At 61.5% G+C, this 57,261-nt stretch carries 51 protein-coding genes and 1 tRNA gene (2 of these 52 only partly in view); 15 read left to right on the plus strand and 37 right to left on the minus strand.

Annotation, left to right across the window (positions count from 1 at the left end; all coding sequences use genetic code 11):
* The 5 genes from EJA05_RS01900 to EJA05_RS01920 form a co-directional block, all read right to left on the minus strand.
* Positions 1-1,192 carry the 5' portion of a TonB-dependent siderophore receptor gene (locus tag EJA05_RS01900; protein WP_125857172.1) on the minus strand. Its footprint begins 1,247 nt before the window's first position, so only the first 1,192 of its 2,439 coding nucleotides appear in the window; the start codon lies at positions 1,190-1,192; its stop codon lies off the left edge, out of view.
* A gap of 174 nt (positions 1,193-1,366) precedes the next feature.
* A complete protein-coding gene (locus EJA05_RS01905) occupies positions 1,367-2,311 on the minus strand; it encodes a FecR domain-containing protein (RefSeq protein ID WP_125857173.1) in 945 nt (314 codons plus the stop codon).
* A complete protein-coding gene (locus EJA05_RS01910; RefSeq protein ID WP_125857174.1) occupies positions 2,308-2,826 on the minus strand; it encodes an RNA polymerase sigma factor in 519 nt (172 codons plus the stop codon). The genes EJA05_RS01905 and EJA05_RS01910 overlap by 4 nt, the downstream gene beginning before the upstream one ends.
* A gap of 292 nt (positions 2,827-3,118) precedes the next feature.
* Positions 3,119-3,829, minus strand: coding sequence for a 3'-5' exonuclease (locus EJA05_RS01915; protein WP_125857175.1), 711 nt, complete (start codon positions 3,827-3,829; stop codon positions 3,119-3,121).
* Entirely contained in the window at positions 3,826-5,763 is a 1,938-nt protein-coding gene (locus EJA05_RS01920; protein ID WP_125857176.1) for a putative nucleotidyltransferase substrate binding domain-containing protein, read from the minus strand. Before EJA05_RS01920 ends, EJA05_RS01915 begins: the two co-directional genes overlap by 4 nt.
* 209 nt (positions 5,764-5,972) lie before the next feature.
* On the opposite strand from EJA05_RS01920, the gene EJA05_RS01925 reads away from it, so the two are divergent.
* Positions 5,973-6,422: a response regulator gene (locus EJA05_RS01925; protein ID WP_125857177.1), complete on the plus strand. Its 450-nt coding sequence runs from the start codon at positions 5,973-5,975 to the stop codon at positions 6,420-6,422.
* A gap of 77 nt (positions 6,423-6,499) precedes the next feature.
* Here the strand turns inward: EJA05_RS01925 and EJA05_RS01930 are convergent, their stop codons facing one another.
* Positions 6,500-8,677 carry a malate synthase G gene (locus EJA05_RS01930; RefSeq protein WP_125857178.1) on the minus strand — a complete coding sequence of 726 codons (2,178 nt, stop codon included), beginning with the start codon at positions 8,675-8,677 and terminating at the stop codon, positions 6,500-6,502.
* 459 nt (positions 8,678-9,136) lie between these two features.
* On the opposite strand from EJA05_RS01930, the gene EJA05_RS01935 reads away from it, so the two are divergent.
* Positions 9,137-9,655 (plus strand): glycine cleavage system protein R, encoded by a 519-nt coding sequence (locus tag EJA05_RS01935; protein ID WP_125462313.1) that lies wholly within the window; start codon positions 9,137-9,139, stop codon positions 9,653-9,655.
* A 332-nt stretch (positions 9,656-9,987) separates the two neighbouring features.
* Here EJA05_RS01935 and rarD read toward each other — a convergent pair whose 3' ends face one another.
* The 4 genes from rarD to EJA05_RS01955 all read right to left on the minus strand — a co-directional run bounded on the left by rarD (position 9,988) and on the right by EJA05_RS01955 (position 13,544).
* Positions 9,988-10,875, minus strand: a complete 888-nt coding sequence (gene rarD, locus EJA05_RS01940) for an EamA family transporter RarD (RefSeq protein WP_125857179.1) — start codon at positions 10,873-10,875, stop codon at positions 9,988-9,990.
* A gap of 64 nt (positions 10,876-10,939) precedes the next feature.
* Positions 10,940-11,914 carry a serine/threonine protein kinase gene (locus EJA05_RS01945; protein WP_125857180.1) on the minus strand — a complete coding sequence of 325 codons (975 nt, stop codon included), beginning with the start codon at positions 11,912-11,914 and terminating at the stop codon, positions 10,940-10,942.
* A gap of 70 nt (positions 11,915-11,984) precedes the next feature.
* Entirely contained in the window at positions 11,985-12,749 is a 765-nt protein-coding gene (locus EJA05_RS01950; protein WP_125857181.1) for a TOBE domain-containing protein, read from the minus strand.
* 57 nt (positions 12,750-12,806) lie between these two features.
* A complete protein-coding gene (locus tag EJA05_RS01955; protein ID WP_125857182.1) occupies positions 12,807-13,544 on the minus strand; it encodes a ComF family protein in 738 nt (245 codons plus the stop codon).
* A gap of 89 nt (positions 13,545-13,633) precedes the next feature.
* Between EJA05_RS01955 and bioB the strand changes: the two genes are divergently transcribed.
* From bioB to EJA05_RS02000, 9 genes are all read left to right on the plus strand, one after another.
* Positions 13,634-14,692 (plus strand): biotin synthase BioB, encoded by a 1,059-nt coding sequence (gene bioB / locus EJA05_RS01960; RefSeq protein ID WP_125857183.1) that lies wholly within the window; start codon positions 13,634-13,636, stop codon positions 14,690-14,692.
* Between the two features lie 2 nt (positions 14,693-14,694).
* Positions 14,695-15,867, plus strand: coding sequence for an 8-amino-7-oxononanoate synthase (gene bioF / locus EJA05_RS01965; protein WP_125857184.1), 1,173 nt, complete (start codon positions 14,695-14,697; stop codon positions 15,865-15,867).
* Positions 15,860-16,591, plus strand: a complete 732-nt coding sequence (locus EJA05_RS01970; RefSeq protein ID WP_125857185.1) for an alpha/beta fold hydrolase — start codon at positions 15,860-15,862, stop codon at positions 16,589-16,591. Before bioF ends, EJA05_RS01970 begins: the two co-directional genes overlap by 8 nt.
* Positions 16,584-17,408 (plus strand): malonyl-ACP O-methyltransferase BioC, encoded by an 825-nt coding sequence (bioC, locus tag EJA05_RS01975; protein WP_125857186.1) that lies wholly within the window; start codon positions 16,584-16,586, stop codon positions 17,406-17,408. The genes EJA05_RS01970 and bioC overlap by 8 nt, the downstream gene beginning before the upstream one ends.
* Position 17,409: 1 nt before the next feature.
* Complete coding sequence (gene bioD, locus EJA05_RS01980) at positions 17,410-18,090, plus strand: dethiobiotin synthase (RefSeq protein WP_125857187.1); 681 nt, start codon at positions 17,410-17,412, stop codon at positions 18,088-18,090.
* Between the two features lie 131 nt (positions 18,091-18,221).
* Positions 18,222-18,518, plus strand: coding sequence for a pyrroloquinoline quinone biosynthesis protein PqqE (locus EJA05_RS01985; protein ID WP_125462323.1), 297 nt, complete (start codon positions 18,222-18,224; stop codon positions 18,516-18,518).
* 265 nt (positions 18,519-18,783) lie between these two features.
* Positions 18,784-20,589 (plus strand): phenylacyl-CoA dehydrogenase, encoded by a 1,806-nt coding sequence (locus EJA05_RS01990; RefSeq protein WP_125857188.1) that lies wholly within the window; start codon positions 18,784-18,786, stop codon positions 20,587-20,589.
* Positions 20,590-20,900: 311 nt separating this feature from the next.
* Entirely contained in the window at positions 20,901-22,184 is a 1,284-nt protein-coding gene (locus EJA05_RS01995; protein ID WP_125857189.1) for a GGDEF domain-containing protein, read from the plus strand.
* 123 nt (positions 22,185-22,307) lie between these two features.
* On the plus strand, positions 22,308-24,086 hold the full coding sequence (locus EJA05_RS02000) for an acyl-CoA dehydrogenase C-terminal domain-containing protein (protein WP_125462326.1): 1,779 nt from the start codon (positions 22,308-22,310) through the stop codon (positions 24,084-24,086).
* A 372-nt stretch (positions 24,087-24,458) separates the two neighbouring features.
* Here EJA05_RS02000 and EJA05_RS02005 read toward each other — a convergent pair whose 3' ends face one another.
* Positions 24,459-25,382: a LysR family transcriptional regulator gene (locus EJA05_RS02005; RefSeq protein WP_125462327.1), complete on the minus strand. Its 924-nt coding sequence runs from the start codon at positions 25,380-25,382 to the stop codon at positions 24,459-24,461.
* Between the two features lie 210 nt (positions 25,383-25,592).
* Between EJA05_RS02005 and EJA05_RS02010 the strand changes: the two genes are divergently transcribed.
* Together EJA05_RS02010 and EJA05_RS02015 are read left to right on the plus strand one after the other, a co-directional pair.
* On the plus strand, positions 25,593-26,870 hold the full coding sequence (locus EJA05_RS02010; RefSeq protein ID WP_125857190.1) for an aspartate aminotransferase family protein: 1,278 nt from the start codon (positions 25,593-25,595) through the stop codon (positions 26,868-26,870).
* 165 nt (positions 26,871-27,035) lie between these two features.
* Complete coding sequence (locus EJA05_RS02015; RefSeq protein ID WP_009681539.1) at positions 27,036-27,194, plus strand: YqaE/Pmp3 family membrane protein; 159 nt, start codon at positions 27,036-27,038, stop codon at positions 27,192-27,194.
* Between the two features lie 159 nt (positions 27,195-27,353).
* On the opposite strand, the gene EJA05_RS02020 is transcribed toward EJA05_RS02015, so the two are convergent.
* From EJA05_RS02020 to EJA05_RS02070, 11 genes are all read right to left on the minus strand, one after another.
* Positions 27,354-29,177, minus strand: coding sequence for a S9 family peptidase (locus EJA05_RS02020; protein WP_125857191.1), 1,824 nt, complete (start codon positions 29,175-29,177; stop codon positions 27,354-27,356).
* Positions 29,143-30,291: a pyrroloquinoline quinone biosynthesis protein PqqE gene (gene pqqE, locus EJA05_RS02025; protein WP_125462330.1), complete on the minus strand. Its 1,149-nt coding sequence runs from the start codon at positions 30,289-30,291 to the stop codon at positions 29,143-29,145. The genes EJA05_RS02020 and pqqE overlap by 35 nt, the downstream gene beginning before the upstream one ends.
* Complete coding sequence (pqqD, locus tag EJA05_RS02030) at positions 30,263-30,538, minus strand: pyrroloquinoline quinone biosynthesis peptide chaperone PqqD (protein WP_110994308.1); 276 nt, start codon at positions 30,536-30,538, stop codon at positions 30,263-30,265. Before pqqD ends, pqqE begins: the two co-directional genes overlap by 29 nt.
* Entirely contained in the window at positions 30,535-31,290 is a 756-nt protein-coding gene (pqqC, locus tag EJA05_RS02035; RefSeq protein WP_125857192.1) for a pyrroloquinoline-quinone synthase PqqC, read from the minus strand. Before pqqC ends, pqqD begins: the two co-directional genes overlap by 4 nt.
* A gap of 122 nt (positions 31,291-31,412) precedes the next feature.
* Positions 31,413-32,324: a pyrroloquinoline quinone biosynthesis protein PqqB gene (gene pqqB / locus EJA05_RS02040; RefSeq protein ID WP_125857193.1), complete on the minus strand. Its 912-nt coding sequence runs from the start codon at positions 32,322-32,324 to the stop codon at positions 31,413-31,415.
* 77 nt (positions 32,325-32,401) lie between these two features.
* Positions 32,402-32,473 carry a pyrroloquinoline quinone precursor peptide PqqA gene (gene pqqA / locus EJA05_RS02045; protein ID WP_008365141.1) on the minus strand — a complete coding sequence of 24 codons (72 nt, stop codon included), beginning with the start codon at positions 32,471-32,473 and terminating at the stop codon, positions 32,402-32,404.
* A 167-nt stretch (positions 32,474-32,640) separates the two neighbouring features.
* Positions 32,641-34,956, minus strand: a complete 2,316-nt coding sequence (gene pqqF / locus EJA05_RS02050) for a pyrroloquinoline quinone biosynthesis protein PqqF (RefSeq protein WP_125857194.1) — start codon at positions 34,954-34,956, stop codon at positions 32,641-32,643.
* A 117-nt stretch (positions 34,957-35,073) separates the two neighbouring features.
* On the minus strand, positions 35,074-35,868 hold the full coding sequence (locus EJA05_RS02055) for a carbon-nitrogen hydrolase family protein (RefSeq protein ID WP_125857195.1): 795 nt from the start codon (positions 35,866-35,868) through the stop codon (positions 35,074-35,076).
* A 16-nt stretch (positions 35,869-35,884) separates the two neighbouring features.
* Positions 35,885-37,567, minus strand: coding sequence for a flavin monoamine oxidase family protein (locus EJA05_RS02060; protein WP_125857196.1), 1,683 nt, complete (start codon positions 37,565-37,567; stop codon positions 35,885-35,887).
* Between the two features lie 162 nt (positions 37,568-37,729).
* The gene (locus EJA05_RS02065) at positions 37,730-38,044 is read right to left on the minus strand and encodes a helix-turn-helix domain-containing protein (RefSeq protein ID WP_125857197.1); all 315 of its coding nucleotides are present in this window, start codon (positions 38,042-38,044) and stop codon (positions 37,730-37,732) included.
* The gene (locus EJA05_RS02070) at positions 38,022-38,384 is read right to left on the minus strand and encodes a type II toxin-antitoxin system RelE/ParE family toxin (protein WP_125857198.1); all 363 of its coding nucleotides are present in this window, start codon (positions 38,382-38,384) and stop codon (positions 38,022-38,024) included. Before EJA05_RS02070 ends, EJA05_RS02065 begins: the two co-directional genes overlap by 23 nt.
* Positions 38,385-38,874: 490 nt before the next feature.
* Here EJA05_RS02070 and EJA05_RS02075 point away from each other — a divergent pair, with 490 nt between their 5' ends.
* A complete protein-coding gene (locus EJA05_RS02075) occupies positions 38,875-39,165 on the plus strand; it encodes a DUF3077 domain-containing protein (protein ID WP_125462335.1) in 291 nt (96 codons plus the stop codon).
* Positions 39,166-39,183: 18 nt separating this feature from the next.
* On the opposite strand, the gene EJA05_RS02080 is transcribed toward EJA05_RS02075, so the two are convergent.
* A complete protein-coding gene (locus EJA05_RS02080) occupies positions 39,184-39,645 on the minus strand; it encodes an Lrp/AsnC family transcriptional regulator (RefSeq protein WP_125857199.1) in 462 nt (153 codons plus the stop codon).
* Positions 39,646-39,789: 144 nt separating this feature from the next.
* Between EJA05_RS02080 and EJA05_RS02085 the strand changes: the two genes are divergently transcribed.
* A complete protein-coding gene (locus EJA05_RS02085) occupies positions 39,790-40,482 on the plus strand; it encodes a CatB-related O-acetyltransferase (protein ID WP_125857200.1) in 693 nt (230 codons plus the stop codon).
* A gap of 619 nt (positions 40,483-41,101) precedes the next feature.
* On the opposite strand, the gene EJA05_RS02090 is transcribed toward EJA05_RS02085, so the two are convergent.
* From EJA05_RS02090 to EJA05_RS02155, 14 genes are all read right to left on the minus strand, one after another.
* Positions 41,102-41,884 carry a hypothetical protein gene (locus tag EJA05_RS02090; protein ID WP_125857201.1) on the minus strand — a complete coding sequence of 261 codons (783 nt, stop codon included), beginning with the start codon at positions 41,882-41,884 and terminating at the stop codon, positions 41,102-41,104.
* Between the two features lie 440 nt (positions 41,885-42,324).
* Positions 42,325-42,531: a hypothetical protein gene (locus tag EJA05_RS02095; protein ID WP_125857202.1), complete on the minus strand. Its 207-nt coding sequence runs from the start codon at positions 42,529-42,531 to the stop codon at positions 42,325-42,327.
* A gap of 734 nt (positions 42,532-43,265) precedes the next feature.
* Complete coding sequence (locus EJA05_RS02100) at positions 43,266-43,628, minus strand: hypothetical protein (protein ID WP_114763375.1); 363 nt, start codon at positions 43,626-43,628, stop codon at positions 43,266-43,268.
* Between the two features lie 61 nt (positions 43,629-43,689).
* A complete protein-coding gene (locus tag EJA05_RS02105; protein WP_125857203.1) occupies positions 43,690-45,612 on the minus strand; it encodes a hypothetical protein in 1,923 nt (640 codons plus the stop codon).
* The gene (locus EJA05_RS02110; RefSeq protein ID WP_043269324.1) at positions 45,609-45,869 is read right to left on the minus strand and encodes a hypothetical protein; all 261 of its coding nucleotides are present in this window, start codon (positions 45,867-45,869) and stop codon (positions 45,609-45,611) included. Before EJA05_RS02110 ends, EJA05_RS02105 begins: the two co-directional genes overlap by 4 nt.
* Positions 45,870-46,031: 162 nt before the next feature.
* Positions 46,032-46,343 carry a hypothetical protein gene (locus tag EJA05_RS02115; RefSeq protein ID WP_125857204.1) on the minus strand — a complete coding sequence of 104 codons (312 nt, stop codon included), beginning with the start codon at positions 46,341-46,343 and terminating at the stop codon, positions 46,032-46,034.
* A 91-nt stretch (positions 46,344-46,434) separates the two neighbouring features.
* Positions 46,435-47,382, minus strand: coding sequence for a phage integrase N-terminal domain-containing protein (locus tag EJA05_RS02120; protein ID WP_125857205.1), 948 nt, complete (start codon positions 47,380-47,382; stop codon positions 46,435-46,437).
* A gap of 1,550 nt (positions 47,383-48,932) precedes the next feature.
* Positions 48,933-50,666 (minus strand): UvrD-helicase domain-containing protein, encoded by a 1,734-nt coding sequence (locus EJA05_RS02125; RefSeq protein WP_114763378.1) that lies wholly within the window; start codon positions 50,664-50,666, stop codon positions 48,933-48,935.
* Positions 50,659-52,725, minus strand: a complete 2,067-nt coding sequence (locus EJA05_RS02130) for an ATP-dependent nuclease (RefSeq protein ID WP_125857206.1) — start codon at positions 52,723-52,725, stop codon at positions 50,659-50,661. The genes EJA05_RS02125 and EJA05_RS02130 overlap by 8 nt, the downstream gene beginning before the upstream one ends.
* Positions 52,726-53,104: 379 nt before the next feature.
* The gene (locus EJA05_RS02135) at positions 53,105-54,061 is read right to left on the minus strand and encodes a replication initiator protein A (protein WP_125857207.1); all 957 of its coding nucleotides are present in this window, start codon (positions 54,059-54,061) and stop codon (positions 53,105-53,107) included.
* A gap of 1 nt (position 54,062) precedes the next feature.
* Entirely contained in the window at positions 54,063-54,269 is a 207-nt protein-coding gene (locus tag EJA05_RS02140; protein ID WP_033995319.1) for a hypothetical protein, read from the minus strand.
* A 187-nt stretch (positions 54,270-54,456) separates the two neighbouring features.
* Positions 54,457-55,518: a tyrosine-type recombinase/integrase gene (locus tag EJA05_RS02145; protein WP_034003578.1), complete on the minus strand. Its 1,062-nt coding sequence runs from the start codon at positions 55,516-55,518 to the stop codon at positions 54,457-54,459.
* Positions 55,519-56,000: 482 nt separating this feature from the next.
* Positions 56,001-56,077, minus strand: a tRNA-Ile gene (locus EJA05_RS02150).
* 17 nt (positions 56,078-56,094) lie between these two features.
* On the minus strand, positions 56,095-57,261 hold the end of the coding sequence (locus EJA05_RS02155; protein WP_125857208.1) for a bifunctional diguanylate cyclase/phosphodiesterase. Its footprint extends 2,577 nt past the window's final position; 1,167 of the gene's 3,744 nt are visible here — the last part of the coding sequence; the start codon falls outside the window, past its right edge — the gene reads right to left on this strand; it ends in the stop codon at positions 56,095-56,097.

The following is a 57,261-nucleotide window of genomic DNA, read 5'->3' on the forward strand; positions in this document are numbered from 1 at the left end:
CGTTGATGCGGTGTTCGAACGCATAGCCCAACGCGTAGTAGGTGCGGTCGTAGAAGTCGTAGTCCGGATCGCCGAGGTTCTTGTGGTGGGAGATATCACCGAACGGCATCGAGATCTTGGTGCCCTGGATCGGGTAGAACTGGCTGGTGACGCCGGTGTCGTCACGGGTGAACTGGCTGAGGAAGGTCAGCTTGGTGTCGTCGTCGATGTTCCAGGTCAGGCTCGGCGCAATGTTGTAGCGCTTGTTCTCGATGTGGTCGATCTGCGTGTCGCTGTCGCGCACCACACCGCTGACGCCATAGAGGAACTGGCCCTGGTCGTCGATCTTGCCGGTGCTGGCGAAGTTGATCTGGCGATGGTTGTCGCTGCCGTACTGCACCTGGATCTCGTGGGCGCTTTCGGCTTGCGGGCGGCGGCTGACCATGTCCAGCAGGCCGCCGGGCGGGGTCTGGCCATACACCGACGAAGCCGGGCCGCGCAGCAGGGCCAGGCGGTCGAGGTTCCAGGTTTCGGCTTTCGGGTTGGCGTACACGCCGCGGGGCAGCGGCAGGCCATCGAGGAACTGGGTTGGCTCGAAGCCGCGCACCAGCATCCAGTCATAGCGGGTGTCGCTGCCGTAGCTGGCGGAGACGATGCCCGGCATGTATTTCACGGCGTCATCGAGGCTGTGCACGCCGCGGTCGTTCATTTGCTGGCGGGTGGCAACGGAGATCGAACGCGGTGCTTCCACCAGGGCGGTGTCGGTCTTGGTGCCGGCGGCGGTGCGCTTGGCGAGGTAGCCGTCTACCGGCCCCCAGGCGCTTTCGCTGTCGCTGGCGGCGTTGACGGTGGTTTCCGGCAAGGCCAGGGCCGTTTCGGGGACGGCCACCAGGCTGTAGCTGCCGGCGCTGCTTTGCTGCAGTTGCAGCCCGGTGCCGCGCAGGGCGGCCTGCAGGGCGCCGAGGGCGTCGTACTGGCCGCTGACCGGGGCCGAAGTGCGGCCGCTGACCAGGGCCGGGTCCAGGGCCAGGGTGATGCCGGCCTGGCTGGCGATCTGGTTCAGGGTGCTGGCCAGTGGTGCGCCGGGCAGCGCGTAGGTGCGCAGCGCCGACTGTTCGGCGGCGAACAGGGCGGGGCTGGTCAACGGGGCGGCCAGGCCGATGGCCAAGGCCATCAGGCTGGGGCGAAGCAAGGCATCAACAGCGCGGGACATGCGGCGGCTCCTCGACGGATAAGTGCTATCTGCTTCCTTGCCGAGTGAGTTTTGAAAAGTGACAGGGGGTGGGGGGAAAAAGCTGAAAGTTGCAAGCTTCAAGCTTCAAGAAAAAGCGGGATCTGCGGTGACCCGCTTTTTCTTGAAGCTTGCAGCTCGAAGCTTGCAGCTGCCTCAGCGTGCGCTGACGGTTACCCACCACGGTGTATGCCGCTCGATCTTCACCGGCAGTACCGGTTGCAGCGAGGCCAGCGCCAGGTCGGTGTTGGTCAGCGGGAAGCTGCCGCTCACGCGCAGGTCGGCGACCTCGTCGGCCACCCCCAGGTGGCCGCTGCGGTACTGGCCAAGGGTGGCCACCAGGTCGGCCAGGCGCACGTTGTCGACTACCAGCATGCCGCGGGTCCAGGCATCGGCACCGACCGGTACCGGGCTGACCGCGCCCAGGCCTTCGCTGTTCATCAGCACTTGCTGGCCTTCGCGCAGTACCTGCTCGTCGCCACTGTCGCGAGGTTTGGCGGCCACCGACGATTGCAGGACTTCCAGGCGGGTGCCGTCGGCTTCGCGCTTCACCAGGAAACGTGTGCCCAGCGGGCGCAGGCGGCCATCGGCGGTGCGTACTTGCAGTGGGCGGCTGTCCTCATGCCCGGTTTCCACGGATATCTCGCCCTGGTGCAGCACGATCAGCCGTTGTTCGCCCTGGAAGTCGATATCCACTGCGGTGTGGCTGTTCAGGCTCAGCAGCGTGCCGTCTTCCAGGCGCAGGGTGCGTAGTTCGCCGGTGGCGGTGCGTTGGTCGGCCAGCCAGTAGTCCGGCGACAGCGAGGGCATGCCGGCCCAGGCCAGCACGCCGCCGAGCAGCAGCATGCCGGCCAGCCCGCTGAGCCGTCGGCGCATGCTGGCGCGCGACTGCAACAGGGCATGGCGGGCGGGGCCGGCGGCAGTGTTGAAGCGCTGGTCGAGCAGGCTCAGTTGCAGCCAGGCGCGGGCATGCTCTTCGTGGGCGGCATGCCAGCGCATGAATTCGTTGCGTTCGTCGGGGCTGCCGCTGCCTTCGTCCAGGCACAGCTTCCAGGCGATGGCGGCGTCCAGCACGGTGCTGGAGACGGGGCTGTTGTTCATGTCGGCTGCCCGTACAGGGCGATGTAGCACTGGCGCATGCCTTGGGCGATGTACTGGCGCACTCGGGACACCGAAACCCCCAGGCGCTGGGCGATTTCGGCATGGCCGAGGCCGTCCAGGCGGTTGTGCAGGAACGCGGCGCGCGCCTTGCTCGACAGCTTGCCGAGCAGGCGGTCGATGGCCTTGAGGTCTTCGAGGATCAGGTATTGCAGTTCTGGCGAGGGCTGTTCGGCTTCGGGCAACAGCGCAAGTTCCGCGAGGTAGGCCTGTTCCAGCGCGGCGCGGCGGAAGTGGTCGAACAGCAGGCCCTTGGCCACGGCAACCAGGAATGCGCGGGGTTCGCGGGGGGTGTCCAGCCGATCACGGCCGAGCAGGCGCACGAAGGTGTCCTGGCTCAGGTCTTCGGCGCGCTGGCGGCAGGCCGTGCTGCGTTGCAGCCAGGCGAGCAGCCAGCCGCGATGGTCGCGGTACAGCGCGCTGACCAGTTCGGCGTGTGGGCTCTGCGCAGACGTCAAGGAACGTCCCCCGATAAAGAATGCGTTAACTAACGATAATTATTCGCGATTGTCGCAGAGCCAGGGGTGGGGGCGCAATTGACGCTTATCGGATTGCCATTACGGTTGGATGCTTGCCATCTGTGCAGGAGCGGCCTTGCCGGGGCACTCGACCGGTGGGAAAGGGGCTGCCTTGCAGCTCTTCGCGGGTAAACCCGCTCCCACAGGATTGCGCACAATCTCAAGCCAACACTGTACCTGTGGGAGCGGGTTTACCCGCGAAAGGCCTACAGGGTGACATGAATCGCGGCCGTTAGAAGCCGTGACTCGGCATTTTGCGCCGACGCCACTGTTTAAGCCTTTGCTCCAGCTGCAACGGGCTGTCCAGTTGCTGGCGGCGGGCCTGGCTGAACAGGATCAGGGCCAGCTCGGCGGTTACCTGGGCGTCGGCACTGGCATGGTGGCGGGCTTGGACTTCGAGGCCGAAACGGGCGATCCAGTCATCCAGCCCGGCTTCACGCAGCACCGTGTCGGGGTTGAGCATGGGGGCCAGCTCCGCCACATCGAAAAACGGGTGCCGCAGGCGCAGGCCAAGGCTGTCCTGCAGCGCCCGCGCCAGCATGTGCTGGTCGAACGACGCGTGGAACGCCAGCACCGGGCTGTCGCCAATGAACGCCATGAGGTCGAGCAAGGCTTCTGCCGGATTACAACCGGCGGCCAGGGCGCTGGGGCCGAGGCCGTGGATCAGCACACTGGCGTTGGTCTTCTGCTCGGGGCGGTGCAGGGTGCGCTCGAACTGCTGGCCGAGGTCGATGGCACCATCCTCGATAGCCACCGCGCCGATCGACAGCACCTGGTCGCGGTTGAGGTTCAGGCCGCTGGTTTCCAGGTCGAGCACCACCCAGCGCTGCTCACGCAGGGAGCACACGGCCAGTGGCGCAGGCCCGGGCAGGGTGGCCAGGCGCTGGTGCTGGTGATCGTCCAGCGTGGGCGCCGGTGGGCGCAGCCAGGCGAACAGGTTCACAGCTGGTACCGCAAGGCCAGGCTGCTTTGCAGGCGCTGGGCCTGGCGCAGGGATTCGCGCAGGATGCGCCTGTCCAGGTGGTTGAGGCTGTCTGGGTCGAGGCGGTTGGAATACGCCAGGTTGGCGCGGGTCTGGCGCTGGTGTTGCTGCATGCGGGTCTGCTGGATGAAGTGGTAGGCCTCCTCGAAGGCGGCGCCGTCGAGTGCGTCGATGACGCCCTTGGCGACCAGTTGGCGCAGGCGCTCGAGGGTGTTGCAGGCTTTGATGCCATGGGCCAGGGCCAGCAGCCGCGCGCCGTCGACGAAGGGCGTCAGGCCCTGCACCTTGAGGTCGAGGGTGGCGGCCTTGTCGTCACCCTGGCGGGTCAGTACGAACTCGCGCAGGCGCCCCACCGGCGGGCGTTGGCGCAGGGCGTTGTCGGCCATCATGCGCTGGAAGATGCGGTTGTCGGCCACCTGTTCGAGCAGGCCTTGGCGCAACTGTTCACAGCCTTGTTCATCGCCCCACACGACGCGCAGGTCGAAGTAGATGCTCGAGCCCAGCAGGTTCTCCGGGCTGGCCTCGCGCACGAAGCCGGCGAAGCGCCACGCCCACTCGCTGCGCGACAGGCACAACTCGGGGTTGCCGGCCATCACGTTGCCGGTGCAGAGGGTGAAGCCGCACTGGGCGAGGTTGTGGTTGATGTGCTGGGCCAGCGGCAACAGCCTGGCGCGGATGGCGTCGGCTTCGGCGCGGTCGCGAGCTTCGAAGAGGATGCCGTTGTCCTGGTCGGTGTGCAGGGTCTGTTCGCGGCGGCCTTCGCTGCCGAAGCACAGCCAGCTGAACGGCACGCCCGGGTCGCCGCGTTCGGCGATGGCCAGTTCGATCACCCGGCACACGGTGTGGTCGTTGAGCAGGGTGATGATCTGGGTGATCTGGGTCGAGGAGGCGCCGTGGGCGAGCATGCGTTCGACCAGTTGGCCGATCTCGCCACGCAACGACACCAGGCTGTCCAGCCGCGGGGCGTGGCGGATGGTGCGCGCCAGGTGCACCAGGTCGACCCGTTGCAGGGAGAACAGGTCGCGCTCGGAAATCACCCCGCACAGGCGCTGGTTGTCCACCAGGCAGACGTGGGCGATATGCCGTTCGGTCATGGCCATGGCGGCGTCGAAGGCGCTGGCCTGGGGGCTCAGGTAGAACGGCTTGGCGGTCATGTAGCGGTCGATCGGCGCGGTCAGCTCGGCGCTGGCATCGGCGACCACCTGGCGCAGGTCGCGCAGGGTGAAGATGCCGGTGGGGTAGCGTTGCGGGTCGACGATGACGATGCTCCCGACCTGTTGTTCGTGCATCAGCCGCACCGCTTCGCGCAGGGGTGTGTCGGGGCTGCACACCACCGGGTGGCGCATGGCCAGTTCGCCCAGCGGGGTGTTCAGCGAATACTGGGTGCCCAAGGTCTCGACCGCTTTCTGGCGCACCTGCTGGTTGACCTGGTCGAGCAGGCTGCTGACCCCGCGCAGGGCGAAGTCGCGGAACACGTCGGACAGGGAGAACACGCGGATGAACGCGGCTTTGTTCAATTGCAGGCAGAAGGTGTCTTCGCCTGCCAGGTGCTCGGTGCGGGTGGCGCGTTCGCCCAGCAATGCGGCCAGCGGGAAGCATTCGCCGCCGGTGATCTCGAAGGTGGTCTCGGTGCCCGGCCGGGTGACGTGCTGGCGCTCGCCGACCACACGGCCCTGCTTGACGATGTAAAAGTGCTCGACCGGGCCGTCGCTGGGCTTGATGATGCTTTCGCCAGCCGCGTAGAAGCGCAGCTGGCACTGCTCCACCAGGTAGGCCAGGTGGCTCTGTTCCATCTGATTGAACGGCGCAAAGCGCTGCAGCAACTGCAGGGTGCCCTGGATGTTCTGCTGCACTGCGGTTTTGCCCGCCTGGCGGTAGGCGTCCTTTTTGCTCATGAAGCTGACCGTTTCGCTACGCCGAACTATATATATCTATCTATAGGGCTCGGCTTTGTTGTTCTCGGCCTCCATGGTCGGCTGGCCGCCTTGTGGTGCCCATTGGACGTAAGTCTAGAGGCACTGATGGCAAGGCCCCGACGAAAGGCGCACAGGGCGGTGCGGGTTTAGGGTCTTAGGGTTTGAGCGAGATTTTTGACGAGACGACCATGGCTGAGCATGACGACATATTGAGTGACGCCGAGCGTGAGGCGTTGGCCGTGGTGAGCGCGCCGGTGGCGCCCAAGCCGGTGGTACTGGTGGTGGATGACAACCCGGTGAACAGCCAGGCGCTGAGCTTGTATTTGAAGTCCAAGGGTATCGACAGTGTGACCGCAGGCAGTGCCAAGGATGCCCTGAAGATGGTGAGCGGAAAGTTGCCCATTGGCTTGATGATCACTGACCTGCGTATGGAGCCTAAGGATGGACTGGAACTGATTCGAGATATTCGTGGGTCGGAGCGGGCAGCTTTGTCGATCATCGTGGTGTCGGGCGACACCGATGTGAAGGAGGCGGTGGACGTGATGCACCTGGGGGTGGTGGATTTCCTGCTCAAGCCGGTGGACCTGGGCAAGTTGCTGGAGTTGGTGCGGCGGGAGCTGAGATTGGAGCAGGGCTGAAAACGATCGCGGGGCAAGCCCGCTCCCACGAAGTAACTCGTGGGAGCGGGCTTGCCCCGCGATGCGTTGCTGGCTGATTACAGCCCGTTACGCGCCTTGAACTCGCGGCGACGACGGTGCAGCACTGGCTCGGTGTAGCCGTTTGGCTGCTTGGCACCTTCAACCACCAGCTCGATAGCCGCCTGGAACGCGATGTTGTCATCGAAGTTCGGCGCCATCGGGCGGTACTGGGCGTCACCGGCGTTCTGCTTGTCCACCACCGCGGCCATGCGCTTGAGGCTTTCCAGCACCTGCTCCTGGGTGACCACGCCATGGCGCAGCCAGTTGGCCAGCAGCTGGGCCGAGATGCGCAGGGTGGCGCGGTCTTCCATCAGGCCGACATCGTTGATGTCCGGCACCTTCGAGCAACCTACACCGTGGTCGATCCAGCGCACCACGTAGCCGAGGATGCCCTGGGCGTTGTTGTCCAACTCGTTGCGGATCTCGTCGGCCGACCAGTTGGTGTCGGCGGCCAGCGGGATGGTCAGGATGTCGTCCACCGAGGCCGGGGCACGCTGGGCCAGCTCGCGCTGACGAGCCTGCACGTCGACCTTGTGGTAGTGCAGGGCGTGGAGGGTGGCGGCGGTCGGCGATGGTACCCAGGCGGTGTTGGCGCCGGCCAGCGGGTGGGCGATCTTCTGCTCGAGCATCGCGGCCATCAGGTCGGGCATGGCCCACATGCCTTTGCCGATCTGCGCACGGCCTTGCAGGCCGGTGGCCAGGCCGACGTCGACGTTGTTGTTCTCGTAGGCGCCGATCCACTTCTCGTTCTTCATGGCGCCCTTGCGCACCACGGCGCCGGCTTCCATGGAGGTGTGGATTTCGTCACCGGTACGGTCGAGGAAGCCGGTGTTGATGAACACCACGCGCTCGGCGGCGGCCTTGATGCAGGACTTGAGGTTGACCGTGGTGCGGCGCTCCTCGTCCATGATGCCGACCTTGACGGTGTTGCGTTTCATGCCCAGCAGGTCTTCGACGCGGCTGAAGATTTCGGCGGCGAAGGCCACTTCTTCCGGGCCATGCATCTTCGGCTTGACGATGTACACGCTGCCGCTGCGGGTGTTCTTGCGGCTGGTGTTGCCGTTGAGGTTGTGCAGGGCGATCAGGTTGGTGAACAGGCCGTCCTGGATGCCTTCGGGGATTTCGTTGCCCTGTGCGTCGAGGATCGCTGGGTTGGTCATCAGGTGACCCACGTTGCGCACGAACAGCAGCGAACGGCCGTGCAGGGTGACGCTGCCGCCGTTGGGGGCTGCGTATTCGCGGTCCGGGTTCATGGTGCGGGTGAAGGTCTTGCCGCCTTTGCTCACGCTTTCGGCCAGGTCGCCTTTCATCAGGCCCAGCCAGTTGCGGTAGACGATCACCTTGTCAGCGGCGTCGACGGCGGCGACCGAGTCTTCGCAGTCCATGATGGTGGTCAGCGCCGATTCCATCAGGATGTCTTTCACGCCGGCGGCGTCGGTGCTGCCGACCGGGGTACTGGCGTCGACCTGGATCTCGAAGTGCAGGCCGTTGTGCTTGAGCAGCACGGCGGTCGGTGCGGCGGCGTCGCCGTGGAAACCGATCAGTTGGGCGTCGTCGCGCAGGCCGCTGTTGCTGCCGCCCTTGAGGGCCACGACCAGCTTGCCGCCTTCGATGCGGTAGGCGGTGGAGTCGACGTGGGAGCCGGCCGCCAGTGGCGCGGCTTCGTCGAGGAAGGCGCGGGCGAAGGCGATCACTTTGTTGCCACGCAGCTTGTTGTAGCCCTGACCCTTTTCGGCGCCGCCTTCATCGCTGATCACGTCGGTGCCGTACAGCGCGTCATACAGCGAGCCCCAGCGGGCGTTGGCGGCGTTCAGGGCGAAGCGAGCGTTCATCACCGGCACCACCAGCTGTGGGCCGGCCATGTGGGCGATTTCTTCGTCGACGTTTTGCGTGGTGGCCTGGAAATCGTCTGCTTGTGGCAGCAGGTAGCCGATTTCCTGGAGGAATGCTTTGTAGGCTGCGGCGTCGTGGGCCTGGCCTTTGCGTGCCTGGTGCCAGGCATCGATCTTGGCTTGCAGCTCGTCGCGCTTGGCGAGCAGGGCTTTGTTCTTGGGAGCGAGGTCTTTGATGATCTCTGCCGCCCCGGCCCAGAACTTGTCGGCTTCGATGCCGGTTCCAGGGATCGCTTCGTTATTGACGAAGTCGTACAGGGCCTTGGCGACCTGAAGGCCACCGACTTGAACGTATCCAGTCATTGCTTGCCTCACCTCTGCTCAGCTATTTCGCTTTCGCTCTTCTGTATTAAGCCTGTAGCGCTTCTCTAAACACGGCACCAGTGCATGCACTCGTCGGGCGAGCGCGGCTGGGTGCGGCTCGCCAGACTGGCTGGCGGGCGGCTCGCGTATTTTCACAGGCGCCTTGGCAGACATCCAAACGACGCTTTGTAGTCCGCGTCGACGCATACTACATGAAGCAGCAGGCAGGTAAACATCAGACTAAAAGCGTCGCTGCGTGACCGATAAGTCGCGTAGGGTCACGCCGGGAGAGGGTATGTTCGCAAAAAACAGGTGGATTGTTCCAGATAAATCTTGAAACAGTACACGATTGGTCGGCCAGACTGTCCTGCGGCAGGTTGCCGCGCCTTGCCTATACTGATTCGGTCCCTGTTGTTCGGCCGTTTGACACGGCCCTGACCGAACCTGAAGGAGTGGCCTGTGGACCATCTCGTACTCACCGTGATCGCCCCCGACAAGGCCGGGCAGGTCGAACGTATTGCCCAATGCATCGCCGATCACAGCGGCAACTGGCTGGAGAGCCGTATGTCGCGCATGGCCGGGCAGTTCGCCGGGATCCTGCGGGTGGCGGTGCCTGCAGAGAACTACGACGAACTGGTCGTGTCGCTCAATAAATTGTCGAAATACGATATTCGCGTGCTGATCGCCGAGAGCGGCATCGAGCCGTCCTGTACCTGGAAGCCGATCGCCATGGAGCTGGTGGGCAACGACCGGCCGGGCATTGTCCGTGATATCACCCGGTTGCTGGCGGAGCAAGGGGTCAACGTCGAGCGTTTGAGCACCGAGGTGCGGCCGGCGCCGATGAGCAGCGAACCGCTGTTCCATGCCGACGCCCTGCTGGCGCTGCCGTTGACCTTGGCATTGGATGATTTGCAGCAGCGGCTGGAGAGCCTGGCGGATGACCTGATGGTGGAGTTGAAGCTGCGGCCGGAGGAGTGAGGCGAGTTGGTCGGGGCTGCTGTGCAGCCCATCGCCGGCAAGCCGGCTCCCACAGTCTTGGAATGAGCACGCCCCTGTGGGAGCCGGCTTGCCGGCGATGGGGTGCGAAGCGCCCCTAGCTTTATCCAGATCCGACGGGGATGCTCCTGTGGATAACCTGGGGGCGTACCGCTACAGCCCAACAACGGTGCAGGCTGGCGAGATTTGAGCAAAAAACACCCAGTAATCAGTAGCTTGTGCACAAACCACGGGGACGAGGGTGTGGATAACCTCTGGAGCGCTTGCTGCAGGCCAAGCACGGCGTGGCCTGCAGGGGTTTGAGCATTATTTGATCAGTCGCGCTTGCGCAAACTGAGCCAGGCATCGACGCTGTACACGGCCAGGCCTGCCCAGATGCAGGCGAAGGCCATCAATGTGCTGGACGACAAATGCTCGCCGAACAGCAGCACCGCCTGCAGCAGCACCAGAGTCGGCGCCAGGTACTGCAGGAAGCCCAGGGTGGTGTACGGCAAGTGACGGGCGGCGGCGTTGAAGCATACCAACGGCACCAGGGTCACCGGGCCGGCGGCGATCAGCCACAGCGCTTCGCTGCTGCTGAAGAAGTCCAGGCTGGCGCTGTTGGCGGTGGGGTGCAGCAGCAGCCAGCCGATGGCCAATGGCACCAGCATCCAGGTTTCCACCACCAGCCCCGGCAACGCGGCCACTGGCGCCTGTTTACGAATCAAGCCATAAAAGCCGAACGACAGCGCCAGTGCCAGCGACACCCATGGCAGGCTGCCGACCTGCCACACCTGCTGTGCCACACCCAATGCCGCCAGCCCTACCGCCAGCCATTGCAGACGGCGCAGACGCTCGCCGAGCAGCAGCATGCCCAGCAGCACATTGATCAGTGGGTTGATGTAGTAGCCCAGGCTGGCCTCGAGCATGCGCCCGTTGTTCACAGCCCACACGTACGTCAGCCAGTTGCCGGCGATCAGCGTGCCGCTCAGGGCCAGGATGGCCAGGCGGCGCGGGTTGTCGCGCAGTTCGCGCCACCAGCCGGGGTGTTTCCACACCAGGAGCAGCAACGAGCCGAACAGCGCCGACCACAGCACCCGATGGACGATGATTTCCACCGCCGGGACGCTCTGGATGGCTTTGAAGTACAGGGGGAACAGGCCCCAGATGATGTAGGCGCCGAGGCCCAGAATGTACCCGCGGCGCGGGTTGGCGGCGTGCATGCAGAATCCTTGCTTAGGTAGCTAAATAACGCGACGCCCATTGTAGACAGAGCGCGCTGTGCTTCTAGAACAATTTCAGCGGTTGTTCATCCAGCGCAGCCATCTGTTCGCGCAGCGCGAGGATCTGGTCGCCCCAGTAACGCGGCTGGCCGAACCAGGGGAAGCTTGGCGGGAACGCCGGGTCGTCCCAACGCCGCGCCAGCCAGGCGCTGTAGTGCAGCTGGCGCAGGGCGCGCAGGGGCTCGATCAGGGCCAGTTCGCGGGGGTCGAAATCGTGGAATTCGTTGTAGCCGTCGATCAGTTCGGCCAGCTGGCCCAGGCGCTCTTCGCGGCTGCCGGCGAGCATCATCCACAGGTCTTGTACCGCCGGGCCCATGCGGCAGTCGTCGAGATCGACGACGTGGTAGGCCTCGTCGCGGTGCATCAGGTTGCCGGGGTGCAGGTCGCCGTGCAGGCGGATCAGCTTGTGCGGGGTACGTGCGTAGATGTCCTCGACGCGCTTGAGCAGGTCACGGGCCACCGATTCGAAAGCTGGAAGCAGCTCGCGGGGGACGAAATTGCCTTCGAGCAGGGTGCGCAGGGAGGCGTGGCCAAAGTTGTCCACAGCCAGTTGTTCGCGGTGTTCGAAGGGGCGGGTGGCACCGACTGCGTGCAGGCGGCCGAGCAGTTGGCCGAGGCGGTAGAGCTGGTCGAGGTTGCCCGGCTCGGGCGCATGCCCGCCGCGGCGAGGGAACAGGGCAAAGCGAAAGCCCTGGTGCTCGAACAGCGAACGGCCGTCGTGCTGCAGCGGCGCTACCACCGGCACCTCGCAGTCGGCCAGTTCGGCGCTATAGGCATGCTCTTCGAGAATGGCTGCGTCGCTCCAGCGCCCCGGGCGGTAGAACTTGGCGATCAGCGGCTGCGCGTCCTCGATGCCCACCTGGTAGACCCGGTTTTCGTAGCTGTTCAGTGCCAGGACGCGGGCATCGCTGAGAAAGCCCAGGCTTTCCACGGCATCGAGCACGAGGTCGGGGGTGAGGGTGTCGAAGGGGTGGGACATACAGGGCTCCAGGCGCGGGGACAGCGTGGGCGCATGGTAGCGCATTCCTCGCGGCAACCGCGGGGCTGCGCTATACCGGTACGCCCAGCAGTACATAGGAGGGATGGAACTGCACCCGGATCTCGCAGCCTGCCCGTACCTGATGCTGCTCCAGCCATGGCTGCTCGGCGATCGCGCACAAGGTCTGGCCGTTGCCCAATACCAGGCGCACTTCGCGTTGCTCGCCGTCATCGGCCAGGACTTCCTCGACCGTGGCCTTGAGGCAATTGCTGCCGTGCTCGGCCTGCTCATCGGCGCCCAGCAACTGCAGCCAACCCGCTTTGAGCAGCGCCAGCACCGTGGCGCCCAGGGTCAGCTCGAGCCGTTCGGTACTGCCACGGGTGATCAAGGCTTCAATCTCCAGCCCGCCGCCGAGGGTCAGGCTGATACGGTCATGCCGGCCTTCGCGGCGCAGGCCGCTGATCCGCCCCTGCAACTGGTTGCGGGCACTGGTGCGCAGCATCAGACGGCCGAGCAAGTCGAGGTCGCTGCTGTGCTCTGCGGCTTCGAGCATCTGTGTCTGCAAGGCTTGCAGGCGCTGGTACAGGCGCAGCACGCGTTCGCCCTCGGCGGACAGCCGTGCACCGCCACCACCACGGCCGCCCGTGATGCGCTCGACCAGCGGCTGGTCGGCGAGGTTGTTGAGCTCGTCGATGGCGTCCCAGGCGGCCTTGTAACTGATGCCAGCGGCCTTGGCGGCGCGGGTGATCGAGCCTTGTTCGGCGACATGCTGCAGCAGGGCAATGCGCTGCGGGCGGCGGGCGATGTGCTGGGTGAGCAGGGCGGGCAGGGACATGGGCGGGGTTCGGTTGTGCGGAAGATCCCGCGACGTTGCCGCCCGCACCCGGTCAAGTCAAGCCTGATCGGGCCTTGGCGTGCGCGCCAGGCAATAGATGTCGACGCGCCGGGCGCCCTGTTTGCGCAACAGGCTGGCGATGGCCTGGGCGGTGGCGCCGGTGGTCAGCACATCATCGATTACCGCCAGGTGCAGGCCTTCGACATCAGCGCCCGGGGCGAGGGCGAAGGCCTGGCGCAGGTTGCGCCGCCGGGCCTTGGCCCCCAGGGCCTGCTGGGCCTGGGTGTCGCGTGTGCGTTCGAGCAGCTGTTCGTCGCAGGGCAGTTGCAGTTGCGTGGCCAGCCAGCGGGCCAGCATCGCCGCCTGGTTGAAGCCGCGTTGGCGCAGGCGGCGGCTGGCCAGGGGGACGGGCAACAAGCGATCAGGCCGTGGCAGGTGTTCGTTGAAGCGATGTTCCAGGGCCTGGCCGAGCAACTCTGCCATCAGGCGGCCCATCGGCCACTGGCTGTTGTGCTTGAAGCGGCTGATCAGGCTGTCGATCGGAAAGCCGTAATGCCACAACGCAACGACCTGGTGGAACGCCGGTGCGCGGCGGCGGCAGCTGGCGCAGGTAAAGCCGTCCATCGGCAGTGGCAGCCCGCAGCGGCGGCATTGTTCGTGGAGCCAGGGCAGTTCGCTTTCGCAGGCCATGCACAGTGGCCAGGGCTGTTGCGCGGGTTCGTCGCAGAGCAAACAGCCGTGATCAATATTTATACACTTGTAAACCAGTGCTTTTATGTTTGGTTGACAGTCCATGGTCCTTCCGTAAATATGCGGGCTATCCGTGATGCGCTGGCGGGCTTTCCTGTCCCGGCGTCAGTCAGACCATAGATAAGGAAACGCCGATGAGCGCCAGCACAATTGCAACCACACGTCACGACTGGTCCCTGGCCGAGGTCAAGGCGCTGTTCCAGCAGCCGTTCAACGACCTGCTGTTCCAGGCGCAGACCATGCATCGCGCGCACTTCGACCCCAACCGCGTACAGGTATCGACCTTGCTGTCGATCAAGACCGGCGCCTGCCCGGAAGACTGCAAGTACTGCCCGCAGTCCGGCCACTACAACACCGGGCTGGAAAAACAGAAGCTGATGGAAGTGCAGAAGGTGCTGGAAGAAGCCGCCCGGGCCAAGGCCATCGGCTCCACCCGGTTCTGCATGGGCGCTGCGTGGAAGCACCCGTCGGCCAAGGACATGCCCTACGTGCTGGAGATGGTCAAAGGGGTCAAGGCCATGGGCCTGGAAACCTGCATGACCCTCGGCAAGCTCGACCAGGAGCAGACCCTGGCCCTGGCTCAGGCCGGCCTGGACTACTACAACCACAACCTCGACACCTCGCCGGAGTTCTACGGCAGCATCATCACCACCCGTACCTACAGCGAGCGCCTGCAGACCCTGGCCTACGTGCGTGATGCCGGCATGAAGATCTGCTCCGGCGGCATCCTCGGCATGGGCGAGTCGCTGGACGACCGCGCAGGCCTGCTGATCCAGCTGGCCAACCTGCCTGAGCACCCGGAATCGGTGCCGATCAACATGCTGGTCAAGGTCGCCGGCACGCCGTTGGCTGAAGAGGAAGACGTCGACCCGTTCGATTTCATCCGCATGCTGGCCGTGGCCCGCATCCTCATGCCCAAGTCCCACGTGCGCTTGTCCGCCGGCCGTGAACAGATGAACGAGCAGATGCAGGCCCTGGCCTTCATGGCTGGCGCCAACTCGATCTTCTACGGCGAAAAACTGCTGACCACCGCCAACCCGCAGGCCGACAAGGACATGCAGCTGTTCGCCCGCCTCGGCATCAAGCCCGAAGCCCGTGAAGAGCACGCCGACGAAGTGCATCAGGCCGCCATCGAGCAGGCAGTGGTCGAGCAGCGCAACAGCGCGCTGTTCTACGACGCAGCCTCGGCCTGAGCATGGCCTTCGACCTCGCCGCGCGGCTGGCCGAACGGCGTGCCGCGGACCTTTACCGTCAGCGGCCACTGCTGCAGAGCCCGCAGGGGCCGCAGGTGGTGGTCGATGGCCAGCCGCTGCTGGCCTTCTGCAGCAACGACTACCTGGGCCTTGCCAACCACCCCGAGGTGATAAAGGCCTGGTGCGACGGCGCCGAGCGCTGGGGTGTCGGCGGCGGCGCCTCGCACCTGGTGATCGGCCACAGCACACCGCACCACCAGGTCGAGGAGGCATTGGCCGAATTGACTGGGCGCCCGCGGGCGCTGTTGTTCTCCACCGGTTACATGGCCAACCTTGGCGCCATCACCGCGCTGGTGGGGCAGGGCGACACGGTGTTGCAGGACCGCCTCAACCATGCTTCGTTGCTGGATGGCGGGCTGCTCAGTGGGGCGCGTTTCAGCCGCTACCTGCACAACGATCCGGCCAGCCTGGCCAGCCGCCTGGGCAAGGCCACCGGCAATACGCTGGTGGTCACCGATGGCGTGTTCAGCATGGACGGCGACTGCGCCGACCTGCCGGCCCTGGCTGAAGTGGCCCGCGCCCGCGGTGCCTGGCTGATGGTCGACGATGCCCATGGCCTGGGTACCTTGGGTGCCAAGGGTGGCGGTATCGTCGAGCACTTCGGGCTGGGCGTCGAGGATGTGCCGGTGTTGATCGGCACGCTGGGCAAAGCCTGTGGCACGGCGGGCGCTTTCGTCGCGGGCAGCGAGGAACTGATTGAGGCGCTGGTGCAATTCGCCCGCCCCTACATCTACACCACCAGCCAACCACCGGCGCTGGCCTGCGCCACGCTCAAGGCGCTGGAGTTGCTACGCCGGGAAACCTGGCGTCGCGAGCACCTGGCGGCGTTGATCCGCCAATTCCGCGAGGGCGCCGAGCAGATCGGCCTTACGCTGATGGACAGCCACACGGCGATCCAGCCGATCCTGATCGGTGATGCCGCCCGGGCGATGGCGTTGTCGCACCGGCTGCGCGAGCGTGGCCTGCTGGTGACGGCTATTCGCCCACCCACCGTACCCGCCGGCAGCGCGCGGCTGCGGGTGACGCTGAGCGCCGCCCACAGTGAGGCGCAGGTCCAGCTATTGTTGAATGCATTGGCCGAGTGTTATCCGCCGCTGGAGGCCGCCGATGCGTAACCGTTTGATCCTTCTGCCCGGCTGGGGGCTGGGTACTGCGTCACTGGAGCCGCTGGCCGCCAGCCTGCGTGCCCAGGACCTGCGCCTGCAGGTAGAGCTGATGCCGCTGCCGGAGCTGCCCCACAGCGACGTGCAGGCCTGGGTCGAACACCTCGACCGGCAGTTGCCGACCGATGCCTGGCTGGGCGGCTGGTCGCTGGGTGGCATGCTTGCCAGCGCCTTGGCCCACAAGCGCGGCGACCACTGCTGCGGGCTGCTCACCCTGGCCAGTAATCCCAGTTTCGTCGCCCGGCCGGACTGGCCCCATGGGATGGCGGCGGACACCTTTGGCACCTTCCTCGATGGCTGCCGCAGCCATACGCAGGTCACCCTCAAGCGCTTCCGCACCCTGTGCAGCGACGGCGCGCTGCAGCCGCGCACCTTGTTGCGTCAGTTGGGGGTGGGCGTGCCCGATACCGACCCGTTGTACCTGGCCACCGGCCTGGAAGTGTTGGCCAAGCTGGATACCCGCGCGGGACTGGAGCAGTACGGCGGCCCACAACTGCATCTGTTTGCCGGCAGTGACGCGCTGGTTCCGGCGGAGGCGGCCAAGGCGTTGAGCGAGTTGTTGCCGGACGTGGAAGTCGGCCTGGTCGAAGACAGTTCCCACGCCTTCCTGCTGGAATATCCGCAGGAGCTGGCGGCGGGCATCAAGAGTTTTTTGCATGAGAGTGGCGATGACTGACCTTTCCCAGCCGAACCTGCCCGGCGGCTTGCCAGACAAACGCCAGGTGGCGGCTTCGTTCTCCCGTGCCGCCGCCAGCTACGACAGTGTCGCGGCCTTGCAGCGTGCGGTGGGGGCGACCTTGCTGGACAAGCTGCCGGACGACCTGGCGCCTGAGCGCTGGCTTGACCTGGGCAGCGGCACGGGGCACTTCAGCCGGCTGCTGGCGACGCGTTTCGCCAGTGCCAGCGGCGTGGCCATGGATATCGCCGAGGGCATGCTGCGCCATGCCCGTGAGCAAGGTGGTGCGCAGTATCACGTGGCGGGTGATGCCGAGCGCCTGCCGCTGGCCGATGGCAGTGTCGACCTGCTGTTCAGCAGCCTGGCGGTGCAGTGGTGTGGCCAGTTCGGCAGTGTCTTGAGCGAGGCCGGGCGGGTTTTGCGCCCGGGCGGTGTGATGGCGTTCAGCAGCCTGTGTGTCGGTACGCTCGACGAGCTACGCGCCAGCTGGCAGGTGGTAGACGGCATGGTCCACGTCAACCGCTTCCGCCACTTCGAGGACTACCAGCGCCTGTGCGCGGGCAGCGGCCTGGAACTGCTCGGGCTGGAGCGCCGCGCCCATGTGCTGCACTACCCGGACGTGCGCAGCCTGACCCACGAACTCAAGGCCCTTGGCGCGCACAACCTCAACCCTGGGCGCCCTGGCGGGCTCACCGGGCGGGCGCGGATGCAGGGGCTGCTGCAGGCTTACGAGCAGTTCCGCCAGCCCCAGGGGCTGCCGGCCACCTATCAGGTGGTCTACGGTGTGCTGCGTCAATCTGCGGCAGAGGGGCAGTAACATGAACCAGGCTTATTTCATCGCCGGCACCGACACTGACGTTGGCAAGACCACCATCGCCGCCGGCCTGCTGCATGCGGCGCGTCAGCGTGACTTGAGTACCCTGGCAGCCAAGCCGGTGGCGTCCGGTTGTGTGGTCACCCCCAAGGGGTTGCGCAACAGCGATGCCCTGGCGCTTATCGATGAAAGCTCGATCAAGCTGCCTTATGAGCAGGTCAATCCTTTCGCCTTCGAGCCGGCCATCGCCCCCCATGTCGCCGCGCGCGAAGCCGGGGTAGCGCTGAGTGTGCCGACGTTGCTGGAAGCCATGCACCATGTGCTGGCACAGAGTGCCGATTTCACCCTGGTCGAAGGTGCCGGGGGATGGCGCGTGCCGCTTTCGGACCACGCCAACCTGTCGGACCTGGCGATTGCCCTGAAGCTGCCGGTGATCCTGGTGGTTGGCGTGCGCCTCGGGTGTATCAACCACGCCCTGCTCAGTGCCGAGGCGATTGCCCGGGATGGCCTGCAACTGGCCGGTTGGGTGGCGAATATCGTCGACCCACGGACATCGCGGTTGGAAGATAACCTTTCCAGCCTGGCCGAGCGGCTGCCCGCGCCTTGCCTGGGGCGGGTGCCATGGCTCAAGCAGGCGAGTGCGGATGCAGTGGCCGCGCATCTGCAGCTGGATCTGCTGGACTAGACGGCCTGCCGGATGGCGGCATGATCCGGTCTATTGGCTGGCACTAGGCTATTAGGGATTTAAACGGGCCTTTTTCCGGCTGGCCTGCTTTAATAAGCCCTGTTCATTACCCAGCGTCACGGAGTCCTGACATGGAAATCAACGCAAGCTCCGCCTTCTACGCAGGCCTGGGGGCCATCCAGAACGGGCAGAACCGTGTCGACCAGGCCGCCCAGCAGATCGCCAGTGGCGCCGTCGAGCGTGGCAACACCAGCCAGTCCACCGACTACCAGGCCGAGCGCCTGCGTGGCGTCGACCGCAGCCAGCAGATGGACCTGGCCACCAGCACCGTGCAACTGGCGCTGGGCAAGCAGGAAGTCGAACTGGGCGTCAAAGTCGCCAAGGCCTCGGACGAAATGCTCGGTCGGTTCATCGACACCTACGCCTGATCGTCACCTCACATTCAGCAACATCGCGGGGCAAGCCCGCTCCCACGCCCCGCCCTGCGGCATCGCGTGGGAGTGGGCTTGCCCCGCGATGCGTTTAGAGGGTGGTGGCGTAAATGTCATGCTGGGCGGCGTAAATGACACTGAGCCTTCCTTGACATCGCAGCCACCTAAACGTAAGTTTCAAACAACTGTTTGATCGATAGCCGCCAAGCGTTGGTCGGTGTCAGCGGTCTCCCCAGAGAACTCATCACAGAGGTTCATCGCAATGCCTGATTACAAAGCTCCCTTGCGTGATATCCGCTTCGTCCGCGACGAACTGCTTGGCTATGAGGCGCACTATGCGAGCCTGCCGGCCTGCCAGGACGCCACGCCAGACATGGTGGACGCGATTCTTGAAGAAGGCGCGAAATTCTGTGAGCAGGTATTGGCCCCGCTGAACCGTGTCGGTGACCTGGAAGGCTGCACCTGGAGCGAGTCGGGCGTGAAAACGCCGACCGGCTTCAAGGAAGCCTACGAGCAATTCGTCGAAGGCGGCTGGCCAAGCCTGGCCCATGACGTCGAACACGGCGGCCAGGGCCTGCCCGAGTCGCTGGGCCTGGCCCTGAGCGAGATGGTCGGTGAGTCGAACTGGTCGTGGGGCATGTACCCAGGCCTGTCCCACGGCGCGATGAACACCATCTCCGAGCACGGCACCCCCGAGCAGCAGCACACCTACCTGACCAAGCTGGTGTCCGGCGAGTGGACCGGCACCATGTGCCTGACCGAACCGCACTGCGGTACCGACCTGGGCATGCTGCGCACCAAGGCCGAGCCTCAGGCCGACGGCAGCTACAAGGTGTCCGGCACCAAGATCTTCATCTCGGCCGGTGAACACGACATGGCCGACAACATCGTCCATATCGTCCTGGCCCGCCTGCCCGATGCGCCTGCCGGCACCAAAGGCATTTCGCTGTTCATCGTGCCCAAGTACCTGCCAAACGCCGAAGGCGGCGTCGGTGAGCGCAACGGCGTGAGCTGCGGCTCGCTCGAGCACAAGATGGGCATCCACGGCAACGCCACCTGCGTGATGAACTTCGACAGCGCCACCGGCTACCTGATCGGCCCAGCCAACAAGGGCCTGAACTGCATGTTCACCTTCATGAACACCGCACGCCTGGGCACCGCACTGCAGGGCCTGGCCCACGCTGAAGTGGCGTTCCAGGGCGGCCTGAAGTACGCCCGCGATCGCCTGCAGATGCGCTCCCTGACCGGCCCGAAAGCGCCTGAAAAGGCGGCCGACCCGATCATCGTCCACCCCGACGTGCGCCGCATGCTGCTGACCATGAAGGCCTTCGCCGAAGGTAACCGTGCGATGGTCTACTTCACCGCCCAGCAGGTGGATATCGTCAAGTACAGCCAGGATGAAGAGGCCAAGAAAAAGGCCGACGCACTGCTGGCCTTCCTCACCCCGATCGCCAAGGCCTTCATGACCGAAGTCGGCTTTGAAGCTGCCAACCACGGCGTGCAGATCTACGGTGGCCACGGCTTCATCGCCGAGTGGGGCATGGAGCAGAACGTGCGCGACAGCCGCATTTCCATGCTGTACGAAGGCACCACCGGCATCCAGGCCCTCGACCTGCTCGGCCGCAAGGTGCTGATGACCCAGGGCGAGGCGCTCAAAGGCTTCACCAAGATCGTCCACAAGTTCTGCCAGGGCCAGGAAGGCAACGCTGCTACCAAAGAGTTCGTCGAGCCACTGGCGGCGATCAACAAGGAGTGGGGCGAGCTGACCATGAAGATCGGCATGGCGGCGATGAAGGATCGCGAGGAAGTCGGTGCCGCTTCGGTGGATTACCTGATGTATTCCGGCTATGCCTGCCTGGCCTACTTCTGGGCCGACATCGCTCGCCTGGCCGCCGAGAAGTTGGCTGCCGGCACCAGCGAAGAGGCGTTCTACACCGCCAAGCTGCAGACTGCGCGCTTCTACTTCCAGCGCATCCTGCCGCGCACCCGCACGCATGTCGCGGCGATCCTGTCTGGTGCCGACAACCTGATGGCGATGAAGGAAGACGATTTCGGTCTGTCCTACTAAGCCTGCCGGCTGTAGCAAAACCGTCTGCCGTTATCGGCAGGCGGTTTTTTTTTGCCCATCGATTCAGGTGGCCAAGTGGCAGCGGTCCGCCAGGCAGGGGCTCAGACATCTCCAACGCGATCACGGAGCAAGCCCGTTCTTGCAAAAAGAAGGGAAAAGTCTGCAGAGATGTCGCATCCAGTAACGAGTGTGCCTCAAGCATGCACACCTGCCTGCCGTTAACCCGACGTCAAAATTTCATCTATTCAGGTGCACAGTGGATGAAGTAGGGGCACAATGCCATTATTGATCTGCCGGGTCGGAGATTACCCTTGTTTCGTCTATCCGCTGTACGCGCGAGCCACTTCCTGCCTTCGCTGGTTCTTTTGCTGTCGGGCCTTGCCGCGGCCTATGTGAGGGACCTGAGTGTCTTCTTCACATCGCTGTTCAATGTGCTGCCTACCTTGGTCCTGCTGCTGGGCGGGGCCTATTGCGCGGTGTATCGCCGGCAGCGCGAGCTGTTCCTGATGGTCACGGTATACATCGCCTATTTCCTGCTCGACACCCAGACCGACTTCTACCGCGACAATGGCCGGGTGCGCGAGGATGCTGCGGTGATCTTCCACCTGGTCTGCCTGCTGCTCCCGGCGTTGTTCGGCCTGTATGCGGCCTGGCAGGAACGTACCCACCTGGCCCAGGACATGCTCGCCCGCTTTGCCGTGCTGTTTGCTGTCGGCAGCGTGGCGCTGGCGCTGGAGCAGAGCTTCCCCGAGGCCCTGTTGGGCTGGCTGGCGGAGATCCGCTGGCCGTCGCTGCATGGCCAGTGGATGAGCCTTATCCAGTTGGCCTACCCGCTGTTCATCGTCGTGTTCATCCTGCTGGTGGTGCAGTACCTGCGCGAGCCCCGGCCCTTGCATGCGGCACAGGTCATCGGGCTGATCGGTATCTTCTGGATGCTGCCCAAGACCTTCATCCTGCCGTTCACCCTGAACATCATGTGCAGCCAGGTGATGCTGATGATCGCTGCTGCAGTCTCCCACGAGGCCTATCAGATGGCCTTCCGCGACGAACTGACCGGCCTGCCGGGGCGCCGCGCATTGAACGAGCGCATGCAGCGGCTGGGGCGCAACTACGTGATCGCCATGAGCGACGTCGACCACTTCAAGAAATTCAACGATACCCATGGCCATGACGTCGGTGACCAGGTTCTGCGCCTGGTGGCCAGCCGCCTGTCCAAAGTCACCGGTGGTGGCCGAGCCTACCGCTATGGCGGCGAGGAGTTTGCCCTGGTGTTCGCTGGCAAGACCGCCGAGGAATGCCTGCCGCACCTGGAGGCGGTGCGCGAGATGATCGCCAACTACGCCATTCAGCTTCGCGACCAGAGCAACCGCCCGCAGGATGATGGCGCCGGCCGACAACGCCGTGCTGGCAACGGCAGCAGTACGGTTTCGGTCACCATCAGCATCGGTATCGCCGAGCGCCAGCTTGAGCATCGCAACCCCGAGCAAGTGCTCAAGTCCGCGGACCAGGCCCTGTACAGCGCCAAGGGCGCGGGGCGTAACTGCGTGATGACCTTCGGCCAGCAATCACAGCGCGGTGCCATACGAATGGCGTGACCATGGCTGACCATTCGGTCGGATGATGACCCTATGTCTCGAAAAAGTTGTTCGGTTACACTGGCTACAACCCAGTGCCGCGGTCCCGTCGGACCGCCCCGAGCCTTATAGCGAGAGGTTGTCATGGCTGAATATAAAGCGCCCCTGCGCGATATGCGCTTCGTTCTCAATGAAGTCTTCGACGTGGCCACACTCTGGTCGCAGCTGCCTGCCCTGGCCGAGACGGTCGATGCCGACACCGCCATGGCCGTGCTGGAAGAGGCCGGCAAGGTCACCAGCAAGACCATTGCCCCGCTGAGCCGTGCCGCCGACGAAGAAGGCTGCCACTGGGAAAACGGCGCAGTGCGCACCCCGGCAGGCTTTATCGAGGCCTACCAGACCTTTGCCGAAGGTGGCTGGGTGGGCGTGGGTGGCGATCCGCAGTTCGGCGGCATGGGCATGCCCAAGGCGATTTCCGCCCAGGTCGAAGAGATGGTCAACGCCTCGAGCCTGGCGTTTGGCCTGTACCCGATGCTCACCGCCGGTGCCTGCCTGTCGATCAACGCCCACGCCAGTGAGGCGCTGAAGGAGAAATACCTGCCGAACATGTACGCCGGCGTCTGGGCCGGTTCCATGTGCCTGACCGAGCCCCACGCCGGTACCGACCTGGGCATCATCCGCACCAAGGCCGAACCGCAGGCCGACGGCAGCTACAAGGTCAGCGGCACCAAGATCTTCATCACCGGTGGCGAGCACGACCTCACCGAGAACATCATCCATCTGGTGCTGGCCAAGCTGCCGGACGCACCGGCGGGCCCCAAGGGCATTTCGCTGTTCCTGGTGCCCAAGTTCCTGGTCAACGAAGACGGCAGCCTCGGTGCGCGCAACCCCGCCAACTGCGGCTCGATCGAGCACAAGATGGGCATCCAGGCCTCGGCCACCTGCGTGATGAACTTCGACGAGGCAGTCGGCTATATCGTGGGTGAGCCGAACAAGGGCCTGGCCGCCATGTTCACCATGATGAACTACGAGCGCCTGGGTGTTGGCATCCAGGGCCTGGCCTCGGCCGAGCGCTCGTACCAGAACGCCGTCGAGTACGCCCGCGACCGCCTGCAGAGCCGCGCACCGACCGGCCCGCAAGCCAAGGACAAGGTCGCCGACCCGATCATCGTTCACCCGGACGTGCGTCGCATGCTGCTGACCATGAAAGCGCTGATCGAGGGTGGCCGGGCCTTCTCGAGCTACGTGGCGCTGCAACTCGACAGCGCCAAGTACAGCGAAGACGCCGCGACCCGCAAGCGCAGCGAAGAACTGGTAGCCCTGCTGACGCCAGTGGCCAAGGCTTTCCTCACCGACCTGGGCCTGGAGTGCACTGTGCACGGCCAGCAGGTGTTCGGTGGCCACGGCTATATCCGTGAGTGGGGCCAGGAGCAACTGGTACGTGATGTGCGCATCACCCAGATCTACGAAGGCACCAACGGCATCCAGGCCCTGGACCTGGTCGGTCGCAAGGTGGTGGCCAGCGGCGGCGCCTACTACCAGCTGTTTGCCGACGAGATCCGCCAGTTTGTCGTCGCCGCTGGCAGCGAGTTGGGTGAGTTCACCAAGCCGCTGGCGGCTTCCCTCGACCAGCTCGACGAACTGACGGCCTGGGTGCTGGACAAGGCCAAAGGCAACCCTAACGAGATCGGTGCGGCGTCGGTGGAGTACCTGCACGCGTTCGGTTACGTCGCCTATGCCTACATGTGGGCACTGATGGCCCGTGCGGCCAAGGCGGGCGAGGGCGATGCCGACTTCTACGGGGCCAAGCTGGGAACCGCACGGTTCTACTTCGCGCGGCTGTTGCCTCGGGTGCATTCGCTGGTGGCTTCGGTGAAGGCGGGGAGCGATTCGCTCTATCTGCTGGACGCAGAACAGTTCTGATCTACCTGTGGGCTGCCCTGCCGCCCACTCCAGCCCGTCTGGCGCCTTGATCGGCAGCGCTTACGCAGGGGCACGACTTTCGTGGCCCTGCTTGTGATTAATCGGAAAGCTGGAAGCATCGCCACCTGCTGACCTCGCCGTTTGCCAAGGAATCCTCTTGTAAGCTTTGTCTTACATGACGTGGTGACTTTTCGCCCCTTTCCTAAGATTGGATCCACGGTTACTCTTTCTTACATGGACGTAGCGCAGGAAGCGCAATGGACAAACAGGGACACGAAAGGATCCTGCCAGGACGGTGGGGAGATAAGGATGTCAAAGGGAAACAGTCTAGGAAACCTCGCTTCGGCGGGGTTTTCTTTGTGCCTGTGTTTTTCAGCCGAGCACGTCCAGCGGTGACACACCCAGCTGACGCGCGTCTGTCTCTGCTTCCAGCAGGGTGCGCAGCAGCTCCACCGACGCCTGCTGGCGCTGGGCATCGCGGAATACCAGGCCGACCTTAAGCGGTACCCGCGGCTCGCTCAAGGGCTTCCACAGCAGTGCCTGGTCATCCTCGGCAGCCTCTTTGGCCCGCCCTGGCAGGACGGTGGCCAGCGCCGTGTGCGCCAGGCTGTCGAGAATCCCCGCCATGTTGTTCATCTCTGCCTGTACCTGCGGCCTGCGGCCCAGGTTGGCCAGTTGCGCCTTCCAGATCTGGCGGATCTGGAACTCTTCACCCAGCATCAGCATCGGCAGTTCGGCCGCCTGGCGTAGCGAGACCTTCTTGAAGTCTTTCAAGGGGTGGGTATTGGGGATGACCAGCTGCAATTCGTCCTCATACAGCAACAAGCCATGCAGCCCCGGTTGGCGCGGTGGCAGGTAGCTGATCCCGATATCCAGGTTGCCGTTGAGCAAGCGTCGCTCGATCTCCAGCCCCGACAGTTCATAGATCTGCACCACAAGGTGCGGCTGAGCCTTGCGCACGCGTTCCAGCAGCTGCGGCACCAGGCTTGGCCGCACGGTCTGCAGCACGCCGATGGCCAGGGTACGCAGCGACTGGCCCTTGAAGTTGCGCATGGCCTCGTGGGCCCGCTGCAGGCCATCGAGCAGTGGCAGAGCGTGGTTGTACAGGGTGTGGGCGGCCAGGGTTGGCAGCAGGCGTTTGTTGCTGCGTTCGAACAGGCTCAGGTCGAGGCTGTGCTCCAACTGACGGATCTGTTGCGACAGGGCCGGCTGGGACAGTGACAGGCGTTCGGCGGCGCGGCCCACATGGCCTTCTTCATACACCGCGACGAAATAACGCAGTTGGCGAAAATCCATAAGTGATACTTATCAAAAAAGCTGCAAAATCCAAATGGCCCCGGAGCGCCCCGAGGCCTAGTCTATCGCCGTATTCCAGCGGGTTACAGCGATCATCGACGCGATTGTTACCCCGGATGAAAAACACTTTTGATAGGCAAGGCAAAATATCAAATCCGGCATTCGACCGGAGGCCTTGACCGCCGCCGACCGTGAATGGCTGGAGCCCTGATGAACCTGTTCAACCTGCGCCGCCCGGCCCCTGCCGTGGCAGCTCCCAAGCCGGTACCGATGCCCGAGCCCGCCACGGCGCAGCTATCGCGTGAACGGCTGATGCCCGGCAGCGAGCGTGCGGCGCAGGTGTTCGTGCGTGGCCAGGGTTCCTGGCTGTGGGACAGTGAAGGGCATGCCTACCTGGACTTCACCCAGGGCGGCGCGGTCAACAGCCTCGGCCACAGCCCGAACGTGCTGGTCAAGGCGTTGAGCAACCAGGCCCAGGCATTGATCAACCCGGGCGCGGGTTACCACAGCCGCACCCTGCTCAGGCTGGTCGAGCTCCTGTGCCAGAGCACCGGCAGTGACCAGGCCTACCTGCTCAACAGCGGCGCCGAGGCCTGTGAAGGGGCGATCAAGCTGGCGCGCAAGTGGGGCCAGCTGCACCGTAACGGCGCCTACCACATCATTACCGCCAGCCAGGGCTGCCACGGGCGAAGCCTGGGGGCGCTGTCGGCCTCCGACCCGTTGCCGTGCAACCGCTGCGAGCCAGGGTTGCCGGGTTTCAGCAAGGTGCCGTTCAACGATCTGGCCGCGCTGCATGCGGCGGTGGACTCGCGCACTGTGGCGATCATGCTCGAACCGATCCAGGGCGAGGCCGGCGTGATTCCTGCCACCCGTGAATACCTCAAGGGCGTCGAGCAGCTGTGCCGTGAACTGGGCATCCTGCTGATCCTCGACGAGGTGCAAACCGGCGTAGGGCGTTGCGGTGCCCTGTTGGCGGAACATGCCTACGGCGTGCGGGCCGACATCGTCACCCTAGGCAAGGGCCTGGGCGGCGGTGTGCCATTGGCGGCGTTACTGGCCCGCGGTTCGGCCTGCTGCGCCGCCCCCGGCGAGCTGGAAGGCAGCCACCACGGCAACGCACTGATGACCGCTGCTGGGCTTGCGGTGTTGCAGACCGTGCTGGAGCCGGGGTTCTTCGAGCAGGTACAGGACAGCGGTCGGCACCTGCGCGACGGCCTCAGCCGCCTGGCCGGGCGCTATGGCCAGGGCGAAGTGCGCGGCCAGGGCCTGCTGTGGGGCCTGCAGTTGCGCGATGACGCCGCCGCAGCCTTGGTCGAGGCCGCGCTGCATGAGGGGCTGCTGCTCAATGCACCGCAGGCCGATGTGGTGCGATTCTCGCCGGCCCTGACGGTGAGCAAGGGCAACATCGACGAGATGCTCCTGCGCCTGGCCCGCGCCTTTGCCCGTGTGCACGCCCAGCAAGCCAACCGCCGCGAAGTGTCGGCCTGACCGCGCACCCGGGGTAACGAATTTCAACGAACCGTCTCGCGTTTCTGCGCATCGCCCTTGGCCTGTAGTGTTTGGCTCGGGGCGTTTTTTTTGCCTGGCGTTCAGTGATGGAACCACCGGGCGGTGCGGCTAGTCTTTGTTGAAACCCTTCAAGGAGCGTTTCGCATGGATTTCATTCGCATCATCATCGCCATCATCCTGCCGCCACTGGGGGTGTTCCTCCAGGTGGGTTTCGGTGGGGCATTCTGGCTGAACATCCTGCTGACCTTGCTGGGGTACATTCCGGGCATCGTGCATGCGGTGTACATCATCGCCAAGCGTTGAGGCGGCCGGTGTGGGCGCAACTGTCTTTGTAGGAGCGGCCTTGTGTCGCGAAAGGGCTGCGTAGCAGCCCCAGGATTATTGGGTTGGCGCAAAGATCGCCGGGGCCGCTTTGCGGCCCTTTCGCGACACAAGGCCGCTCCTACAGCAGCCCCTGTCCGTCTACTGGCCCAGTACCCGGCAATAGAACTTCCACTCCTGCTCCAGCGCATGCGCCAGGTTCGCCGCCTGGCGAAACCCATGCCGCTCGCCGGGATAGAAATGCCCCTCGGCCTCGATGCCGTTGGCTATGAGGGCGTCGAGCATGCTACGGGTTTGCTCCGGCACCACCACCGCGTCCAACTCGCCCTGGAAGAAGACCACCGGCACCTTTATCCGCCCGGCGTGCAGCAGCGGCGTGCGTTGGCGATAGCGTTCGGCATCGCGCAGCGGGTCGCCGATCAACCAGTCGAGGTAATCGCCCTCGAACTTGTGGGTCGCACGGCCAAGTGCCTCAGGGTCGCTGACGCCATAAAGGCTGGCGCCGGCACGGAAGACCTGGTGGAACGCCAAGGCGCACAAGGTGGTATAGCCGCCGGCGCTGCCGCCGCGGATAAAGGCCTGGCTCGGCTCGATCAGGCCCCGTGAGGCGAGGTGGGCGACGGCGGCGCAGGCATCCTCCACGTCGCTCTCGCCCCAGCGCAGATGCAATGCCTGGCGGTAGGCACGGCCATAGCCGCTGCTGCCGCGGTAGTTGAGGTCGGCGACGGCGAAACCGCGCTGGGTCCAGTACTGGATACGCGGGTCGAGCACCGGGTAGCAGGCCGAGGTCGGGCCGCCGTGGATGAACACCAACAGTGGCGACGGTGTGCCACCGGCCATGGCGGGGTAGAAAAAGCCGTGGGCCAAGCCATCGCCGCTGGCGTAGCGGATCGGCTGCGGGGTGCTGATGTGCGCGGCTGGCAGTACTTGCGCGCCGCCTGCCAGTACCTGGACGTCATGGTTGCTGCGGTCGATGGCGATCACTGCCGGCGGGCTGATCGGCGATGCGGCGATGGCGTAGATATGCCCTGCATCCATGGCCAGGCTGCGAAAGCGCGTATAGGCGCTGGCGTAACGCACCATCTCGCCCGTGTTGCTGCGTAGCCCGAGCTGGCCGAAGCCGTCCTCGAACCAGCTGGCCAGGTAGCTTTGCGGGCCAAGTGCCAGCCAGGTGCAGGGCCCAAGTTGCCAGGGGGCCGCGGCGTGGTCGGCAATTGCCGAGGGCAGGCGCTGCCAGTGCCCATCGACCTCGCCCCAGGGCTGCCAGTAGCCGTCCAGGTCAGACAGACAGTACAGGCGGCCCTGGGCATCGAAGCGCGGTTGTTGCAGGGACTCTGCGCCCCCGGCGATGCAGTGTGGCGCCCCCCACGCACCGCTGGCATCGCGCTTGCGACACATCAAGCGGGTAACGGTCCAGGGCTGATGCGGGCGGTCCCATTCAATCCAGGCCAGGCGGCAGCCATCGCCGCTGATGGCCGGTGTGGCATAGAAGTCGGCGCCTTCGGCGAGCACATCGCGCCGGCCTTCGGCAAGGGCAACCAAGCGGTGCTCGACGTGGCTGCCATGACGCTCCTCGACCGCCAGCACCTCACCCGCGTGCCACAACAGGTCGCCGTAACGGCAATCGGTGTGCTGGGTCAGCCCGCGAGGTGGCGTGCCATCGAGCGCCTGGAGATAGACCTGTTGATCGTTCTCGTTGACGAACGCCAGGCCATCACCCGTGAGGCAGAAGCTGCCGCCACCATATTCGTACACCCGGCTGCGCACACTGAATCCATCGGGGGTGAGGCAGTGGGCCTGTTGGTTGCGCCAGTGCCAGATACGGCAAGCGCCGTCGGCTGGGCGGAATTCATTCCAGAACAACCCTTGCTCACCGGCCTTGAGCTCGGCGAAATCGGTGCCGGCGGCCACCGCCTGTGCGGCGCTGAATTCAGCCGCGGGCGATGACATGGGAGTTGCGCTCATTGCGGAAAGTCAGCTCTTCGATGGCAAGGGTGGCGTGCTCTGCTTCCTCGCGGGCCTTGAGGATGATGCCGTGGTCCGGCGATTTGCCGCACACAGGGTCGGCCTTGCTGGCATCGCCGGTGAGCATGAACGCCTGGCAGCGGCAGCCGCCGAAGTCCTTTTCCTTCTCGTCGCACGAGCGGCAGGGTTCGGGCATCCACTCATAACCGCGGAAGCGGTTGAAGCCGAACGAGTCGTACCAGATGTGGTGCAGGTCATGCTCGCGCACATTGGGGAACTGCACCGGCAACTGGCGCGCGCCATGGCACGGCAGGGCGGTGCCGTCGGGGGTGATGGTCAGGAACAGGCTGCCCCAGCCGTTCATGCAGGCTTTGGGGCGCTCTTCGTAGTAGTCCGGGGTGACGAAGATCAGCTTGCAGGGGTGGCCTTCGGCCTTGAGCTTGGCGCGATACTCGTTGGTGATGCGCTCGGCGCGCTCCAGCTGCTCGCGGGTTGGCAGCAGGCCCAGGCGGTTGAGCTGCGCCCAGCCGTAGAACTGGCAGGTGGCGAGTTCGACGAAGTCGGCTTCCAGGGCGATGCACAGTTCGATGATGCGGTCGATCTTGTCGATGTTGTGCCGGTGCGTGACGAAGTTGAGCACCATCGGGTAGCCGTGGGCCTTCACTGCCCGGGCCATCGCCAGTTTCTGCGCGAACGCCTTCTTCGAGCCGGCCAGCAGGTTGTTCACTTGCTCGTCGCTGGCCTGGAAGCTGATCTGGATATGGTCCAGCCCGGCCTCTTTGAAGGCGGCAATCTTCTGCTCGGTCAGGCCGATGCCGGAGGTGATCAGGTTGGTGTAGTAACCCAGGCGCCGGGCTTCGCCGATCAGTTCGGCGAGGTCTTGGCGCACCAGCGGCTCGCCGCCGGAAAAACCGATTTGCGCAGCGCCCATCTCGCGGGCTTCGGCCATCACCTTGAACCACTGCTCGGTCGTCAGCTCCTTGCCCTGCTCGGCGAAGTCCAGCGGGTTGGAGCAGTACGGGCACTGCAAAGGGCAGCGGTAGGTGAGCTCGGCCAGCAGCCACAAGGGCAGGCCGACCGGTACCTCAGGCGAGGGTGATCCAGTGTTCGGCACGGGCCACCTCCATGAATTGCTCGATATCGTCGGCGACTTCGGGCACACCGGGGAACTGCTGTTCAAGCTCGCTGATGATCGCCGCAACACTGCGTTGGCCATCGACCAGCCCGCCGATCAGACCGGCGCTGTCGTTGAGCTTGATCATGCCTTCGGGGTACAGCAGCACATGGCCCTTCTGCGCCGGCTCGTACTGGAAACGGTAGCCGGGGCGCCAGGCGGGCACCTGTTCACGATTGAAGCTCATAGGGCGATCCCCTTGTGCCAGACCCGTTCAGCCGTGACGCTGTGATAGGGCGGGCGGTTCAGTTCATAGGCCATGCTCATGGCGTCGAGCATGCTCCAGAGGATATCCAGCTTGAACTGCAGGATCTGAAGCATGCGCTCCTGCCCGGCACGGGTGGTGTAGTGCTTCAGGGTAATCGCCAGGCCGTGTTCCACATCGCGGCGGGCCTGGCCCAGGCGGGTGCGGAAGTACTCATAGCCGGCCGGGTCGATCCACGGGTAGTGCTGCGGCCAGCTGTCCAGCCGCGACTGGTGGATCTGCGGGGCGAACAGTTCGGTCAGCGAGCTGCTGGCAGCCTCCTGCCAACTGGCGCGGCGGGCGAAGTTGACGTAGGCGTCGACGGCAAAGCGCACGCCGGGCAGCACCAACTCCTGGCTGCGCAACTGGTCCGGGTCCAGGCCCACGGCCTGGCCCAGGCGTAGCCAGGCCTCGATGCCGCCGTCCTCGCCTGGGGCGCCGTCATGGTCGAGCAGGCGCTGGATCCACTCGCGGCGCACTTCGCGGTCCGGGCAGTTGGCCAGGATCGCCGCATCCTTCATCGGGATGTTGACCTGGTAATAGAAGCGGTTGGCCACCCAGCCCTGGATCTGCTCGCGGCTGGCGCGGCCCTGGTACATCGCCACGTGAAACGGGTGATGGATGTGGTAATAGGCGCCCTTGGCGCGCAGGGCCTGCTCGAATTCGGCAGGGGACATCGGTGTTGCGTCATTCATTCAGCGCACTCCCTTGGAATGAAACATCGGCCCCTGTGGGAGCGGGTTTACCCGCGAATGCTTCGGTGCAATCACTGCCGCATTCGCGGGTGAACCCGCTCCCACAGGCTTGTGCAGCACCTTCACAATTCGATGCTCATGCCATCGAAGGCCACTTCCACACCCCGACGCAGCACCTCGGCCCTTTGGGGCGAGTCTTCGTCGAGGATCGGGTTGGTGTTGTTGATGTGGATAAGCACCTTGCGCTGGCGCCCGAAGCCGTCCAGCACTTCGAGCATGCCGCCTGGGCCATTCTGCGCCAGGTGGCCCATCTCGCGGCCGGTGCGGGTGCCGACACCGCGACGCTGCATCTCATCATCCTCCCACAGGGTGCCGTCGACCAGCAGGCAGTCGGCGCCGTGCATCATCTGCAACAGCTTGTCGTCGACCTGGCCCAGGCCAGGGGCATAGAACAGCTTGCCGCCGGTGCGGGTGTCCTCCACCAGCAGGCCCAGGTTGTCGCCCGGGTGCGGGTCGAAACGGTGCGGCGAGTAAGGCGGTGCGGCGCTGCGCAGGGGGAAAGGGGTGAAGCGCAGGTTGGGGCAGGCGTCGATCACGAAGCTGCCTTCGAGCTCGATGCGGTTCCAGGTCAGGCCACCGTTCCAGTGGCTGAGCATGTTGAACAGCGGGAAGCCGGTGGTCAGGTCCTGGTGGACCATGTCGGTGCACCACACCTTGTGCGGGCAGCCTTCGCGCAGGCTGAGCAGGCCGGTGGTGTGGTCGATCTGGCTGTCGAGCAAAACGATCGCGTCGATGCCGGTATCGCGCAGGGCGCGGGCCGGCTGCATGGGCGCAAAGGCCTGCAACTGGGCGCGGATGTCGGGCGAGGCGTTGCACAGGATCCAGTGCTCGCCGTCGTCGGACAGGGCGATCGACGACTGGGTGCGCGCGCTGGCGCGCAGGGTGCCGTCGCGGTAGCCCTTGCAGTTGACGCAGTTGCAGTTCCACTGGGGGAACCCGCCGCCGGCGGCGGAACCGAGAATCTGGATGTACATGGCTGATCTTTACCCGAAAACCGTATCCGAAAAACGACAACGCCCCGGCTGGCCGAGGCGTCGAATCACACTGGCACTTAGCGGCTGGCGAAGTACATGGTGACTTCGAAGCCGATACGCAGGTCGGTGTAGGCAGGTTTGGTCCACATGGGTTGACTCCTTCCGGATGGGGTGGGTTGATCGGTTACTCATTGGGCCGCGCTTGGAGTGCGCGGTTCCATTGGCTGAGATTGCGCTATCTTACAAGAAAAATTTGTACTGAAAGGTTAATTCTTCGAAAAGCGCCATTGCATGATGGGTAACAATCGGCTGCGCGTCAGTGCCAGCTCGTGTTTGGTGCCGCAGCGTTGGCGAGGCATAGCCAACCGTGCTCGGCGTCGAGCAACCGGCGCAGGAGGTCGTCCAGATGCGCTTGCCCGACAGTGAGAATAGACCTGCTCATGTGGGAAAGATCCGAATTTTGTGTCGCCAGATGTGCCTGCCACGCCCATTCCGCGACTTCGGCGTTGCCCATGGCGCTTTCTTCTAACTGCCCGGCAAGCTGCTGGCGGGCGTTGCTGTCGAGGCTAACACCACCCTCCAGCAACTGGAGCAGGTGCCCGAGGATCTGCTCATGACTGGCGTGGGGTGATTGCACGCCGAACAGCAGCCCGCCAACTCCTTCGACCTGACGAAAGGCGCTGAACACGGCATATCCCAGCTGCAGCTCGACCCGCAGGCGTTGGTACACCGGGCCTTGCAGCAAGTGTGCGAGCAGGCGGCCGGCCGCCTGCAGCTCAGTCGGTAACGGGCAGAACAGCAGCAGTGCCGGCTCGCTGCCAGACGTCTGTACCTGCCGCCACTGCCGGCCAGTGATCGCCACCTTCGCCCTGGGTGTGCCGGGTTGGCCCATGATCCCCTGCAAAGCAGCCCCCAGGGGGTTGTGCTGGGATGCCGCGAAGCCCACTGCCAGGCCCTGCCAGCGGGCTTGCTGCCACAGTGAGTCGAGCCAGGGCGGGGTGAGGATGCAGGATGGCTGCGGTTGTTCCTCACCGGCCATCAGCGCATCCGGTAGTGCCTTGAGCAGGGCACGTATCGGGATCAGCCCCGGTTCCACGGCAGCAGGGGCAGTCCAGTGCTCGGCGGCGGGGCTTTGCATGAGCGCGAGGGCCTCTTCGATACCTCTGATCACCGCCATCGGCTGGCCGGCGGCCTGCAGTTGCCAGTACTCACCGCTGGCACTGAAACGCAACTGCAGGGCAACACGCTCGGCGCGCTCCTGCAGCGGTTGCAGGGCGCGTTCGATGATTGCCTGGAAGCGTTGGCGCAGCGGTGACGGGATATGCAAACGCAAGTAGAGGCTGGCGAACTGGCGGTTGGGCGGCAGGTTGTCGTCGAGGGTCAGGGCCGTGGGTAGTGGGGCGCTGCGGGCTGGCATCGTGCTGTCCAGCAGCGGCTCTGCGGGTGGCAACTGCCAGCGGCCGCGGCCTGCGTGAGGCAAGCTGTCCAGCAACGTGGCGAAGGCAGCGAGGCCCTGCGCATCGAGCTTCTCAAAGGGCTGGCCACTGCTGTCGCGGCGCGCCAGTTCGAGCGCGCTGCAGCTTTGCTCGCGGCAATGCTGCAACTGGGCGTAGGCATCGTTCAACTGGGCAGCCGGCTGCCTGCGGATGAAGCCCAGCCAGCCGTGCAGCATCGACTGTGCCGTGCTCAGTGAGGCAGTGGCGGGCAGCAGCAGCTGGATATGCCAGAGCATCTGCCCGGCGTGGGCATAAAGCACTTGCGTCGTGCAGCCCTGCAGCCAGCCGCGCTGGCGCAGTTCGGCCAGCCAGCCGCCCGGTCGGCTGTCGTTGAGCAGGGTCAGTAGCAGGTCCAGTGCCTGTTCTGCCGCCGCGGGCAGGCCTTCATGGGCGAACAGCAGGTCATGGCGTGAGCCGCTGGCCGCGAGGGGCCGTAGTTGCCCGTCGAGCAGGGCCGCAGGGGTATCCCGTTGTTCCCGCACACCGGCCGGGAACAGCGCACCGAACTGTTCGCCCAATTGCTCCAGCTCGTCCAGTGGCTGTGGCCCGGCCAGGCTCAAGGTGATCTGGCCGCCCTGGTAGTAACGCCGATGGAAAGTGTTCAGTGCCTGCTGGAAGCCGCGAGCGTGCAGCGCCAGGCTGTGCCGGTTGCCCGCATGGAAGCCGCTGAGTGGATGGCGTGGCGACACCGACTGCAGCAGGCTGAACTGGCGTTGGGCTTCGGGGTTGCGCGACCAGGCGATGAACTCGGCGTGGATGACCTCGCGTTCACGACGCTGGCGTTCCAGGCCGAGGTCCGGTTCGATGAGCATTTGGCACAGGCGCTCCAAGCCACCGGCCAGTGCAACGGGCGGCACCTCGAAGAAAAAATCGGTGGTGCGCTCACGGGTGCTGGCGTTCACCTGGCCGCCCAGGCCCTGCACGTAGCGCATCAGGCCGTCTTGCAACGGGAAGCGGGCAGTGCCGAGGAAGAACAGGTGTTCAAGGAAATGGGCCAGGCCCGGCCACTTCGCTGGCGCATCATGGCTGCCGGCGTGTACCCGCAAGGCTGCAGCGGCGCGCTTGAGGCGCGGGGCGTGGCGCAGGGTCAGGTGCAGGCCGTTGGGCAGGTTCAAGTGACGGGTAGTGTCGGGCATGGCGCCATGCTAGCGCGCCGAGGCGATGTTGTCTGTCCTGGCCTCATCGCGGGGCAAGCCCGCTCCCACGAGCGCCATGTAGCTACGTGGGAGCGGGCTTGCCCCGCGATGGCCTGATCAGCTTTGACGCAGGTGCAAGTCCTGGCGCAGATCCGCCAAGTACGGGAACGCCTCTCGCCCTTTCACCACTCGCTCGTGCTCCAGTTCCGCCAGCAGCAGGCTCTCGTCACGCCCGGCCATCGCCAGCAGGCTGCCGTCCGGCCCTACGATGCTGCTCTGCCCGCAATACTGGATCTCACCTTCGCTGCCACAGTAGTTGGCGTAGACCAGGTAGCACTGGTTCTCCTGCGCCCGCGAGCGTACGGTCACCTGGCAGACGAAGTCGTAGGGCTCCATGTTGGCGGTCGGCACCAGAATCAGCTCTGCGCCGGCCAGTGCCAGGCGCCGGGCGTTCTCCGGGAACTCGATGTCGTAGCAGATCAGCAGGCCGACCTTCCAGCCGTCCAACTCGACCACCGGGAAGTGATTGGCGCCCGGGCTGAACATCGAACGGTCAAGTTCGCCGAACAGGTGGGTCTTGCGGTAGTTGCACAGGCTGCGGCCGTGGGCGTCGATCAACTGAACGCTGTTGTAGATCGCGCCGTCGTCGGCCCGCTCGGGGTAGCCGTAGACGATGGCGATGCGCTGAGCCTGGGCGATTTCCACCACGGTCATCGCCGAAGGGCCATCGTCGGCCTCGGCCAGGCGTTCCACCTGGTCCAGGCCAATGTTGTAGCCACTCAGGAACATCTCCGGGCACACCAGCAACTGGGCGCCTTGTTGGGCAGCCAGCTGGGCCTGGTGCTGCAGGCGTTCGAGGTTGCCGGGCACGTCCAGGGGGCCGGGCGTGCCCTGGAACAGGGCGATGCGCATCACGCTACTCCTTCGCTCAGTCGGCCAGGGCGATCGGTCCGATTTCATCGAACACATCGCCCGGGCCTGGGTTGTCCGGGTGGGTCTGGCCACCGAAGTGGTTCATGATACCCCACACCGCGTTCAGCGAAGTCTGCACCGCGCCTTCCACCCAGGCCGGGGTCCACGACACGTCGTCACCGGCGATGAAGATGCCGCGCTGCTCGGCGGGCATGTCCTGTTGCATGAAGTGCGCGTACATGCGCTGGTTGTAGCGATAGTGGCCCGGCAGCGCGCCCTTGAAGGCGCCGAGGAAGTGCGGGTCGGCCTCCCAGGAAATGGTGATCGGGTCGCCGATGATGTGCCCGGCGATGTCGGTCTTGGGGTAGATCTTCTTCAATGCGTCGAGGGCCAGCTGCACGCGCTTCTCGGTCGGGTGCGGCAGCATCTTCAAGGCATCGCTCATCCAGGCGTAGGACAGGCAGATCACCCCTGGCTTGTCGTCACCGTTGTCGAACAGGTAGGTGCCGCGGGTCAGGCGGTCGGTCAGGGTCATGCTCATCAGGTCGCGGCCGGTCTCTGGGTCTTTGTCTTTCCAGAATGGCCGGTCGACCATCACGAAGGTCTTCGACGACTGCATGTAGCGGGTGCGGTCCAGGGCCATCCACATCTTTTGCGAGAACAGCGCCTCCTCGCAGTCGATCTGGGTGGTCAGCAGCCAGCTCTGGCAGGTGGTGAGCACCGCCGCATAGTGGCGTACGTCGCCATAGTTGTCGGTAACGGCCAGCAGGCCATCGGAGGCCCGAGCGATGCGTTTTACCCCAGTGCGCGGTGCGCCGCCGTGCAGCGAGCGCAGGCTGGTGCCGGCCGGCCAATGGGCGCAACGCTCCGGCACATGGCGCCAGATACCCTGCGGTACCTGCTCGACGCCGCCGACGACCAGGTGCTGATGATCGTCGCAGTTGGTCATGACCACCCGGAAGATTTCCAGCATCGAGTTGGGGAAGTCGGAGTCCCAGCCGCCGGTACCGAAGCCTACCTGGCCAAACACTTCGCGGTGCTGGAAGCTCAGCTTGGCGAACGAGCGCGAGGTGGCGACGAAGTCATAGAAGGTGCGGTCATCCCACAGCGGCACCAGCTTGTTCCACAGGTCTTTCAGGCGTGGCACATCGCGGTCGCGGATGGCCTGCTGGATATCGCTGAATTGTGCGCCGCTTTCCAGGGCGTCGGCCCAGGCATCGGCCACTTCGTGGAACAGCTGCGGCAGGTCGGCCTTGTTTTCGGCGTAGTAGGTCTGGCCTTCGAGGTCGATCACTGTGCTGCCCGAGGCAGGGGTGAGCGGGTTGGGGAAGGGTTTGGTTTCCAGGCCCAGCTTGTCGACGTAGTGATAGAACGCCGTGGACGACACCGGGAAGCGCATGCCGCCGAGCTCGGCGACGATGCCATCGGTGCCATTGAAGGCTTGCGAACGCAGGCGCCCGCCCAGCTTCGACGCTTCGTACACCACCGGCTTGAGGCCCAGTTTCATCAGCTCGTAGGCCGCCACCAGCCCGGCAATGCCACCGCCTACAATCGCCACTTCCTCGCCATGCCGCGCCGCGGGGATGCTGCCCAGGCCGGCCGGGTGTTCCAGCCAGTCATCGAAGCCGAAGGGGAAGTCCGGACCGAAGATGGTGATGGGTTTCTTGCCGTCGGCGGGGTGGCGGTTGTTCTTGTTCATTTAATGACCTTGCCAGAGAGGCTGCGCAGCGGGCGGAGCCTGAGTATAGAGAATGACTGGAGGCCATTTTATGAAGTGCGGTGTTCGTAAATAAGATGCAGAGTGGCGTCGTTATGTCTTTTGTTTCGTCGTTATGATGCTGTTATATCTCATATCGACGAATCAGTTTAACGAGGCCAGAAGTTCGACTGTCTCGGGGTACTTCTGCACCAGGCGGATCAAGGCGATGGCCTGGGCGTTGGGTTGTGAGCGGCCTTGTTCCCAGTTCTCCAAGGTGCGCGCGTTGGTGCGCAGGTAGGCGGCGAACACCGCGCGTGACATGTTCAGGCGCTGGCGCAGTTCGATCAGTTCGTTGGGTAGCAGCGGTGCCAACTGTTCGAATTCGACCTTGTGCGAGCGCAGGGTGAGTTTGCCGGCCCGTTCGCCGGCGAGGGCGTCGAAGCCTTCGGTGAGTTCAGTGAAGATGTTGCGTGGCATTGGTTGTCCTCATCAGGTATTCGCGTTCCAGCAGGTGCTTGAGCGCCTGGCGTTGCTGGGCTGTCAGGTCATCCTGGACGTCCTTGCCGTAGAGCGTGAACAGCCAGAACTGCTGCCCGGTAGACCGCCAGTAGTAGATGATCCGCGTGCCACCGCGTTTGCCCTTGTGCCGTTGAGTGTCCGCGAAGCGCACCTTCCTCAGGCCTCCCGTGCCCTTGATGACATCGCCGGCATGTGGGTGCATCAGGAGCAATCGCTGCAGCAAGCGGAAATCCTCATCGTCCAGAAGTTGAGGGCGATAGCGCTCGAAGGCGGGTAATTCGACAAATAGCGCATCCATGCTTTTGTACGTATCCTGCGTATAGTTTGTGGCGTGGTCGCCAAGGCGTCAATAGGGCGGACTGCTGTCAGCCTAAATGGGGAGGGGAGAAGAGGGAGGGGGAGAGAATTGCTGGATATGTCGCAGATACAGGGCTGTAGCCTTGGATACCCCGTCTGCTCGGCATCTGCTGCGATGGGCTATCCAACCATTCCTACAGACCATCTAAAGATAGGGAATTATCCTACTTGCCTTGTCGCTCTGGTCTGGCTGCACGGGTAACTCTTCACGGCTAATTTCTTGCGGTCGCCGCACATTCGGTGACTGGGCGTGAGAACCCAGCAATCTTTACTTGGAGGCATGCTGTCATGGCAGCTGTGCGCGGGCAGGCTTTGCCTGGCCGGATTCAGCCTCCAAGTTGCCGGTTCTCACCCCGTGCATGGCTGCCACCCATTCCCGTGAGAAGGCTGCGTGGCGGTCTTTTCTCTGACCGGTTATGGAGGCTGTACCCATGAAAAAAATCGTCCCCGACCCACCTCTGAAACTGAACCCAACCACCGAACGTTCGTTCTGCACCTGCCAGTCCAGTCACCCGCCCATCTTCACCGTCCGCCCCGGCGTCGATGCCGCCGACGCGCTTGTGCACACCAGCATGTTGGCGTCCGCGATCCAGGAAATCGCCGACGACTACGCCCTGCATCACGCGCCCGAGGCGAATCGGGCGATGATCTGGTCGGTCGTGCATTCGGCTGAAACCATCCGGGCATTGGTGGATGGCCTGCTTGACGCGATGGAGGCCTGACGGCCGACCGTGGGGCAGTCAGCCCGGTTGCCCCCGGTCTACCTTGCTGCTGAGGATGATCGACGTGGTGGTCTTCTCGACCCCGTCGAGGCTGCCGATCTGGTCGAGCAACTGGTCCAGCTGCTCCGGCGAATCGCTATGCAGCCAGGCCACATAATCGAACTCGCCACTCACTGCACACAGCTGCTGCACCTGGCCCATGGCCGACAGCCGCCGCACCACCTCCTTGCCCGCGCGCGGCTGCACCTTGATCCCCACATAGGCTTGCAGCCCGCCACCGATCAGGCGCTGGCCAAGCCGTACGCCATAGCCGGTGATCACCTTGCTTTTCTCCAGCCGTGCCAGGCGCGAATTCACCGTGGTGCGGGCGATGCCGAGCAGGCGGGCGAGGGTGGCGACGCTTTCGCGGGCATTGATCTGCAACAGGGCGATCAGCTGGCGGTCGATTTCGTCGAGGGCGATGGGGCGTGAGTCAGGCATGGCGAATCTCTGCAAGGGACGCGCTAGCCTAGCCAGCCGCCACGGTGCAGGGCAAGCGCTGGCTTTTGTAGCGCAAGCCGCTAATATTGCGGCCTCACGCCCCCGGCAAGGATCGGGCGGCCACCATTGCAGGCGGAGTTGCAGATGAGTCTCAGGGACTGGTACTGGAAACGCTGGATTCGTCGCCAGGGGGGCAAAGTCAGCCTGGGGGTGTCGAAGTTCGGCAAGCGCGCCGTACTCGCCCTTGAGCAGGAGGTCCGCCTCGGCGATGTGATACTCGACTGCCGCGAGCTGTCGATCGGCGCCCACACCTACATCCGCAGCGATTGCCTTCTGCAACTGGTCGAGTCGATTGGTCGCTTCTGTTCGATCGGCAGCGGTGCCGTGATCGGCCAGGAAAAGAACACCCATCCGGTTGATTGGCTAAGTACCCACCCGTTCCAGTACACCGGCACGCCCCTTGAATACACCGCGCGCGTGGACATGGCCAGCATTGGCCACGATGTGTGGATCGGGCACAGCGCGATGGTGATGGAAGGGGTCAAGGTCGGTACCGGGGCGATCATCGCCACCCGTGCCGTGGTCACCCGGGACGTGCCGCCCTATGCCGTGGTGGCGGGTGTGCCTGCCCGGGTGGTCCGCTACCGCTATCCGCCAGAGATGATCGAGCGCCTGCTCGCCAGCCGTTGGTGGGAGCGTGATGTGCAGGCGTTGCAGCGCTTGCCGCTCAATGACCCGGCGGCCTGCCTGGCGGCAATGGAGCCACTTCCCCCGGCACGCTATGGGCGGATTCGCATCAGCCGTAAAGGTGGCGAGGTGTTGCCCGGCCCGCAGTGAGCACCCAGGCCACAGAAACGAAAAAGCCGCGCATCAGCGCGGCTTTTGTATTTCTGGTGGGCCCACACGGACTCGAACCGTGGACCAAAGGATTATGAGTTGTGGCCTAACACCACAACACTAGGTAAATCTAAGCAAATCCAGGGAAATATACAACTGCTACAACTAATTGATTTTCATAGATTTATCAAATTTAGGTAAATCATGAGGCACTTGGCACTGTACCTCTGTTGTACCTTTTTCTACCTCATCCGCGTTAACGCAGTGTGTACCACGGGATGGATGAACTTCCCCCAGGGTGGCCTCTTGCAGGGCAAACGTCGATGCCACGGATGGTGAAGTGCGGAATGGAGGAGCTGCCCTCTGGATGCCCTCTCGCTGGGCAGATGTCACTGCCTCGGATCTGGTAGTGGGGTATGGAGGAGGTGCCATCAGGATGGCCACGAGCTGGGCAGATATCGGTTCCTCGAATTGAGAAATGGGGTATTGATGAGCTTCCTTCCGGATGCCCGCGGGCTGGGCGCAGTTCTGTAGCCATTGCTGATCTCCTTCTCATGGGTTTTGAAAAAGACTAGCTGTAGAGCTCCGTATCGCTAGTGATACGGAGCCTATCCTATGTCTACTTACGTTGCTCTTGAGGATTGCCGGCAAGGGCTCGAGTGTAATCCAGGTCGTTAACCTTCACCGGATCGGCCTTGAGCCAGTAATTCTCAGAATTACAGTTGGTGCACATCAATTTTGTTCCATCTTCGTTCAGGGCGTACTTCGTTGATGAGTCTCTGGAGAGAAGCACCAGTTCATTGCCATCCACTTCGAAATTACGATCCGTCGAGATTAGTTTGTTCGCAGTGCTGTAAGTGAATGCCCAGTGTTTCACGCCTTTCTCAGGGCTTATCGACATAATGAATAGAGAGTCATCTTTATAGTGACGTTTAGCTACCCAGTCACCACTGAACTTAACCAGCTTTGCAGCTTCAGCCCTACGTTTCTCCTCTTCTCTTTCTGCCGCTTGGCGCTTCTCTTCTTGCGCTTTCAGCATCGAGTCTACGTCGTATGGCTCAGAATTGAGTAGTGCCCAGTCGATCGGCAGCCGGATCGAGCGTTCGCTGCAGTTTAGACAGTTCAGTCCGCGCTCATCTTCAGCACGTTTGAACGTCAGATGTACATTCTCTTTAGACGAGTCCAACAGAAGCTTTTCATTCTTATAAGATACTGCGAAATCGGTCAAGCCGCTGATTTCTGCTGTGGACTTATTTACAATGAAAAATTTGGCATTGTCACCAGTAATATTCAGCACTAGATGTTTGCCGTAAGGGCCATCCGTTCCGTAAGCGCCGCTAAAATCTTCTCCCCCGCATCCTGCCAGACTTCCAACGGCTACGAGTGCGGCTGCAAATTTCATTATGTGGTTCACAGACTAAGTCCTTTCATTGAGAGCTAAACGAATTAGAGTCTGGCCTGCAGGCGTGGCCAGATTGGTAACCCTAATTCCGCACCACGTGTGGCAGAAGCCGACCAGCACGCAGGGCGAGGCAGCTCTTGTAGAGCTTGCGCTGGCATTTTGACATCAAAAAACTGACTAGTGCTAGCCGGTAGAACGAATAGGGATCGGGAGGAAAAGCAGAGGACTGAAGCGAAAAGAGGAGCCTCAGGCTCCTCATTCTTTACTCCCTATGGGGTGGGGAGAGCGGGGCTCTGAGGCCCCTTGCTAAAGGGAGGAGATCGTCTGTATTCAGATCGAACCGCCTCTCAGTACCTGCCACACGCAGCGACTACGCTGGATTTACCCCTCCGCCTCGTACGCTGGACCGGCCAAGCGAATAGAATCATAACGGCTACTTCTCAGGTTTCCAACCCAAATTGTGCAGCCAACTGCCGGCGTTGAATTTCCTGGTCGGTATGCAGGTCTTCTCCCCAGCAGGATTCAGTCAGATGCTGGCGCGCCTCGTCGAGGGTCTCTCCCAGGATGGCCAAAAGGGCAGCCCTAGCGATTTCGTCGGTGCTGAGGAGGGCGATCGCACGCAGTTGGTAACGTTCGGGATCTGTCATTTAGGTATTCTCCGAGAGACGTTCCAGGCGTCTCGCTTCTTGCTGTAGGAATGTCAGCTCCGCTATCTCCGGATCGTTTGTCAGTGGGGGGTAGTGACGTTCGCCGAATAGCCTCTTCTTCGTGTAGGCCTTCATGTGTCCAGCCCAGTCCTCTCTATTTACGGGGGGAAGTCCCAAAGAATCCCTTTTCACTGCAACGTAGTAGCGGAGTTCCTTCAGGGCAAAACGGATTTCGTAATGATTAGGGAGTGAGAAAAATCCAGACAGTCCATAGAACCGCTCTAGTCGGTCTAGGTAGCTCTCCTTTTTGATCCAGCAGTACCAGACGCAAACGCTACCTAGTTTGATGCGAGGATCTGACTTGTAAGTGCCATTTGGCTCTGCTCCTGGTGGGCTACAAGCACAGAGTGCTGCAGCTAAGCAGGTTGCTGATGCTAACTGAATAGCTTTCCTCATAATTATTTCTTTTCCTTCTTGCTCATGTCTTTATCAAAGAGATCGAAACTCCAATCGGTAGGCCGATCATCACGCATATAAATACCTTTGCTGCCTCACGTTGCCCGATAAGCCAGCAAAACAATGCGAGATATGCTGTATGTACCCAAGACATTGCCGTCCAGAACAAAACTGGTGGATATGGTAGAGGAATGTATGAGTTTGCCATGTTGATCAAAACAATTGTCGGAATGACCAAGCAAAGCCAAGCGGCTACTATCAAGAGCCGAATATTCATCCTAGGCCCTCCCCAGGTAGTCAACTGTTGGAGCAGGTAGTGAACTCATGCGTCGTTCCAGCTCGCGCTCATGCAACCGCTGAACTTCAATTCCGATTCCTAGGCGCGAATTCACCTCGCCTAGCAGCAACTCAAGTTCCAAGTCGTCCAGCTCCGGAGCTGAAGGGCGAACGCCGGATAGACCTTGGCAGAAATACAGGGAGTAGCCGATTAACTGCGGGCGGAGGTATCTAGGGTCATCGTCCAGGGTCCAGTAGCGATGGCTGAGTCTCAACATGGCATCAAGTAGCCAACGCAAATCTCGCGGCGGGCTGTCTGCCAAGTCATGCTGTTGCTCTAGGAAATCGCTGTAAGTGGTACTCATGGTCAGGCTCCATTGGTTGGGAAGCCTGACCATCCCCCTGTTTGCGGTGTGCCAGAAGCTATCAGTCGTCATTTTTTTTCGGACGTCTTTTCTGGCTACGTGGAGTTCTCCCGGTGCTGAAACGACCCTCGTTTGCTGCCACTCCTGGAACCAAAGGGGGGATGGACGAACGTGCAGAAGTGTTGCCTGTTGAGGACCACCCACCGCCGGAACTGACCTCCTGCGCGGTTCGTACTTTCTGTTGTGTCCCCTGGTCAGCCACGGAGCCTCCTCCGCCGTCGCCTCCTCCCGAAGGGCCGCCAGGGTGCTTATTGTCGCTCTCCATTGCTGCGGACCAGCCTCGGGAAATGACGCGCATCGCGATCCCTGCCACTACGGAGGCCGCTTCGGGAATCGTTGTTGCTGCATTCTGGGCGGCAGCGCCCAGAGGCCCGACGACAACGCCTGTGATCTTCATCGCCATGAAGGCGCTCACAGGAAGGATTAGCGCGAATACCAGCAGCAGAGATCCTCGTACTAGATCTTGATCTGCACTGGCCCCTTGCCAACCGGCAACAGCAGCAGCCTGAGTTACAGCCACGCTGCCTATAGAGATCGACGCGGCGACTGTTACCAACTGGGCCATGATCACAAGTAAGACAGGGAACACCAGGAGGGACAGCCAATTGGTTAGGCTGGTAATGCCTCGGATGAGGGCCATCATCAGATAGATCGGCATGGTGGTGAGCACAAGCCATAGGAGGGCTGCACAGCCGGCAACATAAAGAGGTAAGAGCGTGTACAAATCAATGTAACTGGACAGCGATTTGATTAACTGCAGACCGGTTACTGAGCCGGAGACTAAGTCCGACCACAAACTACTTTCTGCTTTTCCATCATTGAGGGATCGGTTTATGGTCCGTTGCAGGGCTCGAGCAGCCCCTACCACACCGCTATTTGTATTTGCTGATTGACCATCGGAAGCTTTGCTTCCAGTCTCGACGAGGGCGTTATACGCCTGCTCGGCACCAAGTTGTGCGACTTGGTATGCCTCATAGCAGTTGCTTGGCGAGAATCCTTGAGCGGTTGCTTTCCCCTCGGATTCTTTCCATGCCTGAGCCCGTTTTTCCATTGCTGATGCTAGCGCACCAGGTGCATCGCCAATTGAGAGGTAGTCGGGGGTGGTCCCTTCTTCGCCACGATACGCCCCGAGCCAATACCCTTTTGTTGGCAACTTATATGGCGATTGACTTACGAAAGGGTCATTTTTCTCCTTGAGAGCTGCAATGCCGGCAGCTCGGCGTCTCTGGATCGTGTTCAGATCGAGAACGTCTAACCATTGATAGGGTGTAAATCGGATGTGCCAGGCTTTGGATAGCTGTGCCATCAGTCCGATGTCGGAGTCTGGCATCCCCAGCCCACCACCACCCATGAGGCCAACAGCGTGATATGCCTCAATAGGCACAGCGTCCTGGGCCTTTTTGAACATTTCCGGTGACGGGTTGCACTGCGCATTGTAGTCCCGGATGAGTCTCGCCAGATCAGTATTCGCGAACTGCGATGCGGTCCGCTCAACAGCCGAGTCAGTGACACTTTGCGCCGGCAGAAACTGCCCCGCGTCGCTAAATCGTTCGTCCAGGGCGCGCTGCATGGCAGTGCTGAAAATTTTTTGTATGGAGAATGCCAGCGTTGCGCCGTGGGCGGTTAGGTTGACTGAGTCGACAACTGTTCCTGAGGGTAGTGTCAGCTTCTGAGGCTGCAGCCCCCAGCCAACGGCTAACAGCACTAGAGCACCAGACAGAACGCCTTGTCGCATTGTGTTCTGACCGAGCACTCCAATCAGCACCATGATGAGCATGATTGCGGCGCCACTGACAAACAGAGAGCCAGTGGCATGACCTATGGCGATCATCAGCGGGCTAGTGGCAACGATTAGCTGTTCTACGACGCCGCTGAATGTGGAGAAGATCCAGTCGAAATTTCGGAGTGACTCAGCGTCCATCATAGGGCCCTCCACTGCTCGGGTAGCAGCCAGCAGATCAGCGCCACGCCGAGCACGAAGGGGGCTACGACGCCTACAGTGCCCCAGGCCTCATATCCGAGCAGGGTTCCGGGCGCGAGTCCAAATGTGATCAGGTGTGCGATGCGCGTGCGGTTACGCCGCGAGAGCAGGCGGTCGGCGTGGATGCCAGGCTTGGTGCTAACACGATAAAGGCCCAGAGCGATCAGGGGCACCAGGATCAGTATTTGGAAATTGTCCATTGAGAATTCCTGCGAGGTTTGCGCGACCAGCAAAACGCAGGTGTTAGACGGATTCCAGCCAAAATAGGGGGCTGAATTTCGCCTATGGTAGGAGGGGGAGAGCTTGTAAGATTCTGACTTGGTGCACGGGCTCACACGTTGCGAGAGCCCGTGCTGAACGGATCAAACGAGCACCCTACCTACTAAAATGTCGATCAGATCAGGATCGAGGGGGCCCATGATAGGTACGGGAGTGGTGTCGAGCATCACCAACCAATATGGCGCCCACTCGACGTTTACCTGATGATGCTCCTGCCAGGATTTCTGGGTTTCCTGCATGCCTATCTGGTTCACCAACCAGGCATCATTCAGATCGACCTCACCGTGCTCGTCCGCGATGGCGCAGAGCTTACTTGCCTCCGAAAGGAGGCGACCTGCATCGGGTTGGTTGATCCCATATTGTGTGGCGATTTTCTCAACCTGAGTTTCATTCATTGGATGCTCCTATTGGCCAGTTGGTACCTCATGCCTAAAGAGCACGCTGGGGGATTGGACTCCAGTCAAACCTTAGGGCTGGAATTCCGACTTATCCGCGGGTAGATCCCAGATAAGAGTTCGTGATTGAAATGCGGCCATGGCCGAGTTCCTCCGTGATGATTTGGCGGGCATCTCGATCATCAAGCCCTGCGGAAGTAAGCCCTTCTGGAAGCTGGGGTATTGGCCGTATCACTTGTCCAAACCACCCGTTTTCTCCGCCAACAAGATGAGCCTGTGTCGACAGGGTTCGTTGTACCGCTGGGCACTGTCTCCCTGTCAATTGAAGGTATCGAGTCTGTGCGTAGAGGTGGCGCAATCCATGGTTTTTATGGAGCCCGGCTGCATTGGTTTGGTATTCATACCGTTTGAGCTGCTGCGCGTACGAGAGGTGAGCAGGGATTAGGCTTGAGGTTCCGCAGAAGTCGTGTAGCTCGCGGAGCAGTGCTTTCTGCTCTGGAGTCCGAATCAGGATTTCTCGAGCCCTGCCCCCTTTGCACCAGGAAGCCGCCAGAGCAATGCGATCGGTCCCTCTGTCTGCTTCCGCGACCCGGAATTTAATTGACTCCTCGCGACGTAGACCGAACTCGGCCTGGAGACGAAGGCTGAACTGGATATGGCGGTCATGTACCTGCTGTAGAGCCCCTACAGTCAAAGCGGTAGCACGGGATTCGCGAGCAATGTACTGGCGACGTTCGATACCGAGGTCATCATTTCTCAACCCGGCAACGCCGGGCCGGCCGGCCTTCTCGCAGGCCCAGCGCAGATGCGCCATCCGGTTTTTTATCGTGGCGGGGCTTAGGCCGTCACCTTTCCATTTACCTACCAAGGCTCGTAGGTGCTTTTGGGCGACACGATCAGCACGTAGGTTCCTATAGCCAAGTTCTCGGAGCTGTCGTGCCGATAGGGCGAGTGTGGCCCGTCGTGCTGATTGCGTGGAGAAAGAACCGTCGCGATTGTGTTTTTGTGTCTGCACCCAATCCCATTCGAGTTTGTCCATAACCATCGCTCAGTGAATATCTGAAGCAAGGTCAACACATTGACCCGGCCCGTTCCATTCAAAGGCTAGGGCTGAAATTCCGTCCAGATCTCGGGCGGCCGCAACGTCGAGGATGAGCGGTAAGTGTTAGTTCCTGTCCCAATCACTGAGTGAAGGGAGCTGGCCAAGGCCAGGATCGGAACGACGTTGCTAATGACCTAAGGAGGTCGCCGTAACGAGCGGACTCGGAGAGTCGCGGTTACGGAATTGGTGCGCTCAATCCCAGAGGACGAGCTGCAACCAAATGCACGCTGAGCCGGTGCAATGCCGTGTCCACAACGACAGCCTGACCGAGGTCAGTTGGAGGGGCACCCTACGGTGGACCACGTAGAGGCGGCTCGTTTGAGCCGGTGTAGTTTTCGCGCCTACAACGACTCAGTTTTACGTCCAGAGCTGGACGACCCTCAATTTCACGAACAACAGCCGAGGGTTCTGTTGATCGCCTGGCGTGACGCCACCAGGAGTCGGGCGATGAATCATCGCTGCCAGGTTGCCAACCCTGGAGCGTTTGCCGCCTCTGACGAGTGAATTCACAGATCAGAGGCGGCGACGATGCAGCACCAGAATTGCTGGCTGGCTGCATCATCCCCCGCAACCGGAATCGGAAATTTTCGACCCGGCTAACGGTGAGAATTAGGGGCCATCACGTGGCCGTCACCAGAAAAACATATCCAATAAATCGAAGCAAGCCAAAAGACTGCTCTGAAAACAAAATTGGCTGTAAGCCTGGCGTAGCGGGGCTTACAGCCTGAAAGGCAAGCTTCAACGGGTGCATAAATGCACCCGCTTTTGGGCCCGCTTTGCGGGCCTACGCTCTGCGTCACTACCTAATGGTAGTGACGCAGAGCTATCCCACCTCACTGCCAGATCCAGGCAAAAAGCACCCAAAGCGCCCCAAGAATGCCCGAGAGATTCCCTTTCCTACCCTTTTGTGCCGTTGATCGCCTCAAAAAGGCTCGGTGAAAAATCCCCTTCTACGCCTTTTCCCGTCATTTGTTGCCTTAGAAAACACCCAAATATCCCTTTTCCCGCCCTAAGCTGCCCTGAGCCAAATCGGCGCTCTTAGGCTTTTCAAGGGATTTCAGCTACCGGTTTTGGCTTGGATGTTGACCCATTCCCTTGCAGATTCCCTTTTCGGGTTAACTACTGGGAAGTCAGATTCATGAAACCGCTATGGCTGATGGCCACATGCATTTTGCTAACCCTCGCAGGATGCATTGACACTCGACCGACAGAAGGCGTGTTCGCGAGTACTGCTGTATGGCGAGCAGGCTACGTTTTACTCGAGCTAGCTAATGGTCATGCCGTTATGCGGTGGTTCGATGACCAAGGACGGGAGAACCGCCGCCAGGAGTTCACAGTTGAGTTGTGGAGTGGGAGGGGAGGGCTCCAATTGACTGGAGCAGATCAATTCGTGCTGAGATGGGATGGTACTGGAGGATTTGGTTGCCTTGGCTGCGCAAGCCATATCCCTACAGAGTGGTGGCCTCGTTGATAATAGATACCGCCCCTTATGGGGCGGTTGCTACAGATTCACCGCCAAACCAAGCTTCAAGTGTGCCGATCGCTTCAGGGGTGAGCTCCTGTGTGAACAGGATGGCAAGGCGCCTCTGTGGCCTTGAGCAAGCCACGTAGAATAGATTTCGGTTACGTTCGAAAGCAGCTTCCCTTGCAGCCGGTACGCGTTGGGCGCCTGCCAAAGTAAGCATCTCACCGAAGTTATATTGATTCCATCCTCGACCGACCACAACGAGGACATTCTCGAACTCCGCTCCTTTTACGCCATGCTTAGTCTCAAAGGGAGAATGGCCATCAAGGTATTTTCGTAGTGCTTTGATCTCCGAGTAGGAAACATTGCGTAACTGCTCCAGCTCTGCCAGAACTCGAGGTATCTCAGCGCCGGCTGTCTTATCGAAGTCTCGCAGCGCTCGTTCACGTTTTTCCAGCGTGTCTGGCAGCCTAGGACGTCGCCGAGCAAGCATAAAATCGGTCACTTGGCCAACTGTTCCAGTTTCTCGAAGAGCCACAAGCTGGGTCATAGCTTCGTGCCAAGCGACTTTATCTGCATGGCTGCGCAGCAGCGGCACATTACCGCCTAGTGCATCGAACATCGCACCGTATTTTTGCGCAATAAACGCATCGCATGCAGGCTCAAGCTGGTCGACAAAAAAAGCTATATGGGCGTCTTCTTTTTTTGTAAAAGACTCGTTGTAGCGGAAGGTGGTCGGCAAGCTTTGGTAGCCTTGCTGGCTTGCAAGTAGCCGATGCGTCAACATGAGGATCTTTGTGTGCTCAGGAGAGAAATCCCAACCCTCCTGTTCCAAGGTGGCTTTGACGCGCTCTAACGCAGCTTGGGCTTCATCAGTGGGTAGATCTCCTCCCCAGTGCCCGCCAGTTTGTCGTTGTCCCTGCCAATTGTTAGTGTGAAACACCCAGACTTGACCGAAAGCTTGAGGGTCTTCTACGCATTGCTGGAGCCCTGGACGCATTCGATTGAGACAGTCCACCAGGGGCTTAGACGATCGGAAGTTTGCCTCTTTCCCAATCTCAGTTACTGCTGGATGGTCGAGTTTTCCGCAGCCGTTGCCGTAGATTTTCTGCCAGTGATCACCAAAAAAACCAAACATTGGCGTACCAGGTTGTCCTAAGAAGCGGGTTTTGATCGCTTCAACCCAGTCGCTATCTGTATCTTGATACTCGTCTACCAAGATAACTGGATATCGACTAGTGATCATGCGCCGAAACTTTTCATGCTCCATGAGCGATATGGTGAGCGGTAGCACGTCGTCATGATGAATCGACGCCCGATCGTCCTTTACGGAGCGATAGCCGAGGCTGTATTCAATTGTACGATCGCCTAAGCTCCCACCGACCTCTGCGATTTTCTCTTGCCAAGCTGGCATTGCTTCAACTAATGCGCGTAGCGGCTTTTGAAAGCCGCTTATTAGCGACCAACAGAATGCATGGTTTGTTTCGCAGAAGATAAGGGGGCTTTTGTCTGTACGTGCTTCAATCTCGCTTTTTGCAACGTTCGTGAAGGTTATGCAAGCGATTTTTTGGTCGAACCTTGGAAAGGTATCCTTGTGGCGATTGATTAAATATCTTAGTGCCTTGATCAGCGAGTATGTCTTGCCGGCTCCTGCCCCGGCCTCGAGTCTGAAGCTTTGCCCGTTTTCAAGGCAGGCATACATAGCCTCCAAAGCGCGGCGGCTTGCGGCTTCTGCTGGAGATTCAACTTCAGTCATGGTCGGTACCTTTTTCGGGCAGGTCGATGGCTGCTTCGACGGCTAACGCTAAGGCTAGATCAGGGCGGATAACTTCTGGTGCTAGCCAGCGGAGCCCATCTGCAATGTAGGTAGGAACCGACCAGTTTTTCTCTGAAATCGCATACTTCAATGCGAATTCTGATTTCTTCCACTTTGAAGCTTGGGTGCGAGCTTCAATTTCCAGTTCATTGGGAGAGGTGCTTGTTAGACCAAATGTTTTTGAGTTGGCAAGTATGAATGCATCTTCAAATGTACGCCCACATGGACCGTTTTCTAATTCAGGGCACTGGTACGCAATCCGATTGCCATCTTTTATTTTGTCGGGCTCTTTTTTTGCCAGCAGGCCATTCAACGTGTAGGGGTTGTCGTTGGAGAACCATGCTTTAATACATGCATTGCTGGAGTGCTGGCCAAGATGAACTGCACATGCTTCGCCGCCAGGTTTTTCAACAGCGTCGATATCCGTAATGATTAAGCTTTGAAGCTCGAGGAATTGAAGTAGCTCGAAAAATAACTGTGCGTAAGCTCCGCCGACTTCCAAGATGGTGATGTATTGGCTGGATAGTTTTGGTGCCTCGGGAGATTCTTTTTCAAGTTTTTCTACCATGACGGGGAGCAATAGTCGTTCGCTGAGCCCTTCTACAAGGATTGCTTTGTCGGCGAAAAAAAGATCACAACGAGTCAAGGTCATATACTGGTGAAGAAACTTCTTGTCGTCACTATTGGTCTGTTTTAAGCCTTTTCGCAGATCCTTGATTTTGGTAATCCGCATACCATCTTGGGCATCGACTGCTGCAGTGCTGAGAAAATAGCGAATACTCTCGAAGCCTGCTGCGTTGGCTATATGAGAGGAGTGCGTGGAAACAACGAACTGGACTGGCCATGGTCGTTTGTCTTCAGTGCCATCAACAAGCTTCTGGGCGATCTCGGAGAGTTTCTTAATGAAAACCTCCTGCATTTGAGGGTGAAGATGTGCCTCCGGTTCCTCAATGAAAATCAAATGTATTCCAGGTTGAGTGGTTTCAGCTCGGTAGGCTTTGTAGAAGCCTGCAAGCTGAAGAAGTATAAAGATAAGGTTTCTAGCTCCTAGCCCATTATAGGACTCTGGTAAGGTGATGCCGCTAAATCCTGTATAACGAACCTTTGTGAAGTTTGAAAGAAGCTTTCGAACATCAAGCAGTGTTTCTGTGTGCAGTTCCTGGCTTCCAAGTCCGGGGTAGCCAAAGGTCTTTAGTGCCGGGATCAGACTTTTTAGTTGTCCGCCAAAATTTTCATCTATCTGATTTTGGATGTCATGTACAGCTCCTTCCAGAGCGGCCGCAATTTGTTTGTCGGCGGAGTCCGCCGTGGAGGAAGAGGCAGTGGCGAATAGGCTTTCAACAATCTTTGCTAATACATCTGACTCGCGTGATGTGACATCATCCAGCCCTCGTTGTGCATTAATGAAGCCAGTCTTAATTAGGCTGCGAAGCACGCTGGGTTGTAACTGTCGACGATTTTCTACATCGTTAGGGTCTTCTGCCCAAATTTTTGTGGCGAACTCGGTAGGGATTCGCTCTCTGAGTGTTCGGAAGAACGTTACCCGAGTCTCGGGGGTGAGAGGCTCCTTCGGCAGTCCATCTAAAAGATGTGCAACTTGGCCATCCTTCAGTTCATAGCGAATGACTACCCGAGCCTCAGTGCATGCGGGGTTCAAGTCGATAATGAACGGGCTAAGTGGCCCCAACTGCGGTTGGGCTGGATCGTATTGAATTGATAGGCGCAGCTCTATGGCTGGAATGAGCTTTCGAAGCTCAGCCTCGTCCTGCCCTTCGTTGAAAGCTACCAGTGCTTTGCAGAAGTCGTCATAGCAGACGCTCGAAAAGTCTTCTAGCTGGAACGCGACGCTACCGTCAGCGAGAAGCCTGCGAATGACTTCTGATAAGGAGGTTTTGCCGCTGTTATTTCGTCCTACGATGACTGTAGTCTGTGCTTCAAGCGCAAGCTCTACATCGGATAGCAGACGAAAATTCTTTATCTCGGCTTGCTGGATGTACATATTTCCCTCCCCCAAAGTGAATTCCCTATCCAGAGCGCGGGCGCTCAATGACCCGATAGTGCCAGCGTGATGGCCATTTGTCGCTACTCCGGCGGCTGACCTCCCGAATCCGATGGTGGTAACTGATGATGCTTGCCGCACGTTGATTACAAGCTAGTTAAAGATTTTTTGGTTAAGAAACGCGCGCGCGCGTTAGGGTGGAGCTGGTCCGGCGGAAACCCAATGAGCTTGGGGGGTGTACAGAAGTGGTCGCGTGTGAAACGACGAAGTAATCGTGGGTGAAACGACGTGTCTTTTCACAGGATTTCGCGTGTGAAACGACGAGGCGAGTGCGTGTGAAACGACGATACTATCCACAGTCTGCTCCGTCTGCTCGGTGCTAGGAAGCCTCATGACCTAGCTTGATTTTGCTGAGGTTGAAGAAGGTCACCCTGTCCTTTTCGCCCAGCTCCAATCGGTATCCAGGAAGGCCATTTTCTGCTTGGATGGCACGTACCTGGCGCCGGAAATCTCGTAATTGAGAGTGGCTGCCAACCCTTCCCCTTAGCAACTCAAGGCCAATGCTCCATTGTCCCTTGTATCCGCAGTGTTTACGTGCAATCTCGTAGAGCCTTCGGGCCAGGGGAGATCGAAGCTCGAAATAGGCTGGATCAAGGGTTAACACCTCTAGCGAGCGAACTGCGCTGAATAGCCATTTGGATAAAGTGATTTCAATTGCGACCATGCGGGTGTCATGAGCGGATTGCTCCACAATTCGCCATCGGTCTATGAGCCCGAACCCCTCTCTGAATCGCTGACCACCTGATTGAATATTGGTCATGATTTTCGTGCAGCTAAGCCGTTCCAGCGCCTCTCTCAAGCGTCTATAGCCATCCCCACTAGTTTGGCGGTTGGTGGCCACAAGGAGGTCATATGCTCTGAATCTGACAGTACGATTTCTTGCGTCCGCCCTACCTCGATTGCGCCCTTCTACGAGCTGGCTGATCACAAAAATCAAGATGTCTTTATCGTGCTGTGTAGCGCGTCCTAGAACTGATGGAACCACTTTTATGTACGATTTTTCGTCCTTGCTCCGCCATTCCCAAACGTTTCTATCCGGCTTGGTTGAAAGCGAGAAGATCGGCGCCTGAAGGCTGTGACCGTCACATTTGAGTGGAAGGTCGAACATATCTGCGAGGAAAAATTCGCGATTCTCACAGTTCTTCTCAATCGCCCCCAAAGGAGCTTCGATTGGCGCTTGGGTGGTGAGCCGATCCTTAACGTGCGGAACGACTTTTCCACGTCGTAGGCGGCTTTCTTCCAGGCGTGCTAGCGCCTGATCTACTTGCACAGGCACGTTACGAAAGCGCCGCAGCCAAATCGGTTGCCCGGAAGTAGACTTTCCGGCCAATCTTCACTCGAGCAATGTTGAGTTGGTCAGATAGGGGGCCGGGACGGCTAAGTGCAACAGACAGGCTTTTGGTGGGGCGGTGCAACAGTTCGGCCAGCTGCTCCATGGACAGAAGCGGACCGAAGCGGGAAATTAGCTGTTCCTCGAGGGACATGGGGTATCTCCGTTTTTCTTGATACCCAAATAGTGGAAATGTAGTGCCCCTTTTCTGAGGGCAGGCTGGCGTAGTGAGGAAAGGAGCACAACCCCTGTAGCATTGGCAGGTGGCGAGTCCCCTAAAGGTGGGTGCCTCTAGGGGAAATTTCGACTACTTTCGCATGCTAAACCGGAAATCCAGGCAACTAGTTCTGCTGGATGCGATCCAGCTTAGAAACAAGATCCTCCGCTCGAAGATGCGTGTAACGACGGACCATTTGCATGGACCTATGGCCGGAGATAGCTGAGACCTCCTGGTCAGATAGCCCTCCTTCAACCAGGCGGCTAACTGCCTCATGACGCAGATCGTGAAAGCGTAGGTCTGCTAGACCGAGACGCTGTTTGATCAGGCCCCACGTCTTTGTGAAAGCATAAGGACGTCGTTTATGGTCCTTGCCAGGCTCACCGAAGAACACCAGGTTGCAGTCCGCTGGGCGCAGAGGATTTTCCAGGGCCAGCCTGAAGGCTTCAGTGGCGAGCCTGGTCAGTGGCACTGTGCGTGCGCTGTTGTTTTTGGTATCGGAAAGGCGCGCAACGCGCTTTTTCAGATCGACCTGGTGGCAAAGCAGCCCGGTGATTTCTGATGAACGCATGCCGGTTTCCAGTGCGATGCAAACGATCCAGCCCAGCATAGGGTTGCTGTGATTATTCACGGCAGTCATAAGGCGTCGTTCCTCATCCTGGGACAAACGCCTGTCTCTACCTTCGCCTGGACTCGGTTTGCGAATGTTCAGAACTGGATTGAATGTCAGGCCAAGCCCCCATTCTTGGATCGCTACTGTGAAGAGGTGGCTGAGCAGAGCCAGCTCAAGTCTGACGGTGTTATTGCTGGTTGGGCGTTTGCGCTTGGTAAGGGAGGCAAGCCGAGTGTCGCGGTAGTCGGCAATGATGTCTGCAGAGAGGGCTGCGAGGGAGTATTTCCCCAAATGTTGAATTAGTTGTTGCGCCTTGGTGGCCTCGGCCTTCTGCGTGGTGGGTTTCTTCGTGGGCGTCACCTCACGAAGATAGCGGCCCAGAGCTTTCTCAAGCGTCATGCGCTCGGAACCGCTGCGCTGTATGTAGACGCCACGTACCATCTCGTCTTCTGTGCGACGAGCCCAATCCTCGGCGTCGCGTTTGGTTCGGAAGGTCTTGGCGTTCGTTGGCCAGCCGGTTTTGCGGATAACCGCTTTCCAAGTGCCGGCAGTGGTCTTGACGATTGTGGCCATCAGGTTGGAGCTCCAAAGTTAGGCTGGTTTAGCAACTGCGCTGAATAGCGGGGGAGTCGGCGTTTCCATCAACCGTGGTGCAGTGCTGTGTTTCCTAACAGTGGAAAGGGAGTGCCCCTAATGAGGCTCCTCCGATCTTGAGGGGATCGGATGGACGCCTTGGAATAAATCCCAACCAGGGTGAGTTAATATGGCTGGGCTGGATGAAGATGCTCCATGCGATACAGCCTTCGGCTTGGTATGCCTGGTTCTCGGCTTTGCCCTTGGTTGGGAAGGTCTTGGGGGAAGTCGGGCAGCCAGCTTCACTGAGAAGGGCATTCCCAATACAGGAGAGTGTTTTGACGTTCGTGGTCATCTGAGAGGACTCCAAAGGTAGGCTGGCGTGCCAGCGCTGTACCGTTTTCGTACCTTTGGACCAAAGGACTGATCCGGGTGCCACGACCGTAGAAAGCACAAAGCCGCGCAGGACGCGGCTTTGAAGGTGGTGGGCCCACACGGACTCGAACCGTGGACCAAAGGATTATGAGTCCTCTGCTCTAACCGACTGAGCTATAGGCCCTCAGCAGGTGCGGCGGATTATAACGAGGGTTTCGATACCGTGCCATCCGAAAGATCCGATAGTGCTATGCGAAGGAAGGTAGCAGCGAACTCTGCGGGCGGCAGGGGCAGGCTGACGATGTAGCCCTGGATCTGTTCACAGCCCTCGGCGGCGAGGAAGCGCTGCTGGGCCTGGTTCTCCACACCCTCGGCAATGATGGTGAGCTGCATGCTGCGCCCGAGCGCAATGATCGCACGGGCGATGGCGGCGTCGTGGGGGTCATCCGGCAGGCCGCGGATGAACGACTGGTCGATCTTGAGGATGTCCAGCGGCAGGCGTTTGAGGTAACTGAGCGAGGAGTAGCCGGTGCCGAAGTCGTCGATGGCCAGCTGCACGCCAAGTTGCTTGAGCTGGTAGAGCACGGCCAGGGCTTCTTCGGCCTGGCTCATGATGAAGTTCTCGGTGATTTCCAGCTGCAGGTCGCCCGCCTTGAGCTGGTAGGTCCTGAGCAGTTGCTCGATGCGCTTGGCCAGGTTCGGCTGACGCAGCTGGGCGCCGGCGAGGTTGATCGAGAGCGGGCCGAAGGACTGGTAGTTCTTTTTCCACGCGTGCATCTGCCGGCAGGTCTGTTCCAGCACCCAGTCGCCAAGCTGGAGGATGGTGCCGTTCTCTTCGGCGAGGTGGATGAACTGCTCGGGCGGCACCTCGCCGAAGGTGGGATGGGTCCAGCGGATCAGTGCCTCGGCGCCTACCAGGCCCTGGGTCTTGAGGCTGAACTTGGGCTGGTAGCACAGGCTCAGCTCGTTGCGTTCGATGGCGCGGCGCAGTTCGTGCTCGAGGGCGATGCGTTCGCTGGCCTGGGCGGTAAGGTCGCGGGTGTAGGCTTCGACGCGGTTGCGGCCCTTGGCTTTGGAACGGTACATCGCGGCGTCGGCGTTGCGGATCAGGGTGGCAACGTCGGTGCCGTCCTGTGGGTAAAGGCTGATGCCGATGCTGGCGCTGGTGAAGAACTCATGCTCGCCGGCCTGGAAGGGGGCATGGAAGCAGGCCAGCAGCTTGTTGGCGATGGCGCTGGCGTCGTCAGGCTTGTGCAGGCCGGGCAGCAGAATGATGAATTCGTCACCCCCCAGGCGGGCCACGGTATCGACGTCGCGCACCTGCTCCTTCAGGCGTTGGGCGATACCTTTGAGCAGCAGGTCGCCGAC

It is taken from the genome of Pseudomonas oryziphila, assembly GCF_003940825.1.
Lineage (GTDB): Bacteria > Pseudomonadota > Gammaproteobacteria > Pseudomonadales > Pseudomonadaceae > Aquipseudomonas > Aquipseudomonas sichuanensis.

Coding starts and splice junctions, on each gene's coding strand:
- EJA05_RS01905 (WP_125857173.1), bottom strand. CDS start 2,311: ATGAACAACAGCCCCGTCTCCAGCACCGTGCTGGACGCCGCCATCGCC.
- EJA05_RS01920 (WP_125857176.1), bottom strand. CDS start 5,763: ATGAGCAAAAAGGACGCCTACCGCCAGGCGGGCAAAACCGCAGTGCAG.
- EJA05_RS01925 (WP_125857177.1), top strand. CDS start 5,973: ATGGCTGAGCATGACGACATATTGAGTGACGCCGAGCGTGAGGCGTTG.
- EJA05_RS01930 (WP_125857178.1), bottom strand. CDS start 8,677: ATGACTGGATACGTTCAAGTCGGTGGCCTTCAGGTCGCCAAGGCCCTG.
- rarD (WP_125857179.1), bottom strand. CDS start 10,875: ATGCACGCCGCCAACCCGCGCCGCGGGTACATTCTGGGCCTCGGCGCC.
- EJA05_RS01945 (WP_125857180.1), bottom strand. CDS start 11,914: ATGTCCCACCCCTTCGACACCCTCACCCCCGACCTCGTGCTCGATGCC.
- EJA05_RS01950 (WP_125857181.1), bottom strand. CDS start 12,749: ATGTCCCTGCCCGCCCTGCTCACCCAGCACATCGCCCGCCGCCCGCAG.
- EJA05_RS01955 (WP_125857182.1), bottom strand. CDS start 13,544: ATGGACTGTCAACCAAACATAAAAGCACTGGTTTACAAGTGTATAAAT.
- bioB (WP_125857183.1), top strand. CDS start 13,634: ATGAGCGCCAGCACAATTGCAACCACACGTCACGACTGGTCCCTGGCC.
- bioF (WP_125857184.1), top strand. CDS start 14,695: ATGGCCTTCGACCTCGCCGCGCGGCTGGCCGAACGGCGTGCCGCGGAC.
- EJA05_RS01970 (WP_125857185.1), top strand. CDS start 15,860: ATGCGTAACCGTTTGATCCTTCTGCCCGGCTGGGGGCTGGGTACTGCG.
- bioC (WP_125857186.1), top strand. CDS start 16,584: ATGACTGACCTTTCCCAGCCGAACCTGCCCGGCGGCTTGCCAGACAAA.
- bioD (WP_125857187.1), top strand. CDS start 17,410: ATGAACCAGGCTTATTTCATCGCCGGCACCGACACTGACGTTGGCAAG.
- EJA05_RS01985 (WP_125462323.1), top strand. CDS start 18,222: ATGGAAATCAACGCAAGCTCCGCCTTCTACGCAGGCCTGGGGGCCATC.
- EJA05_RS01990 (WP_125857188.1), top strand. CDS start 18,784: ATGCCTGATTACAAAGCTCCCTTGCGTGATATCCGCTTCGTCCGCGAC.
- EJA05_RS02000 (WP_125462326.1), top strand. CDS start 22,308: ATGGCTGAATATAAAGCGCCCCTGCGCGATATGCGCTTCGTTCTCAAT.
- EJA05_RS02005 (WP_125462327.1), bottom strand. CDS start 25,382: ATGGATTTTCGCCAACTGCGTTATTTCGTCGCGGTGTATGAAGAAGGC.
- EJA05_RS02010 (WP_125857190.1), top strand. CDS start 25,593: ATGAACCTGTTCAACCTGCGCCGCCCGGCCCCTGCCGTGGCAGCTCCC.
- EJA05_RS02015 (WP_009681539.1), top strand. CDS start 27,036: ATGGATTTCATTCGCATCATCATCGCCATCATCCTGCCGCCACTGGGG.
- EJA05_RS02020 (WP_125857191.1), bottom strand. CDS start 29,177: ATGAGCGCAACTCCCATGTCATCGCCCGCGGCTGAATTCAGCGCCGCA.
- pqqD (WP_110994308.1), bottom strand. CDS start 30,538: ATGAGCTTCAATCGTGAACAGGTGCCCGCCTGGCGCCCCGGCTACCGT.
- pqqC (WP_125857192.1), bottom strand. CDS start 31,290: ATGAATGACGCAACACCGATGTCCCCTGCCGAATTCGAGCAGGCCCTG.
- pqqB (WP_125857193.1), bottom strand. CDS start 32,324: ATGTACATCCAGATTCTCGGTTCCGCCGCCGGCGGCGGGTTCCCCCAG.
- pqqF (WP_125857194.1), bottom strand. CDS start 34,956: ATGCCCGACACTACCCGTCACTTGAACCTGCCCAACGGCCTGCACCTG.
- EJA05_RS02055 (WP_125857195.1), bottom strand. CDS start 35,868: ATGCGCATCGCCCTGTTCCAGGGCACGCCCGGCCCCCTGGACGTGCCC.
- EJA05_RS02060 (WP_125857196.1), bottom strand. CDS start 37,567: ATGAACAAGAACAACCGCCACCCCGCCGACGGCAAGAAACCCATCACC.
- EJA05_RS02065 (WP_125857197.1), bottom strand. CDS start 38,044: ATGCCACGCAACATCTTCACTGAACTCACCGAAGGCTTCGACGCCCTC.
- EJA05_RS02070 (WP_125857198.1), bottom strand. CDS start 38,384: ATGGATGCGCTATTTGTCGAATTACCCGCCTTCGAGCGCTATCGCCCT.
- EJA05_RS02075 (WP_125462335.1), top strand. CDS start 38,875: ATGAAAAAAATCGTCCCCGACCCACCTCTGAAACTGAACCCAACCACC.
- EJA05_RS02080 (WP_125857199.1), bottom strand. CDS start 39,645: ATGCCTGACTCACGCCCCATCGCCCTCGACGAAATCGACCGCCAGCTG.
- EJA05_RS02085 (WP_125857200.1), top strand. CDS start 39,790: ATGAGTCTCAGGGACTGGTACTGGAAACGCTGGATTCGTCGCCAGGGG.
- EJA05_RS02090 (WP_125857201.1), bottom strand. CDS start 41,884: ATGAAATTTGCAGCCGCACTCGTAGCCGTTGGAAGTCTGGCAGGATGC.
- EJA05_RS02095 (WP_125857202.1), bottom strand. CDS start 42,531: ATGACAGATCCCGAACGTTACCAACTGCGTGCGATCGCCCTCCTCAGC.
- EJA05_RS02100 (WP_114763375.1), bottom strand. CDS start 43,628: ATGAGTACCACTTACAGCGATTTCCTAGAGCAACAGCATGACTTGGCA.
- EJA05_RS02105 (WP_125857203.1), bottom strand. CDS start 45,612: ATGATGGACGCTGAGTCACTCCGAAATTTCGACTGGATCTTCTCCACA.
- EJA05_RS02110 (WP_043269324.1), bottom strand. CDS start 45,869: ATGGACAATTTCCAAATACTGATCCTGGTGCCCCTGATCGCTCTGGGC.
- EJA05_RS02115 (WP_125857204.1), bottom strand. CDS start 46,343: ATGAATGAAACTCAGGTTGAGAAAATCGCCACACAATATGGGATCAAC.
- EJA05_RS02120 (WP_125857205.1), bottom strand. CDS start 47,382: ATGGACAAACTCGAATGGGATTGGGTGCAGACACAAAAACACAATCGC.
- EJA05_RS02125 (WP_114763378.1), bottom strand. CDS start 50,666: ATGACTGAAGTTGAATCTCCAGCAGAAGCCGCAAGCCGCCGCGCTTTG.
- EJA05_RS02130 (WP_125857206.1), bottom strand. CDS start 52,725: ATGTACATCCAGCAAGCCGAGATAAAGAATTTTCGTCTGCTATCCGAT.
- EJA05_RS02140 (WP_033995319.1), bottom strand. CDS start 54,269: ATGTCCCTCGAGGAACAGCTAATTTCCCGCTTCGGTCCGCTTCTGTCC.
- EJA05_RS02145 (WP_034003578.1), bottom strand. CDS start 55,518: ATGGCCACAATCGTCAAGACCACTGCCGGCACTTGGAAAGCGGTTATC.